47 protein-coding genes are annotated in these 50284 nt (G+C 59.4%); 18 read left to right on the top strand and 29 right to left on the bottom strand.

What is annotated here, in order from left to right; genetic code table 11:
• Window positions 1-253 precede the first annotated feature (253 nt).
• Genes AC1RP7_RS26585 through AC1RP7_RS26570 form a run of 4 tightly spaced genes read right to left on the bottom strand, consistent with a single transcriptional unit; the run spans window position 254 to window position 2990 of the window.
• Window positions 254-1552, bottom strand: coding sequence for an NAD(P)/FAD-dependent oxidoreductase (locus tag AC1RP7_RS26585; RefSeq protein WP_090451465.1), 1299 nt, complete (start codon window positions 1550-1552; stop codon window positions 254-256).
• A gap of 60 nt (window positions 1553-1612) precedes the next feature.
• On the bottom strand, window positions 1613-1786 hold the full coding sequence (locus AC1RP7_RS26580; protein WP_007970531.1) for a DUF3094 domain-containing protein: 174 nt from the start codon (window positions 1784-1786) through the stop codon (window positions 1613-1615).
• 53 nt (window positions 1787-1839) lie between these two features.
• Window positions 1840-2367 carry an MOSC domain-containing protein gene (locus tag AC1RP7_RS26575; protein WP_349736307.1) on the bottom strand — a complete coding sequence of 176 codons (528 nt, stop codon included), beginning with the start codon at window positions 2365-2367 and terminating at the stop codon, window positions 1840-1842.
• Complete coding sequence (locus AC1RP7_RS26570; RefSeq protein ID WP_007970534.1) at window positions 2364-2990, bottom strand: DUF1780 domain-containing protein; 627 nt, start codon at window positions 2988-2990, stop codon at window positions 2364-2366. Before AC1RP7_RS26570 ends, AC1RP7_RS26575 begins: the two co-directional genes overlap by 4 nt.
• Before the next feature lie 219 nt (window positions 2991-3209).
• Here AC1RP7_RS26570 and AC1RP7_RS26565 point away from each other — a divergent pair, with 219 nt between their 5' ends.
• Genes AC1RP7_RS26565 through AC1RP7_RS26555 form a run of 3 tightly spaced genes read left to right on the top strand, consistent with a single transcriptional unit; the run spans window position 3210 to window position 7062 of the window.
• Window positions 3210-4553, top strand: a complete 1344-nt coding sequence (locus AC1RP7_RS26565) for an aromatic acid/H+ symport family MFS transporter (protein WP_493183189.1) — start codon at window positions 3210-3212, stop codon at window positions 4551-4553.
• A gap of 3 nt (window positions 4554-4556) precedes the next feature.
• Complete coding sequence (locus AC1RP7_RS26560; protein ID WP_493183191.1) at window positions 4557-5777, top strand: benzoate/H(+) symporter BenE family transporter; 1221 nt, start codon at window positions 4557-4559, stop codon at window positions 5775-5777.
• Window positions 5778-5793: 16 nt separating this feature from the next.
• Complete coding sequence (locus tag AC1RP7_RS26555) at window positions 5794-7062, top strand: OprD family porin (RefSeq protein WP_493183193.1); 1269 nt, start codon at window positions 5794-5796, stop codon at window positions 7060-7062.
• 8 nt (window positions 7063-7070) lie between these two features.
• Here the strand turns inward: AC1RP7_RS26555 and AC1RP7_RS26550 are convergent, their stop codons facing one another.
• On the bottom strand, window positions 7071-7313 hold the full coding sequence (locus AC1RP7_RS26550) for a DUF2790 domain-containing protein (protein WP_223500404.1): 243 nt from the start codon (window positions 7311-7313) through the stop codon (window positions 7071-7073).
• Between the two features lie 121 nt (window positions 7314-7434).
• Here AC1RP7_RS26550 and AC1RP7_RS26545 point away from each other — a divergent pair, with 121 nt between their 5' ends.
• Both AC1RP7_RS26545 and AC1RP7_RS26540 read left to right on the top strand, forming a co-directional pair.
• Window positions 7435-8367 (top strand): LysR family transcriptional regulator, encoded by a 933-nt coding sequence (locus tag AC1RP7_RS26545; RefSeq protein WP_493183195.1) that lies wholly within the window; start codon window positions 7435-7437, stop codon window positions 8365-8367.
• Between the two features lie 71 nt (window positions 8368-8438).
• Window positions 8439-9128, top strand: a complete 690-nt coding sequence (locus AC1RP7_RS26540; protein ID WP_349736310.1) for an energy-coupling factor ABC transporter permease — start codon at window positions 8439-8441, stop codon at window positions 9126-9128.
• A gap of 35 nt (window positions 9129-9163) precedes the next feature.
• Here AC1RP7_RS26540 and yacG read toward each other — a convergent pair whose 3' ends face one another.
• The 4 genes from yacG to AC1RP7_RS26520 are packed head-to-tail and all read right to left on the bottom strand — an operon-like array spanning window position 9164 to window position 12072.
• Window positions 9164-9364: a DNA gyrase inhibitor YacG gene (gene yacG / locus AC1RP7_RS26535; protein ID WP_007970539.1), complete on the bottom strand. Its 201-nt coding sequence runs from the start codon at window positions 9362-9364 to the stop codon at window positions 9164-9166.
• Window positions 9361-9984: a dephospho-CoA kinase gene (gene coaE / locus AC1RP7_RS26530; RefSeq protein ID WP_057713261.1), complete on the bottom strand. Its 624-nt coding sequence runs from the start codon at window positions 9982-9984 to the stop codon at window positions 9361-9363. Before coaE ends, yacG begins: the two co-directional genes overlap by 4 nt.
• Window positions 9981-10853, bottom strand: a complete 873-nt coding sequence (locus AC1RP7_RS26525; protein ID WP_223500408.1) for a prepilin peptidase — start codon at window positions 10851-10853, stop codon at window positions 9981-9983. Before AC1RP7_RS26525 ends, coaE begins: the two co-directional genes overlap by 4 nt.
• A gap of 1 nt (window position 10854) precedes the next feature.
• Window positions 10855-12072, bottom strand: coding sequence for a type II secretion system F family protein (locus AC1RP7_RS26520; RefSeq protein ID WP_154862184.1), 1218 nt, complete (start codon window positions 12070-12072; stop codon window positions 10855-10857).
• A gap of 227 nt (window positions 12073-12299) precedes the next feature.
• Here AC1RP7_RS26520 and AC1RP7_RS26515 point away from each other — a divergent pair, with 227 nt between their 5' ends.
• Together AC1RP7_RS26515 and AC1RP7_RS26510 are read left to right on the top strand one after the other, a co-directional pair.
• Window positions 12300-12722, top strand: a complete 423-nt coding sequence (locus AC1RP7_RS26515) for a pilin (protein ID WP_493183197.1) — start codon at window positions 12300-12302, stop codon at window positions 12720-12722.
• 300 nt (window positions 12723-13022) lie between these two features.
• Window positions 13023-13379 (top strand): BON domain-containing protein, encoded by a 357-nt coding sequence (locus AC1RP7_RS26510; protein WP_057713265.1) that lies wholly within the window; start codon window positions 13023-13025, stop codon window positions 13377-13379.
• 267 nt (window positions 13380-13646) lie between these two features.
• Here AC1RP7_RS26510 and AC1RP7_RS26505 read toward each other — a convergent pair whose 3' ends face one another.
• The 16 genes from AC1RP7_RS26505 to dksA form a co-directional block, all read right to left on the bottom strand.
• The gene (locus tag AC1RP7_RS26505) at window positions 13647-13940 is read right to left on the bottom strand and encodes a DUF2845 domain-containing protein (RefSeq protein ID WP_173677975.1); all 294 of its coding nucleotides are present in this window, start codon (window positions 13938-13940) and stop codon (window positions 13647-13649) included.
• On the bottom strand, window positions 13940-16930 hold the full coding sequence (locus AC1RP7_RS26500) for a DUF748 domain-containing protein (RefSeq protein ID WP_493183199.1): 2991 nt from the start codon (window positions 16928-16930) through the stop codon (window positions 13940-13942). Before AC1RP7_RS26500 ends, AC1RP7_RS26505 begins: the two co-directional genes overlap by 1 nt.
• Window positions 16931-16990: 60 nt before the next feature.
• Window positions 16991-18007: a class I SAM-dependent rRNA methyltransferase gene (locus AC1RP7_RS26495; protein WP_150813467.1), complete on the bottom strand. Its 1017-nt coding sequence runs from the start codon at window positions 18005-18007 to the stop codon at window positions 16991-16993.
• Window positions 18008-18189: 182 nt separating this feature from the next.
• On the bottom strand, window positions 18190-19059 hold the full coding sequence (locus tag AC1RP7_RS26490; RefSeq protein ID WP_493183200.1) for an oxygenase MpaB family protein: 870 nt from the start codon (window positions 19057-19059) through the stop codon (window positions 18190-18192).
• Between the two features lie 130 nt (window positions 19060-19189).
• The gene (gene acs, locus AC1RP7_RS26485) at window positions 19190-21127 is read right to left on the bottom strand and encodes an acetate--CoA ligase (RefSeq protein WP_493183202.1); all 1938 of its coding nucleotides are present in this window, start codon (window positions 21125-21127) and stop codon (window positions 19190-19192) included.
• Between the two features lie 231 nt (window positions 21128-21358).
• Window positions 21359-23023, bottom strand: coding sequence for a glucose-6-phosphate isomerase (pgi, locus tag AC1RP7_RS26480; protein WP_057713271.1), 1665 nt, complete (start codon window positions 23021-23023; stop codon window positions 21359-21361).
• Between the two features lie 224 nt (window positions 23024-23247).
• The gene (gene panD, locus AC1RP7_RS26475) at window positions 23248-23628 is read right to left on the bottom strand and encodes an aspartate 1-decarboxylase (RefSeq protein WP_493183204.1); all 381 of its coding nucleotides are present in this window, start codon (window positions 23626-23628) and stop codon (window positions 23248-23250) included.
• A 234-nt stretch (window positions 23629-23862) separates the two neighbouring features.
• Window positions 23863-24723, bottom strand: a complete 861-nt coding sequence (gene panC, locus AC1RP7_RS26470; protein WP_493183206.1) for a pantoate--beta-alanine ligase — start codon at window positions 24721-24723, stop codon at window positions 23863-23865.
• Window positions 24720-25520, bottom strand: a complete 801-nt coding sequence (panB, locus tag AC1RP7_RS26465) for a 3-methyl-2-oxobutanoate hydroxymethyltransferase (RefSeq protein ID WP_057713273.1) — start codon at window positions 25518-25520, stop codon at window positions 24720-24722. The genes panC and panB overlap by 4 nt, the downstream gene beginning before the upstream one ends.
• A gap of 364 nt (window positions 25521-25884) precedes the next feature.
• Window positions 25885-26370 (bottom strand): 2-amino-4-hydroxy-6-hydroxymethyldihydropteridine diphosphokinase, encoded by a 486-nt coding sequence (folK, locus tag AC1RP7_RS26460; protein ID WP_407516377.1) that lies wholly within the window; start codon window positions 26368-26370, stop codon window positions 25885-25887.
• 3 nt (window positions 26371-26373) lie between these two features.
• Window positions 26374-27774 carry a polynucleotide adenylyltransferase PcnB gene (locus tag AC1RP7_RS26455; RefSeq protein WP_493183208.1) on the bottom strand — a complete coding sequence of 467 codons (1401 nt, stop codon included), beginning with the start codon at window positions 27772-27774 and terminating at the stop codon, window positions 26374-26376.
• 711 nt (window positions 27775-28485) lie between these two features.
• Window positions 28486-29919 (bottom strand): sigma-54-dependent transcriptional regulator, encoded by a 1434-nt coding sequence (locus tag AC1RP7_RS26450; RefSeq protein ID WP_057713275.1) that lies wholly within the window; start codon window positions 29917-29919, stop codon window positions 28486-28488.
• Between the two features lie 22 nt (window positions 29920-29941).
• Window positions 29942-32896 carry a sensor histidine kinase gene (locus AC1RP7_RS26445; RefSeq protein ID WP_493183209.1) on the bottom strand — a complete coding sequence of 985 codons (2955 nt, stop codon included), beginning with the start codon at window positions 32894-32896 and terminating at the stop codon, window positions 29942-29944.
• Window positions 32880-33056 carry a hypothetical protein gene (locus tag AC1RP7_RS26440; RefSeq protein ID WP_003176118.1) on the bottom strand — a complete coding sequence of 59 codons (177 nt, stop codon included), beginning with the start codon at window positions 33054-33056 and terminating at the stop codon, window positions 32880-32882. Before AC1RP7_RS26440 ends, AC1RP7_RS26445 begins: the two co-directional genes overlap by 17 nt.
• Before the next feature lie 77 nt (window positions 33057-33133).
• On the bottom strand, window positions 33134-34030 hold the full coding sequence (gluQRS, locus tag AC1RP7_RS26435; RefSeq protein ID WP_493183211.1) for a tRNA glutamyl-Q(34) synthetase GluQRS: 897 nt from the start codon (window positions 34028-34030) through the stop codon (window positions 33134-33136).
• Window positions 34031-34259: 229 nt separating this feature from the next.
• The gene (gene dksA / locus AC1RP7_RS26430) at window positions 34260-34700 is read right to left on the bottom strand and encodes an RNA polymerase-binding protein DksA (protein ID WP_008053890.1); all 441 of its coding nucleotides are present in this window, start codon (window positions 34698-34700) and stop codon (window positions 34260-34262) included.
• A gap of 333 nt (window positions 34701-35033) precedes the next feature.
• Here dksA and AC1RP7_RS26425 point away from each other — a divergent pair, with 333 nt between their 5' ends.
• Together AC1RP7_RS26425 and sfsA are read left to right on the top strand one after the other, a co-directional pair.
• Complete coding sequence (locus AC1RP7_RS26425) at window positions 35034-36206, top strand: pyridoxal phosphate-dependent aminotransferase (RefSeq protein ID WP_057713278.1); 1173 nt, start codon at window positions 35034-35036, stop codon at window positions 36204-36206.
• Window positions 36206-36919, top strand: coding sequence for a DNA/RNA nuclease SfsA (gene sfsA / locus AC1RP7_RS26420; protein WP_492587907.1), 714 nt, complete (start codon window positions 36206-36208; stop codon window positions 36917-36919). Before AC1RP7_RS26425 ends, sfsA begins: the two co-directional genes overlap by 1 nt.
• On the opposite strand, the gene AC1RP7_RS26415 is transcribed toward sfsA, so the two are convergent.
• The 4 genes from AC1RP7_RS26415 to AC1RP7_RS26400 form a co-directional block, all read right to left on the bottom strand.
• Window positions 36916-37233 (bottom strand): Rieske (2Fe-2S) protein, encoded by a 318-nt coding sequence (locus AC1RP7_RS26415; RefSeq protein WP_090451430.1) that lies wholly within the window; start codon window positions 37231-37233, stop codon window positions 36916-36918. The two genes, sfsA and AC1RP7_RS26415, sit on opposite strands and share 4 nt — an antisense overlap.
• Before the next feature lie 480 nt (window positions 37234-37713).
• A complete protein-coding gene (locus AC1RP7_RS26410; protein WP_057713281.1) occupies window positions 37714-37986 on the bottom strand; it encodes a TfoX/Sxy family protein in 273 nt (90 codons plus the stop codon).
• 249 nt (window positions 37987-38235) lie between these two features.
• Window positions 38236-38580: a pentapeptide repeat-containing protein gene (locus AC1RP7_RS26405; RefSeq protein WP_008053898.1), complete on the bottom strand. Its 345-nt coding sequence runs from the start codon at window positions 38578-38580 to the stop codon at window positions 38236-38238.
• Between the two features lie 90 nt (window positions 38581-38670).
• Complete coding sequence (locus AC1RP7_RS26400; protein ID WP_493183213.1) at window positions 38671-40227, bottom strand: bifunctional aminoglycoside phosphotransferase/ATP-binding protein; 1557 nt, start codon at window positions 40225-40227, stop codon at window positions 38671-38673.
• Between the two features lie 116 nt (window positions 40228-40343).
• Between AC1RP7_RS26400 and mrcB the strand changes: the two genes are divergently transcribed.
• The 9 genes from mrcB to msrQ all read left to right on the top strand — a co-directional run bounded on the left by mrcB (window position 40344) and on the right by msrQ (window position 50205).
• Window positions 40344-42662, top strand: a complete 2319-nt coding sequence (gene mrcB / locus AC1RP7_RS26395) for a penicillin-binding protein 1B (protein ID WP_493183215.1) — start codon at window positions 40344-40346, stop codon at window positions 42660-42662.
• Window positions 42663-42678: 16 nt separating this feature from the next.
• Window positions 42679-43416 (top strand): tetratricopeptide repeat protein, encoded by a 738-nt coding sequence (locus AC1RP7_RS26390; RefSeq protein WP_493183216.1) that lies wholly within the window; start codon window positions 42679-42681, stop codon window positions 43414-43416.
• The gene (locus tag AC1RP7_RS26385) at window positions 43416-43751 is read left to right on the top strand and encodes a YqcC family protein (RefSeq protein ID WP_090451421.1); all 336 of its coding nucleotides are present in this window, start codon (window positions 43416-43418) and stop codon (window positions 43749-43751) included. The genes AC1RP7_RS26390 and AC1RP7_RS26385 overlap by 1 nt, the downstream gene beginning before the upstream one ends.
• 483 nt (window positions 43752-44234) lie before the next feature.
• Window positions 44235-45959, top strand: a complete 1725-nt coding sequence (locus tag AC1RP7_RS26380; protein WP_057716561.1) for an acetolactate synthase 3 large subunit — start codon at window positions 44235-44237, stop codon at window positions 45957-45959.
• Between the two features lie 2 nt (window positions 45960-45961).
• On the top strand, window positions 45962-46453 hold the full coding sequence (gene ilvN / locus AC1RP7_RS26375; RefSeq protein ID WP_003205610.1) for an acetolactate synthase small subunit: 492 nt from the start codon (window positions 45962-45964) through the stop codon (window positions 46451-46453).
• A 45-nt stretch (window positions 46454-46498) separates the two neighbouring features.
• A complete protein-coding gene (ilvC, locus tag AC1RP7_RS26370; protein WP_003228216.1) occupies window positions 46499-47515 on the top strand; it encodes a ketol-acid reductoisomerase in 1017 nt (338 codons plus the stop codon).
• Between the two features lie 143 nt (window positions 47516-47658).
• A complete protein-coding gene (pssA, locus tag AC1RP7_RS26365) occupies window positions 47659-48513 on the top strand; it encodes a CDP-diacylglycerol--serine O-phosphatidyltransferase (protein ID WP_007971084.1) in 855 nt (284 codons plus the stop codon).
• A 58-nt stretch (window positions 48514-48571) separates the two neighbouring features.
• Window positions 48572-49585, top strand: coding sequence for a protein-methionine-sulfoxide reductase catalytic subunit MsrP (gene msrP / locus AC1RP7_RS26360; protein ID WP_493183217.1), 1014 nt, complete (start codon window positions 48572-48574; stop codon window positions 49583-49585).
• On the top strand, window positions 49585-50205 hold the full coding sequence (gene msrQ / locus AC1RP7_RS26355; RefSeq protein WP_340314514.1) for a protein-methionine-sulfoxide reductase heme-binding subunit MsrQ: 621 nt from the start codon (window positions 49585-49587) through the stop codon (window positions 50203-50205). Before msrP ends, msrQ begins: the two co-directional genes overlap by 1 nt.
• The last annotated feature ends 79 nt before the right edge of the window (window positions 50206-50284 follow it).

The raw sequence follows: 50284 nt of genomic DNA, 5'->3' as shown, positions 1-50284 counted from the left end.
GGGGTATAGCGCAGTCCGGTAGCGCGCCTGCTTTGGGAGCAGGATGTCAGGAGTTCGAATCCCCTTACCCCGACCATATTAAAAATCCTCGTATCGAAAGATACGGGGATTTTTTTTGTCCGCAGGAAACTCAAGAACGCCGCAAAACCAGTGTGGGAACGAGCTTGCTCGCGATGACGGCCTGACATTCAACACATGTACTGAATGCCAGACCGCTATCGCGAGCAAGCTCGCTCCCACAGTCGTTGAGGTGTTAGTGCAACTTGAGGCGCGGCTCGGTGCCGCGACCGATCTTGCTGCCCAGCATTAGCATCGCCGTGCGGAACGGCCCGTACAGCGCCATCTGGTGCATGCGGTACAGCGACACGTAGAACATCCGCGCCAGCCAGCCTTCGAGCATCACGCTGCCGGTGAGGTTGCCCATCAAGTTACCCACAGCCGAAAAACGCGACAGCGAGATCAGCGAGCCGTAGTCGGTGTACTTGTACTCCGGCAACGCCTTGCCTTCGATGCGCAGTTTCAACGATTTGGCCAGCAGCGAAGCCTGTTGGTGAGCGGCCTGGGCCCGTGGCGGCACATTGCGGTCGCTACCCGGTTGCGGGCAGGCGGCGCAATCACCGAACGCGAAGATGTTTTCGTCACGGGTGGTTTGCAGGGTCGGCAGCACTTGCAGCTGATTGATGCGGTTGGTTTCCAGGCCATCGATGTCCTTGAGGAAACCCGGTGCGCGAATCCCCGCGGCCCAGACTTTCAGACTGGCCTTGATTTCGTTGCCGTCGGCGGTGATCAGGCTGTCGGCCGTCACTTCGCTGACAGCAGCATTGGTCATGACGTTGACCCCGAGTTTCTCCAGGGTTTTATGCACAGGCCCGCCAATGCGCTCCGGCAGCGCCGGCAGCACCCGTGGACCGGCTTCGATCAGGGTGATGTGCATGTTTTCCGGCTTGATCCGGTCCAGGCCATAGGCTGCCAATTCGTGGGCGGCGTTGTGCAGTTCGGCGGCCAGTTCGACCCCGGTGGCACCGGCGCCGACGATGGCCACGCTGATTTGCTCGATCGTGTCGGTCTGACCGGCGTGCGCGCGCAAATAGTGATTGAGCAGTTGCTGGTGGAAACGCTCGGCCTGTTTGCGGGTGTCGAGGAACAGGCAGTGTTGCGCCGCGCCCTGGGTGCCGAAATCATTGGTGGTGCTGCCGACGGAGATCACCAGCGAGTCGTAAGGCACTTCGCGGGCCGGCACCAGCTCCAGACCGGCTTCGTCGTAGGTGGCGGCCAGCTGGATTTTTTTCTTCGCGCGATCGAGCCCGCTCATACGCCCCAGCTGGAACTCGAAGTGGTTCCATTTGGCCTGGGCGACATAGTTGAGTTCGTCTTCGGAAGAGTTCAGGGAACCGGCCGCCACTTCGTGCAACAAGGGTTTCCAGATGTGGGTCAGGTTCGCGTCGACCAGCATCACGCTGGCCGTACCGCGCTTGCCCAGAGTCTTACCCAGACGGGTAGCCAACTCCAGACCGCCGGCGCCGCCGCCGACAATGACAATACGATGGGACATGGGGATAACTCGCAAGGCTAAAGGAAATCGGTGCAATTACCCGAGCGAGCGCAAGGCAGCTCATAGCGTCAAGTAACTGATAAGTCGGCTCAACAGGCCCAGACCAATGGTCACTGCCAATACCAGTACAAGGAGCATCCACGGCCGGAAAGGCCGGCGCTCGACTTGGTGCTGGGACAACTGCAGGTACTCTTCGACATGCTTTTGGTCGTCGGGGTTCAGGCGGCTGGTCATATCGGGCCTCGTCAGGAGTAGACGTTGCTGAATGTGTAGAAGCTACAGTGTTTTTACCCAGGGTTGAACGCAGCATAGCCGCTGTCCGCAATGGGTTCGACGCTAACGATGTCGTCCAGGCGAATGATGCCACTTTGTAACACCCGGGCAGTGATTCCGCCATGTCCGCGCACGGCCTGAAAGGTGCCGATGCCCAGGTTGCTTTCCAGGCGCGCGCAGGGCTGGCACCAGCCGGTGGTTTCGAACGTTGCCTGGCCGATCCGGAAGCGGCGGCCCTTGAGGCTGAACAGATTGATGCCACTGATAACGAGATTGCGCCGCAGATCTTCAGGCCGGACCGGATGATCCTGTGCTCGCCCCATCAGTGAACTGATCACCGCCAGGTGCTCCCACTGAATCAGCGTTACCTGCCGCGCATTGCGCACGCCGGGGCGGGCGTGGTCGCCGGTCAGGCCGGCCTCCAGGCGCGCTTCCACGGCATCGAGTTCAAGCATCGCCGAACGTGATTGCGGGCGCACGCCGATCCAGCGTACACGACCCTGTTGTGGCACCTCGGCGATCAGCTCCTGCAGCGGGCTCACAGACTGATCCCGACGTCGAACACAATGCTGCGCCCCAGGTTGCTGCGCAAGAAGTCCGGCGCATCCGGGTGAGCGAACAGCACGCGGGCGAATGTCGGCCCAACCAATGACAGCGAGCGCCAGCCTTGGCGCAGGTATTCGGTCGGCGGCGGGAAATGGCTGTTGAGGTCCAGTACTTCGCGTTTGAGGCTGGCGAAGGCAATGATGTCCAGCTCACCCAGATCCATGCCGCGCTCTTTGTAGTTGTGCGCTTTTTTGCGCAAGGTCGGCGCCAATCGCAGCAAGAACTCGTTGGCGGGGATGCGTCGTGGCTTGGCCTCGCGGCGCACCAGTTGGCTCAGGGAAAACGCGCTGCGTCGGCGTTGCAATTCGTCGCGCCATTCATCGTTGAGGCGCCGGCCCTCGTCGAGCACGAAGAACACCTCGAAACTGGCATCGCGAAACAACACATCCGGCGGCTCCCCGGCGGGGGCGAACTCATCGGCGCGATAGGGAATGTTCAAGCCTTGCAGCAGGCGCTGGCAGACCCAACGCTCACGCTCCCACTTGCGGGCATTGGACAGGAACGCGTTGGCTTGCTCGGCCGCGATGGTCAGCAGGCGTAAGTAATCTGAGTCATCCATAGGCCCAAGCTTAGCGTTCAAATGTGATCGCAAAGAAGACAATTTGTCGGAGAGGGTCAATGCCTCCCGCTCCCATGCCCGTTTCAGGGCCCTGCACAAAATGGATAGTGATCTGCGCGCACTGGATATTGCCACGTATCGGGCGGCTCTACCCTCGGCTGTACGGACGTAAGCCGTGTTACCGCCGCTCTAAAAAAACAACAACAAGAGATATATGCCATGCGCAAGATCGACGTACATGAGGTTATCGACAACGCTCGTTTCAACCGCTTTCACTGGATGGTGCTGTTCTGGTGTGCCCTGATCATCATCTTCGACGGTTACGATCTGGTGATCTACGGCGTGGTCTTGCCGATGCTGATGAAAGAGTGGGGGCTCAGTCCTCTGCAAGCCGGTGCACTGGGCAGCTATGCACTGTTCGGCATGATGTTCGGTGCGCTGTTCTTCGGTCCGCTGTCGGACAGGATCGGTCGCAAAAAAGCCATCACGATCTGCGTGATGCTCTTCAGTGGCTTCACCGTGCTCAATGGTTTCGCCCGAAACCCCACCGAGTTCGGCCTCTGTCGCTTCATTGCCGGGCTCGGCATTGGCGGCGTGATGCCTAACGTCGTGGCACTGATGAACGAGTACGCGCCGAAAAAAATCCGCAGCACTCTGGTCGCGATCATGTTCAGCGGTTACTCGGTGGGCGGCATGCTGTCCGCCGGACTGGGCATTGTGCTGATCCCTAGTTTCGGCTGGCAGTCGGTGTTTTACGTGGCGGTCCTGCCGTTGCTGTTGTTGCCGCTGATCATGTATTTCCTGCCCGAATCGGTGGGTTTCATGTTGCGTCAGGGGCGCAATGAAGAGGCGCGCAATATTCTTCAGCGCATCGATCCGGCCTACGTCGCGCAAACCTCTGATCAATTGCACATGGCCGAAGTGAAAGGCACGGGCACCCCGGTGTTGCAGTTGTTCCGTGAAGGCCGTGCGCTGCGCACGCTGATGCTGTGGCTGGCGTTTTTCTGCTGCCTGTTGATGGTGTACGCGCTGAGTTCCTGGCTGCCGAAACTGATGGCCAACGCCGGTTACAGCCTGGGTTCGAGCCTGTCGTTCCTGCTGGTGTTGAACTTCGGGGCGATCTTCGGCGCGGTCGGTGGGGGAGTGTTGGGCGACAAACTCAATCTGCCGAAAGTGCTGGCGGTGTTTTTCGCCATGGCGGCGGTGTCGATCACGCTATTGGGCTTCAACAGCCCAATGCCGGTGCTGTACCTGCTGATCGCCATTGCGGGTGCCACCACCATTGGCTCGCAGATTCTTTTGTACGCCTGCGCCGCGCAGTTCTATTCCATGACGATTCGTTCTACCGGTCTAGGCTGGGCGTCGGGCATTGGGCGCAACGGGGCCATCGTCGGTCCGCTGCTGGGTGGTGCCTTGCTCGGGATCAGCTTGCCCCTGCAACTGAACTTCATGGCGTTTGCCTTGCCCGGTGCGGTGGCGACCCTGGCCATGACCGTGTTCGCCATCAGCAGCCGACGCAGCGCTGCGGGCGTCAACCCAGCGTTGTCAGCGACCGGTGCCTGAATCATGAAAGCGTTTTTCCAGGACTTCTCGTTGTCAGCCGCCGTGTCTGGATTCATTGCCACGGTGATTTCCTACGCCGGCCCGTTGGTGATCATCTTTCAGGCGGCAGAAGCGGCACATCTTTCGCGGGAAGTGTTGTCGTCCTGGATCTGGGCGATCTCCATCGGCAGCGCCGTGCTCGGCATCGGCTTGAGCCTGCGCTTCCGCGTTCCGGTGATCATCGCCTGGTCGGCGCCGGGCTCGGCGTTGCTGGTGACGCTGTTGCCGGACATCTCCATGGCAGAGGCCGTGGGGGCGTATCTGGTCAGCAGCCTGATCATTTTCGTGGTTGGCATCTCGGGCGCTTTCGACCGGATCATCAGCAAGCTGCCCGCCGCCATCGCGGCGGCGATGCTGGCGGGGATCCTGTTCAGTTTCGGCACTGGCTTGTTCGTGTCGATGCAGCGCAAGCCGTTGCTGGTCCTGGCGATGTTTGCCTGCTACCTGATCTGCAAGCGTGTGATGCCGCGTTATGCGGTGATGATGGTGCTGCTGATGGGCTGTTCGATTGCCGCGTTCACCGGTGATTTACATCGTGAAGCGCTGGTGATCGGCCTGGCCACGCCGGTGTGGATCACGCCCGAGTTCAGTCTGGGCGCGATCCTGAACATTGCCTTGCCGCTGGTGATGGTGGCGCTGACCGGTCAGTTCGTGCCCGGCATGGCGGTGCTGCGCGCCAGTGGCTATCCGACGCCAGCGAGCCCGATCATCGCCAGTAGCGCGCTGGGCACCGCATTGCTGGCGTCGTTTGGTTGCCATGGGCTGAATCTGGCGGCGATCACCGCGGCGATCTGCACCGGTCGCGAAGCTCACGAAGATCCTCGCAAACGCTACGTGGCCGGGGTCGTCGGCGGCCTGTGCTACCTGCTGCTGGGGATCTTCGGCGCCACGCTGGTCTCGCTGTTTTCAGCGTTCCCCAAAGAGTTGATCGCGGCGCTGGCCGGGCTGGCCTTGTTCGCCGCCATTGCCGGCGCGTTGACCGGCGCGATGGCGGTACCGAGCGATCGCGAAGCCGCGCTGGTGACCTTTCTGGTCACGGCTTCGGGCATGTCGTTGTTCGGTTTGTCCGCGGCGTTTTGGGGGCTGATTTTCGGCATGGTCACCCATGTGCTGTTGAGCGCCCGTCGTCCCGCTCCCCGTCGCAAATCCACTGCAACTGAAGTCCTTCAATCAGTCGATCAATAACAATAAGAGAAAAACGATGAAACAGATTCTCCCAACAACCGGTTCTGCGTTGTCCCTGGCTGTCGTCTCGGGTTTTTCCACCGGTGCGATGGCAGCTGAAACCGGCTTTATCGAAGACACCAGCGCAACGTTGCAGGCGCGCAATTACTACTTCAGCCGCGACTATTCCGACATCGTCGGCGCCAACCAGCAATCGAAGGCTGAAGAGTGGGCCCAGGGTTTCATCCTCAACGTGAAGTCAGGATACACCCAAGGCACCGTCGGGTTTGCGGTGGACGTCATCGGCTTGCTCGGTCTCAAGCTCGACAGCGCTCCGGACCGGACCAATACCGGTTTGTTGCCGGTGCAGGACGACGGCCGCGCGGCAGACAACTACAGCCGTCTGGAAGGCGCGTTGAAGATGCGCTACTCCAAAACCGAGCTGAAAGTCGGTGAGTTGCAACCCAACCTGCCGGTGTTGGCATTCAGCGATATTCGCCTGCTACCTCCCAGTTATCAGGGCGCAAGCATCACCTCCAACGAGATCAATGGCCTGACTGTGCAGGGTGGTCACTTGAGTTCAACCAGCCTGCGCAACGAGGCTGGCGACGAAAAGATGCAAGCGATGCTGGGTCACGTGCCGCAGCGTCAGGTCAGCAGTGACGGTTTCAATTTTGCCGGCGCTGACTATGTCTTCAACGACAAGCGCAGCTCGGCCAGTGCCTGGTACGGGCAACTGGAAGATATCTACAACCAGCGTTTTCTGGGTTTAAAGCACAGTGAGCCGGTGGGCGACTGGATCCTCGGCGCCAACCTCGGTTACTACGATTCGCGCGAGGACGGCAAAAAACTGCTGGGCAACATCGACAACCAGGCGTTCTTCTCGTTGCTATCGGCCAAGCGTGGCGGTCATACGTTTTACGTCGGCTATCAGGGCATGTTCGGCGACAGTGCATTTCCACGGGTATTTGCCAACATCTCGCCACTGGGCAACGAGGTGCCGACCTACGAGTTCGCCTTCACCGATGAGCGTTCCTGGCAGGCGCGCTACGACTACGACTTCGCGGCGCTCGGCGTACCGGGGCTGACCAGTACCGTGCGCTACATCAGCGGCAACAATGTCGATACCGGCAAAGGCTATGAGGGCAAGGATCGCGAACGTGACCTGGACATCGGCTATGTGTTGCAGAGCGGCAGCCTCAAAGGTTTGGGCATTCGCGTGCGCAATGCGATGGCGCGTTCAAACTACCGCAGTGATATCGACGAGAACCGCTTGATCCTCAGCTACACGTGGACCTTGCTATGAACCATTGATCACAGGTTGCTGGTGCAATCACCCATGACGTTGTAGGTCACGCGGTGGGTCTGGCCCTGATGATCGACATACACCATGGTAGCCGGTACAACCCCGCACGCAGTCGCGGTGTTCGACACAGAAACCACGCTGGCGATGTCCAGTGGCTGCGCCGGGTTATACAGGACTGCGAGGGGTTCGTTGTCAGCGGCCATGGCCGAGGTGGCGATGACGGTCAGCAACAGGCTGATCAACGTTTTCATGTTGGCGTGCTCCGTGTCGGATTTGATGTCTGAATTTTAGTCTTTGCCACCGACGGATAAAGGGGCGAACGGCGGATGCAGCCTTACATAAAACGTAACAGTCATCGCCCGAGGGGGGCTTATGGATGTGCTTAACAACTTGCGCGTATTCATCCGGGTGGTGGACTGCGCCAGTTTCACCGGGGCTGCCGATGCACTGGATCTGTCGACCGCGCAGGTATCCCGATTGGTGGCGGATCTGGAGGAACATGTACAGGCGCGTCTGCTGCAACGCACCACGCGGCGCTTGAGCCTGACCGACGCCGGCGAGCGCTTCCTGCTGCGCAGCCGGCAAATCGTCGAGGCCATGGATGAGGCGACGGCCGAGGCCCGTGGCGCTCATATCAATCCGGCCGGACGCCTGCGGGTGCACAGCATGAACGGCCTGGGTGTGCTGCTTACGCCGTTGATCGCCCGCTACAGCGAGCTTTATCCCGATGTGGTGTTCGAGCTGACCTTGTCGCAGCGCAATCCCGATCCGCTGGAGGAAGGGCACGATGTGGTGATTTCGATCGCTCCGGAACTAGCCGACTCGCAAATGGTTGCGCAAGCCATCGGGCAGATCTACAGCGTGCCCTGTGCCTCCCCGGCCTATCTGCGACGCCGGGGTGTGCCGCAGCAGCCGCTGGCGCTGAACGATCATCAGTGCCTGCGCATGCTCGACCCGCTGTATGGCGATCAATGGCTTTTCCAGGACCAGGACGGCGAGCACGCCGTCAGCCCGGCCAAGACCTTTCAGTGCAATGTTGCCGAGTCGATGGTCAAGGCTTCGGAGGCGGGCATGGGCATCAGCCTGCTGCCGTTCTACACCGCGACGCGGCCCTTGAGCGACGGTACTTTGCTGCGTGTGTTACCTGCATGGCGCCTGCGCGAGCGCAATGTGTATGCGCTGTATCCTTCGCGACGCTTTCTCGATGCCAAGGTCCGCACCTGGGTGGACTTTCTCAAGTCTGAGCTACCGAAGCTGTTCGCCGAACATGACGCGGTGATGAACGATCCGCGGCATTGGGCTTGAAGTCGAAGGGCATGCGGGCGGCGGTGTAGACTGAGTGCCTGTTGTTCTTCGCCTGGGAGGCGCACGTAGCCATGATCGGTGCAGAGTTGCTGTCATCGCAAACCCTTGCGGTCGGCTGGCTGATCTATGTGCCGGTGTTGATCTGGGCGATCTGTCGCGCGCCGTGGGTTGAACTGTTCACCGACAGCCGTCGTCAGCATCTGCTGTTTGGAACGGTGTTTGCGCTGTTTCTGTTGTGGCTGGTGCGGCGCGACTTTGATACCGGGGTGTCTTACCACTTCATCGGCATGACCGCAGTGACGCTACTGCTTGACTGGCCGCTGGCGCTGGTGGGGGGCCTGGTGGCGCAAACGGGGCTGGTGTTGCTCGGGCGACAGGACCTGGTGGCGGTCGGGATCAATGGTGCGCTGTTGATCGCGTTGCCGGTGCTGGTCACCGAGTGCTGCGCCATTCTGGTGGAGAGGGCGCAGCCACGAAATCCCTTCGTGTATATCTTCGTTTCCGGATTTTTTGCCGCAGCGCTGTCGGCGTTGCTGTGTCTGCTGCTGGCGCTTTGGTTGTTATGGTTCGACGAGCGTTTTGCCATGCCGTACTGGCTGGAAGATTTTGTCGGATATCTATGGCTGATCATTTTTCCCGAAGCGTTTATCAACGGCATGATCGTCAGTGCGCTGGTCGTGTTTTGTCCGGAGTGGCTTGAGACGTTCAACCGCACGCGCTACCTCTCGGCTCCCTGGAAGGACGACGATCCCAAGTCCTGATCCGCATCAAAACCTGGAATCGCCCACTCGATGGATCAATGGCGCGGGTCGAAGTCACCGCTGAACATCTCGTCCTCGGCATCGGGAGCCACTGGAATCTTGTGTTCTTCGGACGCCCAGGCACCCAGGTCGATCAGTTTGCAGCGGTCGGAACAGAATGGCCGGAATTTGCTCTCGGCGGTCCATTCCACGGGGGCGCCACAGGTTGGGCATTCGACGGTTGTTGGTTGGCTCATGACTGGCCTCCACGCAAAGAAAGATAAAAATGATGCAGGCGTTCGACCTCGCTGTGCAGCCAGGCAAGGTCGCGGTCGTTGACCACGACGTCGTCGGCATGGTTCACGCGATCCTGACGGCTGGACTGGGCCTTGAGGATCGCCTGGACTTGCTGTTCGCTGGTCTGGTCACGTTGCAGGGTACGTTCGATCTGCAATTGTTCGGGGGCATCGATCACCAGCACCCGTTGGGTCATGGCGTATTGCCCGGACTCGATCAGCAGCGGCGAAACCAGAATCGCATAAGGCGATTTTGCCAGCGCCAGGTGGTGAGCGATTTCTTCGCCGATCAGCGGATGCAGGAGGGCCTCCAGCCAGCGGCGTTCTTCTGGCACTTCGAAGATCAATTTGCGTAGCGCGGCGCGGTCCAGTTGCCCGTCGGCCTGCAGCACACCGGGACCGAAGTGTTCGGCGATTTGTGCCAGTGCCGGGCGGCCGGGTTCAACGACCCAGCGAGCGGCGTGATCGGCGTCGACCACATGCACGCCCAGATCGATGAAGTGTTGGGCGGCCGCACTTTTGCCGCTGCCGATGCCGCCGGTCAGGCCGAGAATCCAGGGTTTTTCCACAGGGCTATTCATTTAAAACCGACAAACTGCCAATAGAGGTCGGTTATTTGACCACCCCAGAGCAACGCAATCCAGCCGGCAATGGCCAGATAGGGACCGAAAGGGATCGGCGTCGAGGTTTTTGCATTGCGCCAGCGCAGCAGCATCAGCCCGATAATGGCCCCCACCAGCGAGGACAGCAGGATGGTCAGCGGCAAAATCTGCCAGCCACCCCAGGCGCCCAGCATCGCCAGCAACTTGAAATCACCGTAGCCCATGCCGTCCTTGCCCGTGATCAGCTTGAACAGCCAGAACACCGACCACAGCAGGCTGTAGCCGGCTATCGCCCCCCAAAGTGCCTCGTGCAACGACACGAACAGGCCGAAACTATTGACGATCAACCCCAGCCATATCAACGGCAGCACCAGCACGTCCGGCAATATCTGATGTTCGGCGTCGATCAGGCTCATCGCCAGCAAACCCCAGCTCAGGACCAGCATCAGGCAGGCGGGCCAACCGAAGCCGAAGTGCCAGGCAACAAACGCCGACAACAGGCCGCAGGCCAGTTCGGTCAACGGATAGCGCGGGCTGATCGCTGCCGCGCAGGCTGAGCAGCGGCCGCGCAAAAACACATAGCTGAGCAGCGGGATGTTTTCCCAGGCGCGGATTCGGTGACCGCAGTTCGGGCACTGGGAGTGGGGCAGCAACAGGTTGTAGGTCGGCAGCGGCGTTTCGCCTGGCAGCCCGAGAATGTCATGGGCCTGCTCACGCCAGTCGCGTTCGAGCATTTTCGGCAGGCGCCAGATCACGACATTGAGGAAACTGCCGACCAGCAGGCCGGTGATGCCTGCGAGAAGGACAAAGGCCAGCGCAGAGTGAATCAGAATGTCATTCAAGGGCATGTCAGATCGCTGAGCCAAGTTGGAAGATGGGCAGGTACATGGCAACTACCAGTCCACCGACGATAACACCCAGCACCACCATGATGAACGGCTCCATCAGGCTGGTGAGGTTATCGACCATGTTATCGACGTTGTCTTCGTAGAACCCCGCGACTTTGTCGAGCATAGCGTCCAGGGTGCCGGACTCTTCGCCGATTGCAGTCATTTGTATCGCCATGTTCGGAAAGACGCCGCAGGTGCGCATTGCGAAATGCAATTGCATGCCGGTCGAGATGTCCTGCCGGATGCGCAATACCGCACGCTTGAACACGCTATTGCCGGTCGCACCGGCCACTGATTCCAGGGCCTCCACCAGCGGCACGCCGGCAGCGAAAGTGGTCGACAAAGTACGGGCGAACCGGGCCACGGCGGACTTGTGCATCAGGGTGCCCACCAGCGGCAGTTTCAGCAGCCAGGTGTCCATCCGGTCACGCAAGGCCGGGGATGTCCTGAGGGCGTGGCGTACGCCGAAGGTCATCGTGATCAGCGTGACAAGGACCACCCACCACCAGGCTTGCATGAATTGCGACAGGCCAATGACCATCACGGTGAAGGCCGGCAGTTCGGCGCCAAAGCCTTTGAACACCGATTCGAACTGCGGCACGACATTGACCAGCAGGATCCCGGTGACAATCGCCGCGACGAACACCACCACCAGCGGGTAGGTCATGGCTTTCCTGATCCTGGCCTTGAGGCTTTCGCTTTTTTCCTTGTAGGTCGCGACTCGCTCCAAAAGGGTGTCCAGGGCACCGGCCTGCTCGCCGGCATCCACCAGATTGCAATACAGCTCATCGAAGTACCGGGGCTTCTTGCGCAGGGCGGCGGCGAAGCTGCTGCCTGCAGCAACTTCCTGTTTCAGTTCGTCCACCAGCTTGCGCATGGCCGGATTGTCGAAGCCCTCGCCGATGATGTCGAAGGACTGCAACAACGGCACGCCGGCCTTCATCATCGTCGCCATTTGCCGGGTGAACAGGGCAATGTCCTGGGCCTTGATACGCTTGCCCATGCTGAAAACCGAATGGTTTTTTTTGCGAACCTTGCCCGGACTGATGCCTTGCTTGCGCAGTTTCGCCTTGATCAGCGCCGGGTTTTGAGCGCTGAGTTCGCCGGTCACTTTTGTGCCTTTGCGGTCGATGCCTTCCCATGCATACACGCTGATTTTCGCTGCCTTGACCGCCATGTTCAGTCCTGGGTATTCCGATTGAATTGCTCTTATAGCCTAGTCAAAGGATGGGGCCAAACCCGCAGGGGTGATGTGACAAAAAACGTCAGATAGTACTGATCCTGGTAGCAAGTAAGGGCTTTGCGGCCACCATGCCCCCTGCCAACAGGGGCTTCTGGCCTTGGCACAGGCTGTGCTGCCATGGGGCAGGTCATGAGCCTTCGACTCATGCATGGAGCTTGTACATGAACTATCAGAAAGGTTTTACCCTGATCGAGTTGCTCGTCGTGGTAGCGATCATCGGGATCTTGGCAACACTGGGCCTGCCGATGTATTCCAAGTACCAGGCACGGGCCAAGGTCACGGCGGCGATGGCTGAGCTGACTGCAATGAAGGTGCCGTTCGAGGATGTGATCAACCAGGGGGAAACCCCGACAATTGCCAACGTGGCGCCGGCCGGCAAGACATCGACCAACCACTGCGCCCTGTCTGTGACGGCTACAACGCCAGCGGGAGCGGGATCAATCGTTTGTACGTTGCACAATGCCCCGGGGGTGGTCCAGGGCAAAACCGTCACCCTGACACGGGACGAAACCAAAGGCTGGTCATGTAAAAGCAGCGTTTCCGAGGATTACTTGCCTAAAGGGTGTTCCGGTTCTGCGGCATGAATTGCTGAATCAAGTCCCCGCTTTTGCGGGGATTTTCCTGTTTGTCGACCCGTCGTTAAAATCCGCAGATAAAGCTCAGAAATTTCAGCATCTTAGGAACTTTCCATAAACCTGCAACTTGCATGCAGTGTTTCTGCTTCTCGTGCATTTTGCATGATTCCGAAAATTGGATTATTTCATAACTTTTTGATTTATAAGGTTTTTATCTTTGTTTCAAAGTTGGCACAGCGTTCGCAATACCCTTGATAACCCTGCCGACAAGACATCCGGCAGACTTTCCGAAAAACAGGAGTTACTCGTATGAAGAAGTTCGCTATCACTGCCGCTGCTGCTACCGCGCTGACCCTGACCATGGCCAACGCCGCGTTTGCTCAAACCACCCAGGCAACCCAGTCGCCAATGGTGCTGGCTGCCGGTGAAATGACCGAAGTGAAAGAAGATACTTCCGATACCTGGATCACCACCAAAGTCAAGGCTGACCTGATGACTGAAAAAGGCATTCCAGGTAGCGACATCAAAGTTGAAACCAACAAAGGCGTGGTATCGCTGTCGTCGACCACCGCCGTGACCGATTCGCAAAAAGAAGCGGCTGTGGCCATCACCAAGAAAATCAAAGGCGTCAAGGCGGTCTCCGCTGACGGCCTCAAAGCCGAGTAAGGCAAGGCTTCTCGCCTGGACCGGGAGAAGGCGCGACAGACGGGCAGAGTCATACGTCTGTTGCAACCTGAGTGTTCATGCGAAGGGCCATAAGGATGTGGCCGTCACAGGCCCCGCGCATTTATTGCCGGGGCCTGTTCTATATGTAACGCTGAAAACCCAATGTGGGAGCGGGCTTGCTCGCGAAAGCGGTGTGTCATTCAACCAATAAGTTGACTGATCTATCGCCTTCGCGAGCAAGCCCGCTCCCACATTGGATAGTGCTAATCAATTGCCGCGTTTACTGGTGATCTGTTTCAGCCGATTACCTTCGAACCGCAAGTATTGATACATCCCGCCATTCGGTCCGTAGGTCCACTCCTCGACCTGAAACTCCTCGCGTCTATCGGCACTGCGCTTGTACCCCAGCAAGTCGCGGCTGACCGGCTCACCGCATTTCTGCACGACCTCACTCGAGCGATCGCCGACGCTGATCAACTGGCTGCCACAGCGTAGGGTATCGGCCGCCCAGGCCTGACTGACGGAGAGCGCTAGAGCCAAGCCTGCCAGTTGCCGATGCATCACTCGGCATCCAGATGCATCGGCGTCACCACGCGGCCGTCGCTTTGCGCCTCGCCCAGATTGGCATCGATGAAGTACACCCGGTCATCTTCCAACTGGGCCTTGTCGACCAGATAATCTTTGATGCTGCTGGCGCGTTCCTGGCCCAGTTGACGCAACAGTACGTCGCTGGCACTCCAGAACTTGATCACCTCGGCACGCATTTTCGCGGTGCGTTCTTCCTTGCCCAGGTCCTTCCATTCGGCAGGGGGCTGGGTTTTCAGGCGGGTGCGGTAGATACCTTCGAGCAGCGGGCCCTTTTCTCCGTCCGGCACTTCCAGCAACGAAGCCTGGGCCGGGACCTTGTCACCGCGGCGCTGGAGCATTTTGTAGTAGTTGTACTGGTATTCACGCTCCAGGCGTTGTTCGGCGATCAGCGGGCCATCGCTGCTCTGGGCGGCGGTGCCTTCGATTTCCAGGCGCAGGGCCGGGCGTTCCTTGAGCGCCTTGGACAGTTTGTCTAGGGCGCCTTCGGCGTCCTTGCTCAATTCGCTGGAACCGGCTGCGAATGAAACGCTGCCCAGGTCTTCCGAACCACCACCGTTGACCAAGCCGCCAATGAGTTTGAACGGTGCTGCCGCGGCCTTGACGATCAGGTTGCGCAGGGTCTGCCAGATAATCGGCATGACGCTGAACTGAGGGTTGTTCAGGTCGCCAGTGACCGGCAGTTCGATGGAGATCTTGCCGTCGACGTCCTTGAGCAAGGCAATGGCCAGTTTCAGTGGCAGGCTCACGGCATCCGGGCTGTCGACTTTTTCACCCAGTTGCAGTTGTTCGACCACCACTTTGTTTTCAGCTTTGAGCTGACCCTTGGTGATCTGGTAGTGCAGGTCGAGATTGAGCCGGCCCTTGCGGATACGGTAGCCGGCGAACTTGCCGGAGTAGGGCGTCAGCGTGGTCAGTTCCACGCGTTTGAAGCTGGTGGCGATGTCGAGGCTGGCCATCGGGTCGAACGGATTGACCGAACCCTTGATGGTCACCGGTGCGTAGCGATCGACCTTGCCCTTGACGTCGACACTGGCCGGTTTCGGCCGGCGGCTGTCGATGGTGCCGATCTGCCCGTTGAGTTGCTGGATGGCGGTGGCGAAGTTCGGGGTCAGGCTGAAGTCGGCGAAGTTGGCCGAACCGTCATTGATGAAAATGCCGCCGATGTGGATGCCCAGCGGTTTTTCGTTGCTGGCCGGTTTGTTCGCCACCGTTTTTGCCCCGGAATCCGCTGGCTGTGGAATCAGCAGGTCATCGATGTTGGTGGTGCGATCATCGTTGATCATGAAGCGCGCATAGGGCTGGAACAGGTTGATCTTGTCGATCGACAGGCTGTCCCCATGCTGATAGTTCAGGCCTTCGACCACGACCTGCTGCCACTTGAGGAAGTCGCGGGTTTTCAAGGTGTCCAGGGTATGCAACTGATCGACCTGGGCACGGCCGGTGACGCCGAAGGCCAGGGGCTCGGTGCTTTTCAGGTCGACCGCCAGATCGCTGCCGAGCATGCCGCTGCGCAGTTCCAGGCGAATGAACGGCGTGATGTAGGACTGGGCAACCCGCAGGTCGATGTCCTTGGTCTGTACCTTCAGCCTGGCGCTGACCGGGGCCAGGTTGACCTCGCCGTCGGCCATGATCTTGCCTTGCTTGCCTACACCGGTATCGAGCTTGAGGGTAAAGGGGGAACCGTTGAGGCTGTCGAAATTTTGCAGGTCGAGGTTCAGCGGACTCAGTTCCAGGGCGACGGCGGGTTGTGCCTTGCGGTCAGCCAGATGCACCTTGTAGTCGCGCAGTTGCACATCCTTGAGCAGCACTTGCCAGGGTTTGTCTGGCGCGGCCGGTTCAGGTTTCGGTGAGTCTGCCGCCGCCGGAGTGCCGGTCGGTTCGGCATCCGCCTTGGCTTTGGCAGCGGGTTTGGCCGGCTGGCTGGCGAACAGTTTCTGCCAGTCGAGTTGGCCGTCCGATTCCAGCGCGGCCCAGGTTTCCAGTTTGTGGCTGCGGATCTTGCCCACCACCACTTGCTGCTTGGCCAGGTCCACAGTGGTTTCGCTGACGTCCAGGCGCTCGAGCTTTACCAGCGGCCGGCCATCCGGAGCCTTGATCGCGAAGGGGGCGATGCTGACCGCTACATTGCTCAGTAGCAGCTCGGTTTCCTTGGCCAGGTTGAGTTTGTAGTCGGTGCTGATGCTCATGACGCCGTTTTCGAGATCCAGTGGCACGGCATCGCGCACATAGGGCCAAAAGGCTTTCATCTTGCCGTCAGTGATTTTCAGCTTACCTTCGGAGGCGATCGGGATCAGGCTGAAGTTGCCGGTCCAGTCGATCTGTCCACCATTGGGGCCGACGGCCACCAGGGTCATGTCGGCGCTGTCATCAGGCAGGGTACTGAGGTTCTTCAGTTCGAAATCGAGTGTGTCGTAGAGAAACTCGATGGGCTCGCTGGGCCGGGCATCTTCAAAATGCACGGCGCCGCCCGCCAGTTTGATCCGCTCGATGCGCAGTGGAAACGGCTTGGCATCCGGGTCGGCCGGCGTGGGTTCGCTCTCTGGCAGTTTGAACAGCCCGAGCAGATTGAGTTTGCCGTCCTTGCTGAACAGGATTTCGGTCTTGGGCTTGGTCAGTTCGACATCAGACAGGTGCACCGCCTTGGTCCACAGGCTGTCGAATTGCAGATTGGCGTACAGGCGCTCGAAACCGACCTGCTCCTTGCCGGGTTCGCCGATGTTCAAGCCCCAAAGGGTCAGTTCAAGGCTGAACGGATTGAATTCGATCCGCTGGATGGTCGCGGGTGTGGTGGCGTAGTTGGCCAGTTGCTGGTTGGCAACGCGCAACGCGACACCCGGTAAAATCAGAAAACCCAGCAAGCTGTAGAGGGCCAGAGCAGTCAACAAGGCGCCGATGGCGCGAATCAATCCTTTGTGCATGTGCGGCTTCATCTGTCTGAATCGGAGTGCCTTGGAGTATGGCATGCGTTTCCGGTTCCGAAGTGATTGGCCTGTTCATGAATTTTCAGATTTCTCCGACGACGGTCAGAGCTGCAGGATCAGGGTTTTCAGCGGTGGCTGTTGATCCATTGACGGAAAATCGGCGCCCGGTTTCATCACGGTCCATTCACGCACCGGCCGCCCGGCCTTCTCTGCACAACGCAAAACCTGTTCACGCCAGTCGTCCATGCTGACTTTCGCCAGGTTGTTGCAGCAGATCAGCACGCCGTTGTCGGCGGTGGTCAGCAAGGCCGGTTTGAGCAGGCTCTGGTAGTCGCGCAACAGGTCGACGGTGCCGAATGCACTCTTGGCCCAGGCTGGAGGGTCCAGCAGCACCAGATCGTACTGGCGCTGTTCCAGGCGCTGATAGCTCGGAAGTTTTTGCCCGCGGCGCTGGCTGATCGGCAGGCCGGCCAGTTGGCGAATGGCCGGGAAGTAGTCGGACTGGATAAATTCCATGGTCGGCAACTGCGGGTTGAGTTGCCCGTTCTCCCGACCGACCGCCAGGTTGCCTTCGGCGAAGTCCAGGTTGCACACCTCGCGTGCGCCACCAGCGGCGGCACTGAGGCCGACACCACAGGTGTAGGCAAACAGGTTCAGCACGCTTTTGTTCTTGCTGTGATCCTTGACCCAGCCGCGGGTGTTGCGCAGGTCGAGGAACAGCAGAGGGTCCTGTCCGGCATGGCGACCGCGCACCCGATAGTTCAGGCCCCATTCGTGGCCGACCAGGTCTTGCAGGGCGGCTTCGTCGGCGCGGTAGACGATGTCATCGCGATCGATGCGCGAGTTGCCACGGGAGCGGTCGTTGTAGACCAGCAGGGTTTCAAAACCCAGGTGTTGATTGATCGCTTCGTGCAGTTGCAGCAGCGTCTCGCGCTCCAGCGCCTGGTGGAAACTTTGCACCAGCAGCTGCGGGCCGTAGCGGTCGATGGTCAGGCCACCGGCGCCTTCCTGGCTACCGTGGAACAGGCGATAGCAATCGGTCCCTTGCAGGTGCAGTTCGGCAAGCAGGTCCTGGCGTTGATCGAGGGCGGCGCGCAGCGCCTGATTCAAGGAAGACATGCTGGGCGCCTTGCAGGAGGGAATTGGGCGCGGGAGTTTAACAGTTTTGGCGCGGGACCGAGGCGCTGCCTTCGCGAGCAAGCCCGCTCCCACATTGGATTTTCTGTGAACATAAAACTTGCGATCGACATAGATCCAGTGTGGGAGCGGGCTTGCTCGCGAAGCTTTTGACTTTGTTCTTTCTAAGTAATCCCCATCCGCCGCTTGGCCCGCTGCACCGACCCATTACGCACCGCCCAGCGCAGCATCGGCGCACTGCGATTGACGCTGGCGCGGATCAGCTTGCGTTGCAGCGGGTTCTGGCTGACGCCGAGCATGTCGCTGGCCCAGTCCGGCAGCAGGTCGATCCCGGCCTGCATCATCAGACCGCCGAAAGGTTTGGCCAAGCGACTGGGGGAGGGGGCGTTCAGCAACAGGCGCAGGACTTCACGACTGCGCTCGTCGCACAGCAGTTGAGGACGGATGCGCTTGAGGTAGTCGGCAATTTCCCGCCGCGAGCGGGGCACATCCCGGGCGCCCAGGCGTTCGGCGACCAGGGCGATTTCCGCGTAATAGCGATCCTGGTCGGCAGGTGAAAGATGCGGGTTGCGATAGCGCAAATGCGCGGCGAGGAAGTTGCTGACTTCCGCCACATGCACCCACGTCAGCAGTTCGGGATCGCTGGCGGCATAGGGGCGGCCATCCGGCGCCGTGCCGGTAATCTGCAAATGGATGGTGCGGACTTTTTCGATCAGCCACTCGGCATCCTGTCGAGAACCGAAGGTAGTGCCGGAGATGAACTGCCCGGTGCGGCGCAGGCGGCCGAGCATGTCTTCACGAAAGTTCGAATGGTCCCAGACCCCGGCCAATGCCAGCGGGTGCAGGGCCTGCAGCATCAGGGCACTGATGCCACCGATCAGCATGCTGCTGAAATCGCCATGGACTTGCCAGCTCACCGAGTCCGGTCCGAACAGGCCCGGGTCGCCCTTGGGGTTTTCCAGGTCGAGTTTGCCCAAAGACAAACCGGTCAGGCTCATGATCTGGGTTTCGATGCGGGTGCGGATGAATTCCATGGCCACTCTGTATTTTTCTGTAGGAGCGAGCCTGCTCGCGATGGACGTTAACGGTAACGCGTTTCTCCTGAATGTACGCGGCACGCTTGAGTTCATCGCGAGCGAGCTCGCTCCTACAGAAGACAGAACGTTATTGATTCAGGCGTTTATCGATCAAGCCTTGTACCACGCTTGGATCGGCCAAGGTCGAAGTGTCGCCCAGATTGTCCAGTTCGTTGCAGGCGATCTTGCGCAGAATGCGCCGCATGATCTTGCCTGAGCGGGTTTTCGGCAAGGCCGGCGCCCACTGGATCAAGTCCGGTTTGGCGAAACTGCCGATTTCCTTGCTGACCAGGGCCAGCAATTCTTTCTTCAGTTCATCGTTGGTTTCGACGCCGTTCATGGGTGTGACGAAGACATAGATGCCTTGGCCCTTGATGTCGTGGGGATAACCGACCGCAGCGGCCTCGGCGATGCTCTCGTGCAGCACCAGGGCGCTTTCCACTTCGGCGGTGCCGATACGGTGGCCGGACACGTTGATCACATCGTCGATACGACCGGTAATCCAGTAGTCGCCATCTTCATCGCGCCGCGCGCCGTCACCGGTGAAGTAGTAGCCGGGGTAGGGCTTGAAATAGGTGTCGACCATGCGTTGCGGGTCGCGATAGACACTGCGGATCTGTGCAGGCCAGCTGGATTTTATGGCCAGTACGCCGCTGCCGGCGCCCTTGATTTCCTTGCCTTGCTCGTCGAGCAGCACCGGCTGCACGCCGAACATCGGTTGTGTCGCACAACCGGGCTTGATCCGCTGGGCACTGACCAGCGGGCTGAGCATGATGCCGCCGGTTTCGGTCTGCCACCAGGTATCGACGATCGGGCAACGCTCTTCGCCGACCTCATGGAAATACCATTCCCAGGCTTCCGGGTTGATCGGTTCGCCAACCGTGCCGAGTAGCCTGACGCTGGCGCGGGATGTTTGCTTCAACGGTTCCGGGCCTTCGCGCATCAATGCGCGCAGGGCCGTCGGGGCGGTGTAGAAAATATTCACCTTGTGCTTGTCGATCACTTGCCAGAAGCGCGAGGTACTCGGGTAGTTCGGCACGCCTTCGAAAATCAGCGTGGTCGCGCCGTTGGCCAGCGGACCGTAGACGATGTAGCTGTGGCCAGTGACCCAGCCGACGTCGGCGGTGCACCAGAAGACTTCGCCGTCGTGGTAGTCCAGCACGTACTTGAAGGTCATCGCTGCTTGCAGCAGGTAGCCACCGGTGGTGTGCAGCACGCCTTTGGGTTTGCCGGTGCTGCCGGAGGTATAGAGGATGAACAGCGGGTCTTCGGCGTCCATCGGCTCGGGCGGGCAATCGGCGCTGGCTTCGCGCAGGGCCTGCTGGTACTTGATGTCCCTTCCTTCGACCCAGTTCACCAGCCCCTTGGTGCGCTCGACCACCAGCACGCTGCTCACGTCCGGGCAGCTTTGCAGCGCCTTGTCGACGTTCTGCTTGAGTGACACGACCTTGCCACCGCGCACGCCTTCGTCGGCAGTGATCACGGTGCGGCAGTCGGCGTCGAGAATGCGGTCGCGCAACGAGTCCGGGGAGAAGCCGCCGAACACTACCGAGTGCACTGCACCAATACGGGTACAGGCCAGCATGGCGTAGGCCGCCTCGGGAATCATCGGCATGTAGATGCACACGCGGTCGCCTTTTTTCACGCCACGGTTTTTCAGCACATTGGCCAGGCGGCAGACGTTTTCATGCAGTTTTTTGTAGGTGATCGATGTCGAGTCGGCAGGGTCGTCGCCTTCCCAGATGATGGCGACCTGATCGCCGCGTTTCTCCAGGTGTCGGTCGATGCAGTTGTAGCTGACGTTCAATTGCGCACCGGCAAACCAGCTGGCTTCACCGGTTTTCAGGTTGTAGCGCTGGACGGTTTCCCAGGGCGCGCTCCAGTCGAGAAAGCGCGTGGCCTGTTCGGCCCAGAAGGTGCTGGGGTGTTCGACGGATTGGCGGTACAGGCGCTGATAGTCGTCTTGACTCAATTGTGCGGCCCGGCGGACGGCATCGGCTTTGGGGAACGTGCTGATATCGAACATGACGGTTCCTTATGCTTGTTTTGCGACAAGGATAAAGATGCGCCGAGAGGTCAATGGGTTCAAGTCAGATACAAAACAACTGTGGGAGCGAGCTTGCTCGCGATGAGGGCATGGCGGTCAACATGGTTGTCGACTGACAGTCCGTCATCGCGAGCAAGCTCGCTCCCACAGGGAATTGTTTTTGCCCACAGGATTCGGGTTGATCCAAAGCCCGTGGGTTGTGCTATCAAATCACCCGCGGTGACGACCACGGAAGTAATTGATCAGCCCTTGGGTCGAGGCGTCCTCGGCCGGGGTTTCTTCGCTGCCGACCAGGCGGTTGTAGACGCCTTTGCCCAGCTCCTTGCCCAGTTCCACGCCCCACTGGTCGAAGGCGTTGATGCCCCAGATCACGCTTTGCACGAAGACTTTGTGTTCGTACATCGCCACCAGAGCGCCGAGGCGACGCGGGCTGATGCGCTCGACCACCAGGGTGTTGCTCGGACGATTGCCCGGGATCACCTTGTGCGGCGCGAGTTTCTGCACTTCGGCGTCACTCATGCCTTTGTCGCGCAGCTCGGTTTCGGCCTCGGCAAGGGTCTTGCCGAGCATCAGCGCCTGGCTCTGGGACAGGCAGTTGGCGTACAGCCACTGGTGGTGGTCGGACACTGGGTTGAAGCTGACGATCGGCACGATGAAGTCGGCCGGGATCAATTGGGTGCCCTGGTGCAGCAACTGGTGGTAGGCATGCTGACCATTGCAGCCGACGCCGCCCCAGATTACCGGCCCGGTGTCTGTGGACACTGGCTTGCCGTCCTGGCGCACGCTCTTGCCGTTGGATTCCATGTCCAGCTGTTGCAGGTGCTTGGTGATGTTACGCAGGTAGTGATCGTACGGCAGGATCGCGTGGCTTTGCGCGCCCCAGAAGTTGCCGTACCACACGCCGAGCAAGGCCAGCAGCACCGGCATGTTCTGTTCGAAGGGCGCGGTCAGGAAGTGCTGGTCCATGGTGTAGGCACCGGACAGCAATTCCTTGAAGTTGGACATGCCGATGGCCAGGGCAATCGGTAGACCAATGGCCGACCACAGCGAGTAGCGCCCGCCGACCCAGTCCCACATCGGGAAGATGTTCTCTTCGCGGATGCCGAACGCTACCGCGGCGGCGTTGTTGCTCGATACCGCGATGAAGTGGCGATACAGCTCGGCTTCCGAACCACCCTGGGCCAGATACCAGGCACGGGCAGCCTGGGCGTTCTTCAGGGTTTCAAGGGTGTTGAAGGATTTCGACGAGACGATGAACAGCGTGGTCTCGGCGCGAAGCTTCATGGTCAGTTCGTGGAACTCGCTGCCGTCGATGTTTGCCAGGTAATGGCAACGCACGCCTTTCTGGGCATAGGACAGCAAGGCTTCGGACACCAGCTCAGGGCCGAGGAAGGAGCCGCCGATGCCGATGTTCACCACGTCAGTGATCGGCTTCTCGGTGTAACCGCGCCACAGACCGTCGTGGATACGGCCGACGAGGTCGGTGATCTGGTTCAGCACCTTGTGCACTTCGGGCATCACGTTGACGCCATTGACCGACAGCTTGTCGCCGACCGGGCGGCGCAGGGCCGTGTGCAGGGCCGGGCGACCTTCGGAAGAGTTGACGATTTCGCCATCGAACAGCGACTTGATCGCGCCCTTGAGGTCGACTTCGTTGGCCAGGCCCACCAGCAGATTGCGGGTCTCGGCGTTGATCAGGTTTTTCGAATAGTCGAGAAACAGGCCGCAGCTGCTGAGGGTGAATTGAGTAAAACGCTGCGGATCGGCATTGAAGGCTTCGCGCATGCTGAAATCCTGCATGGCTTGGCGGTGGTCATTCAACGCTTGCCAGGCGGGCAGAGCGGTAACGTCGTGAGGAGTGCGGTAATACGCCATCGCTGCGGGTTTCCTTATTACTTGAACGGCCTTTTGAACACTAAAAATCCCGGAGCGCTGTGGGTGGGCGTTCCGGTCAACTGCGTCGACACGATTTCATGGCGCAGGGCGAATACAGTAAACCCCACGCAATGATCTGTCTTGACTTTGTCTGACCTGTTTCCGGTACTTTTTTAACATCGAAGTTAGGAACGGCCCGACAAACGGAAGAGACAAGACTCGTATCAGGCAACCTGGACCGGAATGGCATTGCTGGTGTGGCTCAGTTCATTGCCCGGTGCCATGTAGAGCATGCGTGGCTTGAAGTTGAGCAGTTCGGCTTCGCTGTAATGAGCGTAAGCGCAGATGATCACGAGATCACCGACCTTGGCCTTGTGGGCAGCGGCGCCGTTGACCGAGATCATGCGTGAGCCTTCTTCGCCACGGATGGCGTAGGTGGTGAAGCGCTCGCCGTTGTCGACGTTGTAGATCTGGATCTGCTCGTACTCACGAATACCGGACAGGTCCAGCCATTCACCGTCGATGGCGCAGGAGCCTTCGTAATCGAGTACAGCGTGGGTGACTTCGGCGCGATGCAGCTTGGCTTTGAGCATGATGGCGTGCATGAGTATTTCCCAGGTCGGAATCGAACGGCGGGCAGTTTGCCCGAAGGGGTTGTGGGCGGCAATACGAATGAAGCGAAGGGTTTGAAGTGTACTTTTGTGGCGAGGGGGCTTGCCCCCGTTCCAGTGCGTAGCACTGGCAAAATTTCGGAAACGCTCGAAAGTTTGGGGCCGCTTCGCAGCCCAACGGGGGCAAGCCCCCTCGCCACAGACTCACTCCACAGAATTCGAGAGTGTTTAGATTGGCGCGTCGAGGTTCAGGTGCAGGTTGTCGATCAACCGCGTCGTATCGAGGAACGCCGCCACCAGAATCACCAGGTCACGATCCTGCGCCGTCGCCGGGCGCAAGGTCAGGGCATGGCGGATTTCCAGGTAGTCAGGACGCAGGCCGGCTGCTTCGAGCTGTTTGATCTGGGTGCCGATCAGCGCCGGGTAGTCGCGTTCGCCCTGCTTGATCGCTTCGCCGATCGCATTCAGCGTGCGATAAACCACCGGTGCCACAGCGCGTTGCTCTTCGCTGAGGAAACCGTTGCGCGACGACAGCGCCAGGCCATCGGTTGCGCGAACAGTCGGCTCACCGATGATCTGGATCGGCATGTTCAGGTCATGAACCAGCGCGCGAATCACCGCCAGTTGCTGAAAGTCTTTCTCGCCGAAAATCGCCAGGTCCGGCTGGACCATGTTGAACAGCTTGCTGACCACCGTCGCCACGCCTTCGAAATGCCCCGGACGGCTGGCGCCGCACAGACCTTCGGACAATTGCGGGACACTGACGCGGGTCTGGCCGGCCATGCCGTCGGGATACATTTCTTCAACGGTGGGGGCAAACAGCAAATGGCAACCGGCCTGGAGCAGTTTTTCCTGGTCGGCGGCGAGGGTGCGCGGGTACTTGTCGAGGTCTTCGCCAGCACCGAATTGCAGCGGGTTGACGAAAACGCTCGCAACCACGAAGTCCGCCCGTTGGGAGGCTTTGGTCACCAGTGCCACGTGGCCGCTGTGCAGGTTGCCCATGGTTGGCACAAAGGCGATGCGTTTGCCTTCGCCACGGGCTCGGGCCACGGCGGCCCGCAGTTCGCGTACGGTTTTTACGGTGTTCATGCAGAGAATCCGTGTTCGATCCCAGGGAAAGTTGCCGCTTTGACTTCAGTCACGTAGGCATTCAATGCAGCGTCAATGCTGGTCTGGCCAGTCATGAAGTTTTTCACGAATTTCGGCACGCGACCGGTAATGGACAGGCCCAGCATGTCGTGCAGAACCAGCACCTGGCCGTCGGTGCGATTGCCGGCACCAATACCGATCACCGGAATCTTCACCGCCTGGGTGATTTCTTCCGCCAGTTCGCTCGGGACGCACTCGAGCAGCAGCATTGCCGCGCCAGCCTGTTCCAGGGCGATCGCGTCGGCACGCATCTGCCGCGCCTGGTTTTCATTGCGACCCTGGACCTTGTAGCCGCCAAGGATGTTCACCGACTGTGGCGTCAGGCCCATGTGCGCGCAGACAGGGATGCCGCGCTCGGCCAGCAGGCGGATCGAGTCGGCCAGCCACAATGCTCCTTCGACCTTGACCATGTGCGCGCCGGCCTGCATCAACAGGGCGCTGTTGGTCATGGCTTGCTCGGTGGTGGCGTAGGCCATGAAAGGCAGGTCGGCGAGGATCAGGGCATCGCTGTTACCGCGTTTGACGGCGGCCACGTGGTAAGCCATTTCCGAGGTGGTGACAGGCAAGGTGCTGTCGTGGCCCTGCAGAACCATGCCGAGGGAGTCGCCCACCAACAGCACTTCGACGCCGGCCTGATTGCAGGCGTGGGCGAAGGTCGCGTCGTAGCAGGTCAGCATGGTGATTTTTTCACCTTTTTGCTTCAGACCTTGCAGGGTGGTCAGGGTGATGGCTGGCATGAAAAGTTCCTCATTCAGGCGCTGTGGAAACTACTGCGAGTAACGCGCGTGATTCTTCGTTGAATACAGGCGCACGCTCTTTCGTCGTGCTTTTAAGGCCTGGATTGCGCCCTTGAACGCCGTGTAGGCGGCAGCGGGACGCCTATAGTCGTGAGGAGAACGAGGGAAGTCAATTGCGTGTGTTACCGCATTGTTACGGGTGGGGTGTTACCGGGGTAACTGATGCGATTCAGCAGCAGATCTTGTGCGCGACACAAAACCAATGTGGGAGCGGGCTTGCTCGCGAAGGGCGCATCAGATTCAACATTAATGTTGATTGATACACCGCTTTCGCGAGCAGGCTCGCTCCCACAGGGTATTTGTGTCACGTCGGGAGGAGGCGTTCCAGGCCGACGAACGGGCATGCCTTGAGCAGTTCGGCCAAGTTCCGGCCATCGGCCAAGTGCAGATCCGCAGGGGTCAGTTCCGCCAGCGGGTACAACACGAAGGCCCGTTCCTGCATGTGGTAATGGGGAACCTTGAGGCGCGGTTCGTCGATCAGGCGATCACCGAACAGCAGGATGTCGAGGTCCAGCGTGCGTGGCCCCCAGCGCTCAAGACGCTCGCGACCCTGGCCGTTTTCGATGGCCTGCAAGGCATCCAGAAGATCCAGCGGCGCCAGTGTGCTGTCGAGAGCGGCGACTGCATTGGTGTAACGCGGTTGGCCGGGCAGAAGCGAGTCACTTTGGTAAAACGCAGAAACCCCGACCAACTCCGATTGCGGCAACTGCGCCAGCGCTTCGACGGCGCTGCGCAATTGTTCGGCGGGGTCAGCCAGATTGCTGCCCATGCCGATGTAGATGCGTTCCATGGATTACTCGCCCGTGGTGCTCGAAGCGCCGGCAGCGCGTTTGCGCTTGGAGCCACCGCTGCGGCGACGCTTGCGCGGGGCGCCGGTGCCTTCGTCCTTGCCGCTGAGGTCGCGAATCATGTCGCGACGCTCGCTTTCGTTGGCGTCCTGATAGTCCGTCCACCATTCGCCCAGGCCATCGGTCTGCTCGCCGGCGCTTTCACGTAGCAGCAGGAAGTCGTAGCCGGCGCGGAAGCGCGGATTGTCCAGCAACAGATCGGCACGCTTGCCGCTGCGGCGGGGCAGGCGTTCCTGCATGTCCCAGATTTCGCGGATCGGCATGGTGAAGCGTTTCGGAATCGCAATGCGCTGGCACTGCTCGGCAATGAGTTCGTGCGCCGCGTCCTGCATCGCCGGAATCGGTGGCATGCCACGCTCCTGCAGGCGCAGGACGCGGGCCGGCAGGGCAGGCCAGAGCAGGGCTGCAAACAGGAATGCCGGGGTCACCGGTTTGTTCTGCTTGATCCGCAGGTCGGTATTGATCAGGGCTTCGCTGATCAGGGTGTGGGTGTACGTCGGGTTGTATTCCAGTGCTTCAGCGCTGGCCGGGAACAGTGGATCGAACAACTGCAGGTCGACCAGCATTTCAAACGTGTCGGCGGCATGGCCGGAGAGGAACAGCTTGAGCACCTCTTCGAACAGACGAGCCGACGGGATCTCGCGCAGCATCGGCGCCAGGCCGCGGATCGGCAGGGCGCTGTGTTTTTCGATGCCGAAGTTCAGCTTGGCGGCGAAACGCACGGCCCTCAGCATCCGTACCGGGTCTTCCTGGTAGCGTTGCGTCGGATCGCCGATCAGGCGGATCAGGTGATTGCGGATGTCGTGTACGCCGTTGGCGTAGTCGAGGATGCGTTCGCTGACCGGATCGTAATACAAGGCATTGATGGTGAAGTCGCGACGTTGCGCGTCCTCTTCCAGGGTGCCGTAAACGTTATCGCGCAAGATGCGCCCGCTTTCGTTGCGCGAAGACTGGTTGCTGTCTTCCTCGTCTTCGTTTTGCGGGTGATTGGCGCGGAAGGTCGCGACTTCGATGATTTCGCGGCCGAAGTGGATGTGCACCAGTTTGAACCGGCGCCCGATGATTCGCGCGTTACGGAATTCGGCCCGTACCTGCTCGGGTGTGGCGCTGGTGGCAACGTCGAAATCTTTCGGGGTGATACCCAGCAGCATGTCGCGCACGCAACCGCCAACCAGATAAGCCTGATAACCGGCGTTCTGCAGGCGTTCAACGATATTCACCGCGTAACGGCTGAATTGCGCCTTCTGCAGCGAGTGTTGGCCGCTGTTGAGCACTTCAGGCGTGCTGCGAATGTGTTGCGTAGGACGCTTGGGAGAACGGAATGACTGGAACAGCTTCTTCAGCATGGGATGCACTGTTTGAAGGAATATTCGGCCATAACAGAAGAATGACCGCATGATGGGCGGGGATTCTAGCATTTAGTCGGGGGATGGTGTAGGAGACAGCAGATATGAGATGTAGGAGCGGGTTATGGGGGGGGGAATCGCAGAAACCACAAGGGGAGCCGAAGCTCCCCAAGAAGTAGTTGCATGCTCTATTTTTATTTTTGGTTTCGGGCTTCTTGTTTTTGTTGAGTGCCCTCGTCATGAAGCTTTCCTTCATGACCCTCCCAATCGGGAGCCAAGAGCAAACGGATTGCTTTGGTCGCTGAATTGCAGTGATCTTTCGATCCAACCAGTACAGGCTCTGTCTTAAGACAGTTTTTTGTTGTTCTCGGCCTGGTCGTGGGGCAAGCCCCAAATACAACGCCTCTCCAAAAGAATCAGTTAGCTGCGCCTCTCGCCGTCTTGTTTTTATTGTGCGTGAGTCGATTCGTCTTATTTTTATTGTCTTGTGCATTGCTTGTTATTGTTCTTGTACCAAACATATAGCAGGGTGCGTGCCAACTTTTGCGAAACCCAATAAAACAAGGGGTTAGGCCGGTCGGCAGGCATTTCGAGGGCCAAAAAAAGCCGGGGCTTCGTTACCGTAAGCCCCGGCTTCTGTTACGTGAAAAAACTGAGGTAACAGTTTTTTCACCAAAGTCATGTGTTACCCGCACATGAGACAGGTACGGTTCAGCTTTCGCTGGTCACCCCGGTCTTGCGACGTGGGATGCCCAGGCGCTGACGGCGCTCCCACAGGCATTTTCGGCTGACCCCGAGTTTGCGGGCCAGCTCGGTTTCGGTCATGTGGTCCTGATGTTCGAGGACGAAATGCTGGAAGTAGTCTTCCAGGGAGAGATCTTCGGTCGGTTCGTGGTTGCTGTTACTGGCGTTGCCCTGTTGTGGCGCCAGGCCAATGAATTCGTCGTCTTCCAGGTCGCCCAGTTCGATGTCGATACCCAGCAGCTCGGCGGATATTTCCGGGCTTTCGCACAGGATAACGGCGCGCTCGACGGCGTTTTCCAGTTCACGAACGTTGCCCGGCCAGGAGTAGTGACGAATGGCTTGCTCGGCATCCGCGGCGAATTTCAGGTCGGTGCGGTTGATCCGCGCACTTTGCCGCGCCAGGAACGCATTGGCGATTTCGTTGACGTCCGCACCGCGTTCGCGCAGGGCTGGCAACTTCAGCGCGATAACGTGGAGGCGGTAATACAGGTCTTCACGGAACTGGCCGATCTTCGCCAGGCTCTTGAGGTCGCGGTGAGTCGCGGCGATCAGGCGCACGTCGACTTTTTGCGACTGCACCGAGCCCACGCGACGAATCTCGCCTTCCTGCAATACGCGCAGCAGGCGAGCCTGGGCTTCCAGTGGCAGTTCGCCGATTTCGTCGAGGAACAAGGTGCCGCCGTCCGCCGCTTCCACCAGGCCGGCGCGCCCGGCGCTGGCGCCGGTGAATGCGCCTTTTTCGTGGCCGAACAGTTCGGACTCGATCAGGCTTTCCGGAATGGCCGCGCAGTTCACCGAAATCATCGGCGCCTTGGCACGTTTGGACAGGTTGTGCAGGGCGCGCGCCACCAGTTCCTTACCGGTACCCGATTCGCCCTGGATCAGAACGTTGGAGTCGGTCGGTGCCACTTTGCGGATCTTGCCGTACAGGTCCTGCATCGGTGGGCACGAGCCGATAATGCCGATCTCACCGTTGCTGTTGTCGGTACCGGATTTCGCCGCACCGTTGGCGGCTTTGCCGGCAACCGCTTCACCGCCGGCTTGTACCGTTTGTCGGTCACGCAGGATTCGTGCGGCCGCTTGCAGCATTTCGTCATGGTCGAATGGCTTGGCAATGTAGTCCACCGCGCCCATTTTCATCGAGTCGACCGCCGAGCGCAGGCTGGCATAGCTGGTCATGATCAGCACCGGCGTGCCCTGGGCGAGCTTGATCAACTCCGTGCCAGGCGCGCCCGGCAGGCGCAGGTCACTGATGATCAGGTCGAACGAGGGAATGGTGAAGCGTTCTTGTGCTTCCTGCACTGATCCGGCTTCGCTGACCTGGTACTGGTTACGTTCCAGCAGGCGGCGCAAGGCGGAGCGGATAATGGTTTCGTCTTCGACGATCAAAATGTGCGGCATTGATTCGATACTCTCGACGGTCTCAGTTCACAGCGGACGTCGCTTCGACATGACGCGGCAAGGTAACCCTGATTCGGGTACCGCGTTGGCTTTGAACATCAGCCGGGCTGTCGATGGTGATTTGTCCATAATGCTCTTCAACGATGGAATAGACCAGTGCAAGGCCCAGACCGGTGCCTTCGCCAGGGTCCTTGGTGGTGAAGAAAGGTTCGAACAATCGGTCCATGATGCTCGACGGAATACCGCTGCCTTCGTCCTCCACGATCAGATCGACCGTGTGTTCGCCGGCTTCGCTCTTGACCCGTACCGCACTGCCGGGAGGCGAGGCGTCACGGGCGTTTGAAAGCAGGTTGATCAATACCTGGGCCAACCGTTGCGGGTCGCCTTCGACCCAGTGTTCGGGGTCGCACAGGTTGTAGAACTGCACTTCGAAATTGCGTCGGTTCAGGGCCAGCAGGCCGATGGCATCCTGAGCCACTTCGGCCAGACAGACGGGCTCGTCGTTGTGCTGATGGCTGCCGGCATGGGCAAAGCTCATCAACGACTGGACGATGCGCGACACGCGTTTGGTCTGCTCGAGGATCTGGCCGCTGATTTCCTTCAACTCGCCGTCTTCTTCACGTTCTTCGCGCAGGTTTTGCGCCAGGCACGCGATGCCGGTGATCGGGTTGCCGATTTCATGGGCCACGCCGGCCGCCAGTCGACCGATGCTGGCCAGGCGCTCGGAGTGCACCAGTTTGTCCTCGAGCATCTGGGTTTCGGTCAAGTCTTCCACCAGCAACACCAGGCCACTGTTGCCCGGCGCGAGGGGTTCGTCGATCGCCGCTTTGTGCAGGTTCAACCAGCGTGTCTGGCCGTCGAGGGCCAGGTGCTGTTTGTGCAAGTGCTCGTCCGGCAGATTGATGAAGCCTTGCAGCAGGTCTTTCCATGGGTCGGCAATGGTACTCAGGCGCGAACCGACCACGCGCTGCGCGGCGATGCCGGTGAGTTCCTCCATGGCCTTGTTCCACATGAGGATCTCCTGATCCTTGGCCAGTGAGCAAACGCCCATCGGCAATTCCTGAAGGGTCTGGCGGTGATAGCGGCGCAAGGCATCGAGCTCGGCGGCCAGGCCGGTCAGGCGCGAGTGGTAATCCTCGAGGCGGCTTTCGATGAAGTGAATGTCTTCGGTGACGTAGTTTTCGCCGCCAGCCTTGTACGGCAGGAACGTCTCGACCATGTCCTGGGCCACGCTCGGGCCCATCAGGCCGGAGAGATTGGCTTCGATGCGGTCACGCAAGCGACGCAGGGCATAGGGGCGGCGCTCGTCGAAAGGCAGATAGAGGTCGCGCAGTGCCTGTTCCACTTCTTTCTGCGCCGCTTTTGCACCCAGTGGCTTGGCCAGTTGCGTGGCGAACTCCTGGGGCGAGGCGGCGTGCAGTTCCCGACGTTGCGGGCGGCGAACGTTATCCACAGCGCAGGCTTCGGCAGCGCTGGCCTCTTCGGTGCTGGCGTTGGTGAACAGCGAGATCAGCGTGAACATCAGTACGTTGGCCGCCAGCGAGGCAATTGCCGCCATGTGCCAGCTGGTGTCGTCCAGCACGTAGATCATGTTCAGCAGTGGAATGTAGAAGCCTTGCAGGTTGCCAACCAGCGGTAACAGCATGGTCACCAGCCACACCAGGATCCCCGCCAGCAAGCCGGCGATGAAGCCGCGACGGTTGGCGGTCGGCCAATACAGGACCGAGAGCACGCCCGGCAGGAACTGCAACGTGGCGACGAAAGCGACAATGCCGAGGTTGGCCAGGTCCTGCTCGGCTCCGAGCATCAGGTAGAAACCGTAGCCGGCCATGATGATTGCGACGATCAGCGCCCGGCGAGTCCACTTCAGCCAGCGGTAGATGTTGCCTTCGGCCGGCGGTTGATACAGCGGCAGGACCAGGTGGTTCAAGGCCATCCCGGACAGTGCCAGCGTGGTGACGATGATCAGGCCACTGGCGGCGGACAGCCCGCCGACATAGGCCAGCAACGCCAAAGCCTTGCTGTTGGCGGCGATACCGATTCCCAGGGTGAAGTATTCCGGGTTGGTGGTGGCGCCCAGTTTCAGGCCGGCCCAGAGAATCAGCGGCACTGCCAGGCTCATCAGCAACAGGAACAGCGGTAGGCCCCAGCTCGCACTCACCAGCGAACGCGGGTTGAGGTTCTCGGTAAAGGTCATGTGATACATGTGCGGCATCACGATCGCCGAGGCGAAGAACACCAGCAGCAGCGTACGCCACGGGCCTTCCTGCAACGGTGTGTGCAGGGCGGCGAGCGCGGTCTGGTTTTGCAGCAGCCACAGTTCAAGCTGTTGCGGGCCGTCGAACACGCCGTAAAGCGCATACAGCCCGACACCGCCGAGGGCGATCAGCTTGATCACCGACTCGAAGGCAATCGCGAACACCAGGCCTTCATGCTTTTCGCGGGTGGCGATGTGACGGGAACCGAAGAAAATCGTGAACAGCGTAATCAGTGCGCAGAAGCTCAGGGCCACGCGATGCTGTACCGGCTCTCGGGTGAGGATGCTGATGGAGTCGGCGACCGCCTGAATTTGCAAGGCCAGCAGCGGCAGTACGCCGACCAGCATGAAAATCGTGGTCAGCGCACCGGCCCAGGTACTGCGGAAGCGGAAGGCAAACAGATCCGCCAGCGACGACAGTTGATAGGTGCGGGTGATCTTCAGGATCGGGTAGAGCAGCACCGGCGCCAGCAGGAATGCCCCGGAAACGCCCAGGTAGCTGGACAGAAAACCGTAGCCGTATTGATAAGCCAGGCCCACGGTGCCGTAAAACGCCCAGGCACTGGCGTAGACGCCCAGTGACAGGGTGTAGGTCAGCGGGTGGCGAATGATCGCCCGGGGAATCATGCCCCGTTCGCTGATCCAGGCCACACCGAACAGCACCGCCAGGTATACGGCGCTGATCAGGATCATCTGGGTCAGGCTAAAGCTCATCGGCATCTTTTTGGCTCTGCAGGATGAAGGTCACGACGATCAGAATCAGCCAGAGCAGATAAGGGCGATACCAGGCGCCAGTGGCGTCGATCCACCAATCCATGATGGCCGGGGAAAACAGGTAAATCCCCACTACCAAAAGCAGGACCAAGCGATAGATGTACATCCCGGCCTCTCTTTTTTATGCGCGTGCCCGAAAACGTGCGGCGATGGTAACGGATGGGTGCGCCACTGCAAGTGCGATCACAATAGCTGTGCCTCGGGCAGGCTCAGTGTGCGCGGGATCAGCGAGGCATCCCAGTGGGCAATGCCCCAATTCAGCACTTCCCGTGGCGTGGCGTACGTCAGTTCGGTTCCCGGGTTCTGTCCCAGCGCCCGTAGCGCCCGCAGCAGCAGTGGCGTTGCCTGATCCTCGGTCAACGGCGGCGAACGGTAGGATTTACCGAGTTTGTTGCCGTCAGGCTGGGTAATCAGCGGGATATGCAGATAACGCGGTTGAGGCAGGCCGAGCAGTTCTTGCAGGTAGAGCTGGCGGGGCGTGGAGTCCAGCAAGTCGGCACCGCGAACGATATCGGTGATGCCTTGCCAGGCGTCGTCCAGGACCACCGCCAATTGATAAGCGTAGAGCCCGTCGCGGCGGCGGATCACGAAATCGCCGACTTCCCGCCCCAGATGCTGTCGGTATTGGCCCTGCACCCGGTCAATGAAATGGTATTCCAGTTCCGGTACGCGCAGGCGGATGGCCGCATCGTCAGTGCCATGGCCGGCATTGCGGCACAAGCCCGGATAAATCCCGTGATACGGCTCCAGCTGTTTGCGCGAGCAGGTGCAGGCGTAGGCCAGGCCTTGATTGAACAGGCGATTGAGCACCTCGGCGTAGGCATCGTGCCGCTCGCTTTGGCGAACCAGGCCGCCATCCCACTCAAAGCCATAGCTTTCCAGTGCCTTGAGAATGGCCGCCTGGGCGCCGGGTACTTCACGGGGGGGATCGAGGTCTTCCATGCGCATCAGCCAGCGTCCACCCACCGAGCGCGCGTCCAGGTAGGAGGCCAGCGCGGCGACCAATGAACCAAAATGCAGGTGGCCGCTGGGCGTCGGGGCGAAACGCCCGATGTAGGTGGGGGAGGTGGTGGCGGTCATCAGGGCAAGGCTACTTATTCCAGGCTGTCGTCAGATTCCTGTAGGAGCGAGCTTGCTCGCGATTGCCGTCAACGATAACGCTGGGAGCCTGGTACCCCGCGGCGTTCTCAGGTTCATCGCGAGCAAGCTCGCTCCTACAGTGATGGCGATTTTAATCGCAACGGGCATCAGCGAATTTTGGAAACAAAAACGGAGCGTTCGCACGCTCCGTTCTTCGTTCAAGTCGCAATTATTTGCCGACTTGCTTTTCCTTGATTTCCGCCAGGGTCTTGCAGTCGATGCACAGGTCGGCGGTAGGGCGCGCCTCGAGGCGCTTGACGCCAATCTCGATGCCGCAGGACTCACACCAGCCGTACTCTTCGTCTTCGATCAACTGAAGCGTCTTGTCGATCTTCTTGATCAACTTGCGTTCACGATCGCGGGCACGCAGTTCGAGGGCGAATTCCTCTTCCTGGCTGGCACGGTCTGCCGGATCAGGGAAGTTGGCCGCTTCGTCCTTCATGTGGTCCACGGTCTTGTCGACACCTTCCATCAGCTCTTTCTTCCACTGATTCAGGACCTTGGTGAAGTGCTTGCGCATGGGCTCGCCCATGTACTCTTCGCCGGTTTTCTGAACATAGGGCTCGAAGCCGCTGATCGTCTGGTTTTGCTGCTTTGCTTGGGTGGACATGAAATAGACCGCCTCTACTCTTGTAATCCATCTGCGCAGGATTGCTCCATCACCGACACCTGCCGGCCCTGCGGCTGCAAGCGGGCGAACTTACCAGATCAACTCGGGCCGCGCTACTCCCGGATGTCGAGCTCGCGGCACAGGGTGCTTGCAAATGATGACAAACCGTTGTCTGGTGGCTCTGGAACCCTGCTCAATTATTGATTTTAGTCAAACCTTGCGCGCGCGCCTGAGTCGTTTGTGATCGGCCTTACAAGGCCTCTGACCGCTTTAGGTTCTCGCTCGTTCCTGCGCTTGGGTAGAATCGGTTTTTTTTCCGTTGAAGGAAGGCCAATGGCTCAGCCCTACAGTGCCCGCAGTCGCGCGATCGAACCTTTCCATGTCATGGCGCTGTTGGCGCGGGCCAATGAGTTGCAGGCCGCCGGCCACGATGTGATCCACCTGGAAATCGGCGAGCCGGACTTCACCACCGCCGAACCGATCATCCGGGCCGGCCAGGCTGCGCTGACAGCGGGAAAGACCCGTTACACCGCCGCACGCGGCATTCCAGAGCTGCGCGAGGCCATTTCGGGCTTCTATCAGCAGCGTTATGGTTTGAACATCGATCCGCGGCGCATCCTCATCACGCCTGGCGGCTCCGGCGCGTTGCTGCTGGCCAGCGCTTTGCTGGTCGACCCCGGTAAACACTGGTTGCTGGCGGATCCGGGCTACCCGTGTAACCGGCATTTCCTGCGGCTGGTCGAAGGCGCGGCACAGCTGGTGCCGGTCGGTCCGGAGGTGCGCTATCAATTGACGCCCGGCCTGATCGAGCGTCATTGGGACCACGACAGTGTTGGCGCATTGGTGGCGTCGCCAGCCAATCCAACCGGCACGATCCTGACCCGCGACGAGCTGGCGAAGCTGTCTGTCGCGATCAAGGAGCGCCACGGTCATCTGGTGGTCGACGAGATTTATCACGGCCTGACCTACGGCACCGATGCGGCCAGCGTGCTGGAAGTCGACGACAGTGCATTCGTTCTGAACAGCTTTTCGAAGTACTTCGGGATGACCGGTTGGCGGCTCGGCTGGCTAGTGGCCCCCGACGCGGCCGTCGGTGAGCTGGAAAAGCTCGCCCAGAACCTCTACATCAGTGCTCCAAGCATGGCGCAGCACGCTGCGCTGGCCTGTTTCGAGCCGGCAACCATCAGCATTCTCGAAGAGCGTCGCGCCGAATTTGGCCGGCGTCGGGATTACCTGCTGCCGGCCTTGCGTGAATTGGGCTTCGGTATTGCGGTGGAACCGGAGGGTGCTTTCTACTTGTACGCCGATATCAGCAAGTTCGGCGGCGATGCCTTCGCGTTCTGTAAACATTTTCTTGAAACCGAACATGTGGCATTTACCCCGGGGCTGGATTTCGGCCGTTATCAGGCCGGGCATCATGTGCGGTTTGCCTATACGCAAAATCTCGAGCGTTTGCAGGAGGCGGTCGAGCGCATTGCCCGTGGGTTGCGGAGCTGGCAAGGCTGATGCGTTTTCATCCTCCCCTCGAAGAAGGGCGCCTGATCCGACGTTACAAGCGATTTCTCGCCGATATCGAAACCGTTGGCGGCGAATTGCTCACCATTCACTGCCCGAACACTGGCTCGATGCTCAATTGTCAGGTCGAAGGCGGGCAGGTCTGGTTCAGTCGCTCCAACGACCCGAAACGCAAGTTGCCTGGCACCTGGGAGGTCGGTGAAACCCCGCAAGGGCGGCTGTTTTGCGTGAATACCGCCCGAGCCAATGGTTTGATCGAAGAAGCGCTACGGGCGGGTGTCATCACCGAGCTGAACGGTTTTACCGGGCTCAAGCGTGAAGTGGCCTATGGTCAGGAAAACAGTCGTATCGATTTCCGCCTTGATTACCCCGAAGGGCCGGCCTACGTCGAAGTCAAAAGCGTGACCCTGGGCTTCGACGGTACGGCGGTGGCGGCGTTTCCCGATGCGGTCACCCAGCGTGGCGCCAAGCACTTGCGGGAGCTGGCCCACCTGGCGAGGGACGGTATTCGCGCGGTGCAGTTGTACTGTGTTTGCCTGACCGACATCGAGGCTGTGCGCCCGGCGCAGGAAATCGATGCCGCTTATGCGCAAGCCTTGCGTGAGGCGATTGCCTGTGGTGTCGAGGTGTTGGCTTACGGTGTGCGGTTGAGCCACGAAGAAATGCTGGTCGACCGACGTCTGGACGTGCTGCCTGGTAGCTAAAGGCTGATCCAGATCCCTTGTTCATCCTCGCGGCAGACCACGCTGGTCAAGGCTTGCCCTGCGCAAGGGCCGGCGACGCATTCACCGTCTTCGATCAGGAACAGTGCGCCATGGGTGGCGCACTGGATCAGGCTGTTGCTGGGGTCGAGAAACTGGTCGGGATGCCACTCCAGGGCAACGCCCCGGTGCGGGCAGCGATTGATGTAGACGTAAACCTGTCCGCTGCGGCGCACTGCAAAAAACTTTTGGTCATCGATGTCGAACCCGCGGCTGCTGTCATTGACCAACTCGGCGCCTGCGCAAAGCAACTTCATGTCTATCCTCGGTCCCGCAACTCGTGACGGGATATGTCCGAGCTGGGCGGTTAAATGCTATCAAATGGCGGTCTTGCCCGCCGGGGACAAGTGCCTGTCGTCGAGGATACTTGGCCTGATCATTCGATGCCCGGGAAACCTTCAAAGAAAGCTGTTTATGCGCCTGACCACCCGCGTCGTCGTGATCTGCATGGAGCATCCATCGCGGCATCCTGTCAGTACTTTTCCACAGGCAAAAAAAGACCCGGCAAGAGCCGGGTCAAATAACCGTGATTAGCCTGATGAGGAGATAATCCGAGAGTCCGAACCAAGGGCTTTTCAGAATATCGACCAGTCTCGCGACCAGTTGTGATAATCATATCGATTCTCATTACCAAGTCAACCGCTGTTTTTCGATTTCCTTGCGATTTGCCGGATTTGTGTCTGCAGGCCCCGCAATCATTGGGTTCCAGGTTGCAAACTTCAGAAATAGTTGTCGGATCAATTCTTGTTGCGTGTAGAGATGGCTTCCAGTTGTTTGTTCAGGGCTTCCTTGCGCTCGGCAGGAATATCATTCCAGTGAACGTCCATCAGGGCGCCTTCAATTGCGTACAACAACACCTTGGACGCCCGAAAACCGCGCGTGCGCACGGCTCGATAAGCATCCACCGCCCCGAGGCGACGCAAGTCCGAAGCGCTATGGATGCCCACGGCATGCAGCCATTGCGCTGACGTCTTGCCAAGATTCTTCAGGTGTTGCAGTTCATCATTCATCAAGCCTCCTTGCGATGGCCGAATGGAGAGCGTGGGCAATCTTCTGAGGAGTGTAGCCATCAGTAGGAAAAGCGTGATTGTTTGCTCGTTTACGACGCAAATGCTTCTAAGAAACGAGCATTGGCAGTGCATGAACAAGTCTATGAGCGCAGTGGAGAGAGAGGCGGGGAAGAATCTGGAAACAAAGGGCGAACATCCCCACCGTCCAGCGCAACGAGAGGCGCCGGACGTGTCAGTCAGCGACGATGATCAGCGGGTGCGATAGCGCAATCGCGTGCCGAAGTTCATCGACATCAGGATTTCGTCGGCACTGAGTTCCACTGGAAAGTACGTACCGGAGATCTGCGCGTGGGCCAGGCTCGCGCCTTCCAGGTTCGCTTTGCGAAAATCGATGCCACGCAAGTCGGCGGAACGGAAGTAGGCGTCGCTGAAATCCACGCCGTCGGCATTCAGTTCGCGCAGGTCCAGCCCCCGGAAATCTCCACCCACCATGTCGATGGGGCCATCCTTGGGGCGTTCACTGTTGAAGCCTTTGATGTCGTCTTTGTGCAGCAGGGCATATAGCGGTGTGTCGAGAAGTTTTGGCTGGCTCATGTCGCATCACCTGATGTTTTTATGACGCCAGTATAGTGCCACTATTTGACGGTCGTGAAGCCAGCGAGGGCCTCACGACTGAAATAGTTCTTACAGCCCTGGCAGGCGCTGGCGAATTTGCTCCACAACGGTATCGAGCGTCCCGCTTTCATTGGTCTGGACGCGTTTGCTGCAGAGGATTTCCGCGGGTGTCAGCGCTTCACGGCTGTCTTGCTGGGCGGCAATAACAGCCAGGGTGGCGTCGGATGGGTCTTTCTTGTCTGCCTGGCGCATGGCCAGCCAGCTTTCGATCACGGCCTGTGGCGCATTGCAGTCGAGGATCAGGAAGGGTGCACCCGTGGCCTCGGCCACCTTCGCTGCACTGTCACGCTGATCACGCTTGAGATAAGTGGCGTCGACCACCACCGGGAAACCCGCACGCAGAATGACGTCGGCGATTTCGTGGAGGCGGGCATAGGTCGCCGCGCTGGCGTCGGCGCTATAGATGCCGGCCTGCACGTCATTCTCGACGGTTTGCTCGCCGAACAGGCGCTTGCGCTCGACATCGGAACGCAGGCGAATCGCGCCCAGAGCTTCGACCAGGCGCATGGCGACATGGCTCTTGCCGACAGCGGAAACACCGTGGGTAATGGCCATGAAGCGTGAAGGAATGGTGCTGTAGCTTTCGGCCAGGTTGGCGTAGTTGCGGTACTGGCGTAAGGTCGTGGCGCGCTGCACCGCAGTGGCGTCGGCCGGAATGCTGAACAGGGCAACCTTGGCGCGAACCAGTGCGCGGTAGGCTTTATAGAAGTTCAGCAGTTCGAGACCGCGATAGTCGCCTGTCAGCTCCAGGTACTGGCTGATGAAGCGACGCGCCAGGCACTTCAGGCCGCGATCTTCCAGGTCCATCGCCAGGAAACCGGTATCGGCATAAACGTCGGTAAAGCGAAACGGTTCGTTGAATTCGATGCAGTCGAAGATCACGACCTTGCCGTCGATCACGGTTGCATTGCCCAGATGGATATCACCGTGGCATTCACGAATGAAACCTTCGGCCTTGCGCTGGGCGAGCAGCGGTTTGAGGCGCTCGAAGCTGCTTTCGGCCCAGGCTTGCAGGGCGTCGAGTTGCAACAGGTCGGCTTTGTCGCTGAGGAACGGACGAATCTGTTCGAAGTTCTGCCGCACCGGCGCCATGACGCTGTCCGGGGTGCCGGCTTCGTGCCCGGCCGGTACTTTCGGCGCGCTGAGGTGGAAGCGGGCGATTTGCTCGGCCATCTCGTCGATGTGCGCGGTGGTCAGTTCGCCATTGGCTTGCAGGGTGCTGAGCAAGCCGTTTTGCGGGAACTGACGCATCTTCAGTACATATTCGATGGCCGGGCCTTCACCGCCCAGTTGCGGAGCCTCGGCGCTGCCGGTGACGGGCAGCACTTCGAGGTACAAATCGTCGGTCAGACGCTGGTTCAGGCGCAGTTCTTCAGCGCAAAAGTGTCCGCGAGCCTCAAGGCTGGTGAAGTCGAGAAAACCGAAATTGACCGGCTTCTTCACTTTATAGGCATAGGGGCCGGTAAGCAGTACCCAGGAAATATGGGTCTCGATGACCTGGAATCCCTCTACAGGATGCGGGTAGAGGGCAGGGTTTTGCAGGGCAGCGATCAGGGACTGGCTCACAGGCGATCCTTCAGAGTCTGGGAAATTCAAGGCCGTCATTATGGCCGCAAGTCGGCTTGACGCAAACCTCGGAGCGCTCCTGTTGAGGATGAATAAAGTGCGTATAATCCGCCGCCATGACTCGTACTCGAACTCCCCGTACCCCGAAAAAACCACCCTCCAGGGGCCTGCGCCCGTGGTTGGGCTGGGCCATTAAACTCAGTCTGGTCGCCCTTGTGGTGCTGGCCGGATTCGCCGTTTACCTTGATGCGATCGTCCAGGAGAAGTTTTCCGGCAAGCGCTGGACCATCCCGGCCAAGGTTTACGCGCGCCCGCTCGAGCTGTTCGTCGGACAGAAGCTGAGCCGGGATGATTTCCTGACCGAGCTCGATGCCTTGGGCTATCGCCGCGAAAGCGTGGCCAACGGTCCGGGGGCGGCGTCGGTCAACGGCAATACCGTTGATCTGAATACCCGTGGCTTCCAGTTCTATGAAGGCATGGAGCAGGCGCAACCGGTGCGGGTGCGTTTCTCCGGCGATTACGTGGCCGAGTTGGCGGGGGCAAAAGGCTCGAAGCTGTCGGTGGTGCGCCTGGAGCCGCTGCTGATCGGCGGCCTGTACCCGAAAAACCTCGAAGACCGGATTCTGATCAAGATCGATCAGGTGCCACCGTACCTGCTTGAAACGCTGGTGGCGGTCGAGGATCGCGATTTTTATCATCACTTTGGTGTTTCGCCGAAGTCGATCGCCCGTGCAATCTGGGTCAATGGTTCATCCGGGCGCATGCGTCAGGGCGGCAGTACCCTGACGCAGCAGTTGGTCAAGAACTTCTACCTGACCAACGAGCGCAGCCTGAGCCGCAAACTCACCGAAGCGATGATGGCGCTGCTGCTTGAACTGCACTACGACAAGCGCGAAATCCTTGAGGCTTACCTCAACGAAGTGTTTGTCGGGCAGGACGGTCAGCGTGCGGTGCACGGTTTCGGTCTGGCCAGCCAGTTCTTCTTCAGCCAGCCGCTGGCCGAGCTCAAGCTGCATCAGGTCGCGCTGCTGGTGGGCATGGTCAAGGGGCCTTCTTCCTATAACCCCCGTCGTAATCCGGAGCGTGCCCTCGAGCGGCGCAACCTGGTACTCGATGTGCTGCAAGAGCAGGGCGTCGCGACCGCCGAGCAGGTTGAGGCAGCGAAGAAAATGCCGCTGGGCGTGACCAAGCGCGGCAGTCTGGCGGACAGCTCGTTCCCCGGCTTCCTCGATCTGGTCAAGCGTCAGTTGCGCGAAGACTATCGCGACGAAGACTTGACCGAAGAAGGGCTACGCATCTTCACCAGTTTCGACCCGATTCTGCAGATGAAGGCTGAGGCCTCTGTGAACGACACCTTCAAGCGTCTGGCAGGACGCAAGGGTTCCGATGACGTCGAAGCGGCAATGGTCGTGACCAACCCGGAAACCGGGGAAGTGCAGGCCATGATCGGCAGTCGCCAGGCCAGTTTTGCCGGGTTCAACCGGGCGCTGGATGCTGTACGGCCGATCGGCTCGCTGATCAAGCCGGCTGTTTATCTGACCGCACTGGAGAAACCGAGCCAGTACACATTGACCAGTTGGCTGTCGGACGAGTCCTTCTCGATCAAAGGCGCGGATGGTCAGGTCTGGAAGCCGCAGAACTACGATCGTCGTTCTCACGGTACGGTGTTCCTCTATCAAGGCCTGGCGCATTCCTACAACCTGTCGACCGCGCGTCTTGGTTTGGCGGTCGGTGTGCCGAACGTATTGAAGACGGTGGCGCGCCTGGGTGTGACGCGTGAATTCCCGGCCTTCCCGTCGATGTTGCTCGGGGCCGGCGGCATGACGCCAATCGAAGTGGCGACCATGTACCAGACCTTGGCCAACGGCGGCTTCAATACGCCGATGCGCGGGATTCGTAGCGTGCTGACTGCCGAGGGCGAGCCACTCAAGCGTTATCCGTTCCAGATTCAGCAGCGTTTTGATCCGGCCTCCATTTACCTGATCCAGAGCGCCATGCAGCGGGTGATGCGTGAGGGTACCGGCAGCTCGGTTTATAACGCGTTGCCAAGGACCCTGACCCTGGCGGGCAAGACCGGTACCAGTAACGATTCGCGAGACAGTTGGTTTGCCGGTTTCAGCCAGGACTTGCTGGCGGTGGTCTGGCTGGGTCGCGACGACAACGGTAAGACGCCATTCACCGGCGCAACCGGGGCCTTGCAGGTCTGGACCAGCTTTATGCGCAAGGCCGACCCGTTGCCGCTGGACATGCCGCAGCCGGATAATGTCGTTCAGGCCTGGGTGGACTCGCGAACCGGGCAAGGTTCTGACGCCGGTTGCCCTGGTGCCGTGCAGATGCCGTATATTCGCGGCAGCGAACCGCCTCCCGGTGCCGCTTGCGGTGGTGAAAACCCTGCCGAGACGGTGATGGACTGGGTCAAGGGCTGGATGAATTAAGCAAAGAGGGTTTCAAGTGAACAAGTGGTTGATTCCAGCGGTTGCCGCCGTAGCTTTGCTCAGCGGTTGCTCTAGCGTACAACGTGGCTCGATTCCGGTCGTGGATTCCGGCACCGCCGTGTCCAACAGTGAGCGGATCTCGGCCAATGGCGGTTTCCGCCAGACGACCGTCAAGCGCCCTGCGCAAGGTCAGTCGCAGACCCAGGCGATTCCGCAAGGTGACAGCGGCGTAGTGGTGATGGTGCCAGGCGCGGCAACGACTTCGACGCCGATCAGCACCACGCCGATTACCCCGGGTCCGATCACGCCGGGGCCGATTGACACGTCGCCGGTCCAATCGGCGCCGATCAATCCGGGCAGCTACAGCATGCCGTCGTCGCCAAGCGGGATTCCGTCGGCCAGTTCGGGCGGGCTTTCTGCCGACGAGCAATTGGACGGCCCGGTATTGGCTTTGCTGACCACCGCTCAACAGCAACAGGCGAGCGGTGATCTCAATGGTGCCTCCTCCAGCCTCGAACGCGCCCAGCGCGTTGCTCCGCGTGAGCCGCAGGTGCTTTTCCGTCTGGCCCAGGTACGCATGGCTCAGGGCGATGCGGCCCAAGCCGAGCAGTTCGCTCGCCGTGGACTGAGCTTTGCCAATGGCCGTCCAGCCCTTCAGGCCAACTTGTGGGAGCTGATTGCCCAGGCGCGTGAAAAGCAGGGTGACTCCCAGGGCGCGACATTGGCTCGACAGAAGGCCAAGGTAACGCTGTGATGGATGTGCGCTTTCTGAAAATCGCCGATCAACTGTTGTTGATCGAGCGCGAGTTGCGGGTGCAAGGGTGGTGGGATGAAGTCCCGCCCTCTGCCGAAGCGCTTTCCAGTGTCGAGCCGTTTTCGGTCGACACACTGGATTTCGAGCAATGGCTGCAATGGATCTTCCTGCCACGCATGAAGATGATCCTCGAGCAGGATTTGCCGCTACCCAATGCTTCGGGCATTCAGGAAATGGCTGAAATGGTCTTTGCCGGGCGCAATGTCCAGGGTAGGGATCGGCAGTTACAGGTGCTGCTCAAAGAATTCGATCAACTGATCACCGCGTCCCGCTGAGCCAGAAGCTGCCAGTGTCCGCTGGCAGTTGTTCACAATATCTCTCTATTTTGTCGGCCGTTTCAGGGTAAGTGCATTCGCGTGCCAATTTTTTGCTAAAAGTTGCGCAATCAAAGCTAACACGGGGTGGATTTACGGGTTTTTTCTTGCGTTCTCATGTGCTTAGTAGAATAAAGCACATAGACGACTTGACTTGCGAAGGCCGAAACAGAAGAATCCAAAGTCCGCTGTACAGGGACTGCCAGAAGCAGACCCTCTCAGCAGATCATGAGGCGCATATCCGCGTCGACCTGTTACACCCGCAACGCGTTACCTCGCGCTGGGTGGGAAAGCCCCGCAACACTTGGGACGATCCCAATACTTGCTCAGTCAGTGCTGACGTAGTCGGCGACCACCGTCGCTCATGCTCTGCCGAGAAGTAAACCTATTAAGACCCGTCCCATTTTTCGTGGGCGGTATTCTGGCGTTTTAGAGGTGAGCAACGTGGAGCTTTTATCTGGCGGTGAGATGCTCGTCCGCTTCTTGCGTGACGAAGGCGTCAAATATATCTACGGGTACCCGGGTGGTGCTCTTCTTCATGTCTACGATGCCCTGTTCAAAGAACCGGAAGTGACCCACATCCTGGTTCGTCACGAGCAAGCGGCTACCCATATGGCTGACGGCTACGCCCGTGCCACCGGTAAAGCCGGCGTGGTACTGGTGACTTCCGGTCCTGGCGCAACAAACGCCATCACCGGTATCGCCACCGCCTACATGGACTCCATTCCAATGGTGATCATTTCCGGCCAGGTGCCTAGCACCATGGTTGGCACCGATGCGTTCCAGGAAACCGACATGATCGGTATCTCCCGGCCGATCGTGAAGCACAGCTTCATGATCAAGCACGCGTCGGAAATCCCGGAAGTCATGAAGAAGGCGTTCTACCTGGCGCAATCCGGTCGTCCTGGCCCGGTCGTTGTCGATATCCCGAAAGACATGACCAACCCGGCCGAGAAGTTCGAATACGTCTTCCCGAAAAAGGCCAAGCTGCGTTCCTACAGCCCGGCTGTTCGCGGTCACTCCGGTCAAATCCGCAAGGCGGCAGAAATGCTCCTGGCGGCCAAGCGTCCTGTGTTGTACTCGGGCGGCGGCGTGATCCTGGGCGGTGGTTCCGCACCACTGACCGAACTGGCGAAGATGCTCAACCTGCCAGTGACCAATACCCTGATGGGCCTCGGTGGCTACCCTGGCACCGACCGTCAGTTCATCGGCATGCTCGGCATGCACGGCAGCTACACCGCCAACCTGGCGATGCACCATGCTGACGTGATCCTCGCTGTCGGCGCACGTTTCGACGACCGTGTCATCAACGGCGCGTCGAAGTTCTGCCCGAACGCGAAGATCATTCACATCGACATCGACCCGGCTTCGATCTCCAAGACCATCAAGGCCGACGTGCCTATCGTGGGGCCGGTTGAGAGTGTCCTGACCGAAATGGTCGCGATCCTCAAGGAAATCGGCGAGACCCCGAACAAGGAGTCCGTTGCCAGCTGGTGGAAGCAGGTTGACGAGTGGCGCGGTGATCGCGGCCTGTTCCCGTATGACAAGGGCGACGGCAGCAAGATCAAGCCTCAGACCGTGATCGAAACCCTGTGCGAAGTGACCAATGGCGATGCCTTTGTGACCTCCGACGTGGGTCAGCACCAGATGTTTGCTGCGCAGTACTACAAGTTCAACAAGCCGAACCGCTGGATCAACTCCGGTGGCCTGGGCACCATGGGCTTCGGTTTCCCGGCAGCCATGGGCATTCAGTTGAGCTATCCGGATGCCGACGTCGCCTGTGTGACGGGCGAAGGCAGTATCCAGATGAACATCCAGGAGCTGTCCACCTGTCTGCAATACGGTTTGCCGGTAAAAATCGTCATTCTGAACAACGGCGTTCTGGGTATGGTTCGTCAGTGGCAGGACATGAGCTATGGCAGCCGTCACTCGCACTCCTACATGGAGTCGTTGCCTGACTTCGTCAAGCTGGCTGAAGCCTATGGTCACGTTGGCGTGCGCATCACTGAATCGAAAGATTTGAAGTCGAAGATGGAAGAAGCGTTCGCCATGAAAGATCGCCTGGTGGTGATCGATATTTCGGTCGATACCAGCGAGCACGTCTACCCGATGCAGATCAAAGACGGCTCCATGCGCGATATGTGGCTGAGCAAGACGGAGCGTACCTAATCATGCGGCACATTATTTCCTTGCTTCTGGAAAACGAACCCGGTGCTCTGTCTCGTGTGGTTGGCCTGTTCTCGCAGCGCAACTACAACATCGAAAGCCTGACTGTGGCACCAACCGAAGACCCGACCCTGTCGCGTCTGACGCTGACCACGGTCGGTCACGATGAAATCATCGAGCAGATCACCAAGAACCTGAACAAGCTGATCGAAGTGGTAAAACTGGTCGACCTGTCGGAGAGTGCTCACATCGAGCGCGAACTGATGCTGGTCAAGGTCAAGGCCACCGGCGCCCAGCGCGCCGAGATCAAGCGCACTACCGATATTTACCGTGGGCAGATCGTCGATGTCAGCGCCAGCGTGTATACCGTTCAACTGACCGGTACCAGCGACAAGCTCGACAGCTTCATTCAGTCCATTGGCACCGCCTCGATTCTGGAGACCGTCCGTAGTGGCGTGACCGGCATTGCCCGCGGCGACAAAGTACTCAGCATCTAAACCAAATTAGCGAACGGCCTGAACGGCCTGATATAGGGGAAATTCATGAAAGTTTTCTACGATAAAGACTGCGACCTGTCGATCATCCAGGGCAAGAAAGTTGCCATCATCGGTTACGGTTCCCAGGGCCACGCTCAAGCGTGCAACCTGAAAGACTCCGGCGTTGACGTGACTGTCGGCCTGCGTAAAGGTTCGGCTACCGTTGCCAAGGCTGAAGCCCACGGCCTGAAAGTGACCGACGTTGCTTCTGCTGTTGCAGCTGCCGACCTGGTCATGATCCTGACCCCGGACGAATTCCAGTCCTCCCTGTACAAGAACGAAATCGAGCCGAACATCAAGAAAGGCGCCACCCTGGCCTTCTCCCACGGCTTCGCGATCCACTACAACCAGGTTGTGCCGCGCGCTGACCTCGACGTGATCATGATCGCGCCGAAGGCTCCAGGCCACACCGTACGTTCCGAGTTCGTGAAGGGCGGCGGTATCCCTGACCTGATCGCTATCTACCAGGACGCCTCGGGCAACGCCAAGAACGTCGCCCTGTCCTACGCTGCCGGCGTTGGCGGCGGTCGTACCGGCATCATCGAAACCACCTTCAAGGACGAAACTGAAACCGACCTGTTCGGCGAACAAGCCGTTCTGTGCGGCGGTACCGTTGAGCTGGTCAAGGCCGGTTTCGAAACCCTGGTTGAAGCTGGCTACGCGCCGGAAATGGCCTACTTCGAGTGCCTGCACGAACTGAAGCTGATCGTTGACCTCATGTACGAAGGCGGTATCGCCAACATGAACTACTCGATCTCCAACAACGCCGAATACGGCGAGTACGTGACCGGCCCTGAAGTCATCAACGCCGAATCCCGTCAGGCCATGCGCAACGCCCTGAAACGTATTCAGGACGGCGAATACGCCAAGATGTTCATTAGCGAAGGCGCTACCGGCTATCCTTCGATGACCGCCAAGCGTCGTAACAACGCCGCTCACGGTATCGAAATCATCGGCGAGCAACTGCGCTCCATGATGCCGTGGATCGGTGCCAACAAGATCGTCGACAAAGCTAAAAACTAAGTCACGCGCTTGTACGAAAAACGCGGCTTAGGCCGCGTTTTTTCGTTTGGGGGGCCGGTTCTGGTATAAAGCTGCATCGTTTGCGGCCGAACCGTCGTCCCAGACACCTGTCCAAACTTTCCACCCGTTGCAAGGTAATGTCCATGAGCGAACGCCCCGAAGAGCCAAACCAGGCTTCTGACGCCGAAAGCCTGCTGCCCATCGATGAACATGTCGAGGAAGGGCATGACGCCGAAGGTCGTAAAGTCCGGCATCGTGGTATCTATCTTCTGCCGAATCTGTTTACCACTGCGAATCTGTTCGCAGGGTTCTATTCCATCATCAACTCAATGAGCGCCCAGGCGGCCTTGAGTGCCGGTGACTCGGCCAATGCGAGCAAGTATTTCGCGTTCGCGGCCATCGCGATCTTCGTCGCAATGGTGCTCGATGGTCTTGATGGGCGCGTGGCCCGCATGACCAATACCCAGAGCGCCTTCGGTGCCGAGTACGACTCGCTGTCGGACATGGTTGCCTTTGGTGTTGCCCCGGCATTGCTGGCCTTCGGTTGGGCCTTGGGTGACATGGGCAAGGTTGGCTGGATGGTCGCCTTCATCTATGTGGCGGGCGCGGCCTTGCGCCTTGCGCGCTTCAACACTCAGGTCGGTACGGCGGACAAGCGCTACTTCATCGGTCTGGCCAGTCCTGCCGCTGCGGGTGTGGTTGCAGGTATCGTCTGGGCGTTCAGTGACTACGGCATTCAGGGTTCCAAGATGTCCTTCCTGGTTGCGCTGATGGTTGCGGCGGCCGGCATGCTGATGGTCAGCAACATCAAGTACAACAGCTTCAAGGAGCTGGACCTGAAGGGGCGAGTGCCTTTCGTGGCGATTCTCGCCGTGGTGCTGGTGTTCGCAGTGGTGTTCAGTGACCCTCCGCGTATCCTGCTGCTGGTGTTTCTCGCCTATGCAGCCTCCGGCCCGGTTCAATATCTGTTACGTCTTCGCCGTAACAAGAGCGCGTAATTTCCCTCATACTCCGCAGTCTATGGGTGCATCTGTCCTCCAAAGCTGCGGAGTAACCATGCTGATCAAAGTCCCCAGAACGTCCGACTGCCACGAGTCGGACGTTACGCCTGAATCCCTCTATCTTTCTCGACGCAAAGTGCTCGGCGCCACGGTTGCGGGCTTCGCTCTGGGCAGCCTGCCGCAATGGGCCAGCGCTGGCGATGCTGTGCGTTATCCGGATGTAGAGCCCGGCAAGGCGCCTTCCTGGTTCAGCGAAAAACTTTCGGCTACCCAGTGGGGAGCGATCAGCGTCAAGGATGAGGCGATCACGCCGTTCAAGGATGCGACCCACTACAACAACTTCTACGAGTTCGGCACAGACAAAGGTGATCCGGCCGCCAATGCCGGCACGCTGAAGACGGAACCGTGGTCGGTAGTGGTGGACGGGGAGGTGGGCAAGCCTGGGCGGTATGCGCTGGAGGACCTCATGAAGCCGTATCGGTTGGAGGAGCGAATCTACCGGCTGCGTTGCGTGGAAGCCTGGTCGATGGTCATTCCCTGGATCGGTTTTCCGCTCTCGGCCTTGCTCAAGGAAGTCGAGCCGACCTCGAAAGCCAGATTCATCCGCTTCGAAACCTTGCAGGATCCCAAAAGCATGCCGGGGCAGCGCTCCGGTTTTGCCTTGATCGACTGGCCCTATGTGGAAGGGTTGCGACTGGATGAGGCCATGAATCCATTGGCGATTCTCGCAGTGGGGATGTACGGGCGTGAATTGCCCAATCAAAACGGTGCGCCGTTGCGTTTGGTGGTGCCTTGGAAATATGGCTTCAAGAGCATCAAGTCAATCGTGCGCATCAGTCTGGTCAGCGAGCAGCCGAAAACCACTTGGCAGAGTATTGCTGCGGATGAATATGGCTTTTATGCGAATGTGAATCCCACCGTTGATCATCCTCGCTGGACTCAGGCGCGTGAACGCCGCCTGCCCAGTGGCTTGTTCAAGCCCAATGTGCGCGACACGCAAATGTTCAACGGCTATTCAGAGGAAGTCTCCTCTCTATATGCGGGGCTCGACCTGAGGAAGAATTACTGATGCGCTATCCGTTTTGGCGTATCGGTGTCTTTGTCGTGGTGCTGGTGTGGCCGCTGCTGTGGCTGTACCAGGCCTGGGAGGATGTCCTCGGGCCGGATCCGGGCAAGGTGCTGGTCGATCGATTGGGTTTGGGGGCGCTTGTTCTGCTGCTCGTAATCCTGAGCTTGACGCCTTTGCAGAAACTCACCGGTTGGGCGGGGTGGAATGCCGTGCGGCGACAGTTGGGGTTGTGGTGCTTTGCCTATGTGCTGCTCCACCTCAGTAGTTATTGCGCATTCATACTTGGTTTTGACTGGTCACAGCTGGGAGTCGAGTTGCGCAAGCGGCCTTACATTATTGTCGGGGCGTTGGGTTTTCTTGGTTTGCTGGCATTGGCGGTGACTTCCAATCGATACAGTCAGCGACGATTGGGTGCCCGCTGGAAGAAGTTGCATCGCCTTGCTTATGTCATTCTCGGGCTTGGATTACTGCATATGCTCTGGATTGTGCGCGCCGACCTGAAAGAGTGGGTGATCTATGCATCTATAGGTGCGTTGCTGTTAATGCTGCGGCTACCGCCTGTGGCTCGTCGAATCCCGCGTCTAATGGCTAAAAAGGCCTCTTCTGCCAAAAAGGCGTAAATAGTGCTTGACGGCAGATTCCAGGTGTCTATAATTCGCCCCACTTCCGGCGCAGTCGAAACGGAAAACTCCTTGGTAA

Source organism: Pseudomonas sp. GW822-FHT01E03 (assembly GCF_058802985.1).
Note: the sequence above shows the minus strand (reverse complement) of the source record. Positions and strands in the feature narration are given on the sequence as shown.

Bases quoted from the DNA above. Each gene is read 5' to 3' on its own strand.
- AC1RP7_RS26585 (WP_090451465.1), bottom strand. From the start codon at position 1,552: ATGTCCCATCGTATTGTCATTGTCGGCGGCGGCGCCGGCGGTCTGGAG.
- AC1RP7_RS26580 (WP_007970531.1), bottom strand. From the start codon at position 1,786: ATGACCAGCCGCCTGAACCCCGACGACCAAAAGCATGTCGAAGAGTAC.
- AC1RP7_RS26570 (WP_007970534.1), bottom strand. From the start codon at position 2,990: ATGGATGACTCAGATTACTTACGCCTGCTGACCATCGCGGCCGAGCAA.
- AC1RP7_RS26565 (WP_493183189.1), top strand. From the start codon at position 3,210: ATGCGCAAGATCGACGTACATGAGGTTATCGACAACGCTCGTTTCAAC.
- AC1RP7_RS26560 (WP_493183191.1), top strand. From the start codon at position 4,557: ATGAAAGCGTTTTTCCAGGACTTCTCGTTGTCAGCCGCCGTGTCTGGA.
- AC1RP7_RS26555 (WP_493183193.1), top strand. From the start codon at position 5,794: ATGAAACAGATTCTCCCAACAACCGGTTCTGCGTTGTCCCTGGCTGTC.
- AC1RP7_RS26550 (WP_223500404.1), bottom strand. From the start codon at position 7,313: ATGAAAACGTTGATCAGCCTGTTGCTGACCGTCATCGCCACCTCGGCC.
- AC1RP7_RS26545 (WP_493183195.1), top strand. From the start codon at position 7,435: ATGGATGTGCTTAACAACTTGCGCGTATTCATCCGGGTGGTGGACTGC.
- AC1RP7_RS26540 (WP_349736310.1), top strand. From the start codon at position 8,439: ATGATCGGTGCAGAGTTGCTGTCATCGCAAACCCTTGCGGTCGGCTGG.
- yacG (WP_007970539.1), bottom strand. From the start codon at position 9,364: ATGAGCCAACCAACAACCGTCGAATGCCCAACCTGTGGCGCCCCCGTG.
- coaE (WP_057713261.1), bottom strand. From the start codon at position 9,984: ATGAATAGCCCTGTGGAAAAACCCTGGATTCTCGGCCTGACCGGCGGC.
- AC1RP7_RS26525 (WP_223500408.1), bottom strand. From the start codon at position 10,853: ATGCCCTTGAATGACATTCTGATTCACTCTGCGCTGGCCTTTGTCCTT.
- AC1RP7_RS26520 (WP_154862184.1), bottom strand. From the start codon at position 12,072: ATGGCGGTCAAGGCAGCGAAAATCAGCGTGTATGCATGGGAAGGCATC.
- AC1RP7_RS26515 (WP_493183197.1), top strand. From the start codon at position 12,300: ATGAACTATCAGAAAGGTTTTACCCTGATCGAGTTGCTCGTCGTGGTA.
- AC1RP7_RS26510 (WP_057713265.1), top strand. From the start codon at position 13,023: ATGAAGAAGTTCGCTATCACTGCCGCTGCTGCTACCGCGCTGACCCTG.
- AC1RP7_RS26505 (WP_173677975.1), bottom strand. From the start codon at position 13,940: ATGCATCGGCAACTGGCAGGCTTGGCTCTAGCGCTCTCCGTCAGTCAG.
- AC1RP7_RS26500 (WP_493183199.1), bottom strand. From the start codon at position 16,930: ATGCCATACTCCAAGGCACTCCGATTCAGACAGATGAAGCCGCACATG.
- AC1RP7_RS26495 (WP_150813467.1), bottom strand. From the start codon at position 18,007: ATGTCTTCCTTGAATCAGGCGCTGCGCGCCGCCCTCGATCAACGCCAG.
- AC1RP7_RS26490 (WP_493183200.1), bottom strand. From the start codon at position 19,059: ATGGAATTCATCCGCACCCGCATCGAAACCCAGATCATGAGCCTGACC.
- acs (WP_493183202.1), bottom strand. From the start codon at position 21,127: ATGTTCGATATCAGCACGTTCCCCAAAGCCGATGCCGTCCGCCGGGCC.
- pgi (WP_057713271.1), bottom strand. From the start codon at position 23,023: ATGGCGTATTACCGCACTCCTCACGACGTTACCGCTCTGCCCGCCTGG.
- panD (WP_493183204.1), bottom strand. From the start codon at position 23,628: ATGCACGCCATCATGCTCAAAGCCAAGCTGCATCGCGCCGAAGTCACC.
- panC (WP_493183206.1), bottom strand. From the start codon at position 24,723: ATGAACACCGTAAAAACCGTACGCGAACTGCGGGCCGCCGTGGCCCGA.
- panB (WP_057713273.1), bottom strand. From the start codon at position 25,520: ATGCCAGCCATCACCCTGACCACCCTGCAAGGTCTGAAGCAAAAAGGT.
- folK (WP_407516377.1), bottom strand. From the start codon at position 26,370: ATGGAACGCATCTACATCGGCATGGGCAGCAATCTGGCTGACCCCGCC.
- AC1RP7_RS26455 (WP_493183208.1), bottom strand. From the start codon at position 27,774: ATGCTGAAGAAGCTGTTCCAGTCATTCCGTTCTCCCAAGCGTCCTACG.
- AC1RP7_RS26450 (WP_057713275.1), bottom strand. From the start codon at position 29,919: ATGCCGCACATTTTGATCGTCGAAGACGAAACCATTATCCGCTCCGCC.
- AC1RP7_RS26445 (WP_493183209.1), bottom strand. From the start codon at position 32,896: ATGCCGATGAGCTTTAGCCTGACCCAGATGATCCTGATCAGCGCCGTA.
- AC1RP7_RS26440 (WP_003176118.1), bottom strand. From the start codon at position 33,056: ATGTACATCTATCGCTTGGTCCTGCTTTTGGTAGTGGGGATTTACCTG.
- gluQRS (WP_493183211.1), bottom strand. From the start codon at position 34,030: ATGACCGCCACCACCTCCCCCACCTACATCGGGCGTTTCGCCCCGACG.
- dksA (WP_008053890.1), bottom strand. From the start codon at position 34,700: ATGTCCACCCAAGCAAAGCAGCAAAACCAGACGATCAGCGGCTTCGAG.
- AC1RP7_RS26425 (WP_057713278.1), top strand. From the start codon at position 35,034: ATGGCTCAGCCCTACAGTGCCCGCAGTCGCGCGATCGAACCTTTCCAT.
- sfsA (WP_492587907.1), top strand. From the start codon at position 36,206: ATGCGTTTTCATCCTCCCCTCGAAGAAGGGCGCCTGATCCGACGTTAC.
- AC1RP7_RS26415 (WP_090451430.1), bottom strand. From the start codon at position 37,233: ATGAAGTTGCTTTGCGCAGGCGCCGAGTTGGTCAATGACAGCAGCCGC.
- AC1RP7_RS26410 (WP_057713281.1), bottom strand. From the start codon at position 37,986: ATGAATGATGAACTGCAACACCTGAAGAATCTTGGCAAGACGTCAGCG.
- AC1RP7_RS26405 (WP_008053898.1), bottom strand. From the start codon at position 38,580: ATGAGCCAGCCAAAACTTCTCGACACACCGCTATATGCCCTGCTGCAC.
- mrcB (WP_493183215.1), top strand. From the start codon at position 40,344: ATGACTCGTACTCGAACTCCCCGTACCCCGAAAAAACCACCCTCCAGG.
- AC1RP7_RS26385 (WP_090451421.1), top strand. From the start codon at position 43,416: ATGGATGTGCGCTTTCTGAAAATCGCCGATCAACTGTTGTTGATCGAG.
- ilvN (WP_003205610.1), top strand. From the start codon at position 45,962: ATGCGGCACATTATTTCCTTGCTTCTGGAAAACGAACCCGGTGCTCTG.
- ilvC (WP_003228216.1), top strand. From the start codon at position 46,499: ATGAAAGTTTTCTACGATAAAGACTGCGACCTGTCGATCATCCAGGGC.
- pssA (WP_007971084.1), top strand. From the start codon at position 47,659: ATGAGCGAACGCCCCGAAGAGCCAAACCAGGCTTCTGACGCCGAAAGC.
- msrP (WP_493183217.1), top strand. From the start codon at position 48,572: ATGCTGATCAAAGTCCCCAGAACGTCCGACTGCCACGAGTCGGACGTT.
- msrQ (WP_340314514.1), top strand. From the start codon at position 49,585: ATGCGCTATCCGTTTTGGCGTATCGGTGTCTTTGTCGTGGTGCTGGTG.